This is a genomic window from Dysgonomonas gadei ATCC BAA-286 (genome assembly GCF_000213555.1).
GTDB classification, from domain to species: Bacteria; Bacteroidota; Bacteroidia; order Bacteroidales; family Dysgonomonadaceae; genus Dysgonomonas; species Dysgonomonas gadei.
The window spans coordinates 461,372-519,042 of sequence record NZ_GL891980.1; the positions used below are offsets into that span (position 1 = coordinate 461,372).

58 protein-coding genes (2 of these 58 running past the window's edge) are annotated in these 57,671 nt (G+C 36.4%); 25 read left to right on the plus strand and 33 right to left on the minus strand.

Going from position 1 to position 57,671, the window contains the following annotated elements:
* Nucleotides 1-393, minus strand: partial view of an AMP nucleosidase gene (locus HMPREF9455_RS05865; protein WP_006798701.1) — the 5' portion only. The gene continues 381 nt to the left of window position 1, outside the view; 393 of the gene's 774 nt are visible here — the first part of the coding sequence; its start codon is at nucleotides 391-393; its stop codon lies off the left edge, out of view.
* Nucleotides 394-468: 75 nt separating this feature from the next.
* Between HMPREF9455_RS05865 and HMPREF9455_RS05870 the strand changes: the two genes are divergently transcribed.
* Nucleotides 469-918: a type I restriction enzyme HsdR N-terminal domain-containing protein gene (locus tag HMPREF9455_RS05870; protein ID WP_006798702.1), complete on the plus strand. Its 450-nt coding sequence runs from the start codon at nucleotides 469-471 to the stop codon at nucleotides 916-918.
* Nucleotides 919-1,480: 562 nt separating this feature from the next.
* Here HMPREF9455_RS05870 and secG read toward each other — a convergent pair.
* The 4 genes from secG to HMPREF9455_RS05890 all read right to left on the minus strand — a co-directional run bounded on the left by secG (nucleotide 1,481) and on the right by HMPREF9455_RS05890 (nucleotide 4,517).
* Nucleotides 1,481-1,849, minus strand: coding sequence for a preprotein translocase subunit SecG (secG, locus tag HMPREF9455_RS05875; RefSeq protein ID WP_006798703.1), 369 nt, complete (start codon nucleotides 1,847-1,849; stop codon nucleotides 1,481-1,483).
* On the minus strand, nucleotides 1,846-2,625 hold the full coding sequence (locus HMPREF9455_RS05880; protein ID WP_006798704.1) for a hypothetical protein: 780 nt from the start codon (nucleotides 2,623-2,625) through the stop codon (nucleotides 1,846-1,848). The genes secG and HMPREF9455_RS05880 overlap by 4 nt, the downstream gene beginning before the upstream one ends.
* Before the next feature lie 117 nt (nucleotides 2,626-2,742).
* Nucleotides 2,743-3,246, minus strand: coding sequence for an LPS assembly lipoprotein LptE (lptE, locus tag HMPREF9455_RS05885; RefSeq protein WP_006798705.1), 504 nt, complete (start codon nucleotides 3,244-3,246; stop codon nucleotides 2,743-2,745).
* Complete coding sequence (locus tag HMPREF9455_RS05890; protein ID WP_006798706.1) at nucleotides 3,243-4,517, minus strand: sigma-54 interaction domain-containing protein; 1,275 nt, start codon at nucleotides 4,515-4,517, stop codon at nucleotides 3,243-3,245. The genes lptE and HMPREF9455_RS05890 overlap by 4 nt, the downstream gene beginning before the upstream one ends.
* A gap of 400 nt (nucleotides 4,518-4,917) precedes the next feature.
* Here HMPREF9455_RS05890 and HMPREF9455_RS05895 point away from each other — a divergent pair, with 400 nt between their 5' ends.
* Nucleotides 4,918-6,747, plus strand: coding sequence for an SLC13 family permease (locus HMPREF9455_RS05895; RefSeq protein ID WP_169312438.1), 1,830 nt, complete (start codon nucleotides 4,918-4,920; stop codon nucleotides 6,745-6,747).
* A 15-nt stretch (nucleotides 6,748-6,762) separates the two neighbouring features.
* On the opposite strand, the gene HMPREF9455_RS05900 is transcribed toward HMPREF9455_RS05895, so the two are convergent.
* The 17 genes from HMPREF9455_RS05900 to HMPREF9455_RS05980 form a co-directional block, all read right to left on the minus strand.
* Nucleotides 6,763-7,239 (minus strand): GAF domain-containing protein, encoded by a 477-nt coding sequence (locus HMPREF9455_RS05900; RefSeq protein ID WP_006798708.1) that lies wholly within the window; start codon nucleotides 7,237-7,239, stop codon nucleotides 6,763-6,765.
* A 20-nt stretch (nucleotides 7,240-7,259) separates the two neighbouring features.
* The gene (locus HMPREF9455_RS05905; protein ID WP_006798709.1) at nucleotides 7,260-8,471 is read right to left on the minus strand and encodes an alginate lyase family protein; all 1,212 of its coding nucleotides are present in this window, start codon (nucleotides 8,469-8,471) and stop codon (nucleotides 7,260-7,262) included.
* 144 nt (nucleotides 8,472-8,615) lie between these two features.
* Nucleotides 8,616-9,542, minus strand: coding sequence for an acyltransferase family protein (locus HMPREF9455_RS05910; protein ID WP_083820945.1), 927 nt, complete (start codon nucleotides 9,540-9,542; stop codon nucleotides 8,616-8,618).
* A gap of 191 nt (nucleotides 9,543-9,733) precedes the next feature.
* Nucleotides 9,734-10,219, minus strand: a complete 486-nt coding sequence (locus HMPREF9455_RS05915) for a glycosyltransferase (protein ID WP_006798712.1) — start codon at nucleotides 10,217-10,219, stop codon at nucleotides 9,734-9,736.
* Nucleotides 10,216-10,659 (minus strand): glycosyltransferase family protein, encoded by a 444-nt coding sequence (locus HMPREF9455_RS05920; protein WP_006798713.1) that lies wholly within the window; start codon nucleotides 10,657-10,659, stop codon nucleotides 10,216-10,218. Before HMPREF9455_RS05920 ends, HMPREF9455_RS05915 begins: the two co-directional genes overlap by 4 nt.
* Nucleotides 10,660-10,670: 11 nt before the next feature.
* On the minus strand, nucleotides 10,671-11,507 hold the full coding sequence (locus tag HMPREF9455_RS05925; protein WP_006798714.1) for a polysaccharide pyruvyl transferase family protein: 837 nt from the start codon (nucleotides 11,505-11,507) through the stop codon (nucleotides 10,671-10,673).
* Nucleotides 11,508-11,529: 22 nt separating this feature from the next.
* Nucleotides 11,530-12,513 carry a glycosyltransferase family protein gene (locus HMPREF9455_RS05930; RefSeq protein ID WP_006798715.1) on the minus strand — a complete coding sequence of 328 codons (984 nt, stop codon included), beginning with the start codon at nucleotides 12,511-12,513 and terminating at the stop codon, nucleotides 11,530-11,532.
* Between the two features lie 12 nt (nucleotides 12,514-12,525).
* The gene (locus HMPREF9455_RS21860; RefSeq protein ID WP_006798716.1) at nucleotides 12,526-13,119 is read right to left on the minus strand and encodes an acyltransferase; all 594 of its coding nucleotides are present in this window, start codon (nucleotides 13,117-13,119) and stop codon (nucleotides 12,526-12,528) included.
* 11 nt (nucleotides 13,120-13,130) lie between these two features.
* Nucleotides 13,131-14,045: a glycosyltransferase family 2 protein gene (locus tag HMPREF9455_RS05940; protein WP_006798717.1), complete on the minus strand. Its 915-nt coding sequence runs from the start codon at nucleotides 14,043-14,045 to the stop codon at nucleotides 13,131-13,133.
* Nucleotide 14,046: 1 nt separating this feature from the next.
* Nucleotides 14,047-15,219: a hypothetical protein gene (locus HMPREF9455_RS05945; protein WP_006798718.1), complete on the minus strand. Its 1,173-nt coding sequence runs from the start codon at nucleotides 15,217-15,219 to the stop codon at nucleotides 14,047-14,049.
* The gene (locus HMPREF9455_RS05950; protein WP_006798719.1) at nucleotides 15,216-16,343 is read right to left on the minus strand and encodes a polysaccharide pyruvyl transferase family protein; all 1,128 of its coding nucleotides are present in this window, start codon (nucleotides 16,341-16,343) and stop codon (nucleotides 15,216-15,218) included. The genes HMPREF9455_RS05945 and HMPREF9455_RS05950 overlap by 4 nt, the downstream gene beginning before the upstream one ends.
* A gap of 30 nt (nucleotides 16,344-16,373) precedes the next feature.
* On the minus strand, nucleotides 16,374-17,543 hold the full coding sequence (locus HMPREF9455_RS05955; RefSeq protein WP_006798720.1) for a polysaccharide pyruvyl transferase family protein: 1,170 nt from the start codon (nucleotides 17,541-17,543) through the stop codon (nucleotides 16,374-16,376).
* 2 nt (nucleotides 17,544-17,545) lie between these two features.
* Nucleotides 17,546-18,520: a nitroreductase family protein gene (locus HMPREF9455_RS05960; RefSeq protein WP_006798721.1), complete on the minus strand. Its 975-nt coding sequence runs from the start codon at nucleotides 18,518-18,520 to the stop codon at nucleotides 17,546-17,548.
* A 104-nt stretch (nucleotides 18,521-18,624) separates the two neighbouring features.
* A complete protein-coding gene (locus HMPREF9455_RS05965; RefSeq protein WP_006798722.1) occupies nucleotides 18,625-20,163 on the minus strand; it encodes a lipopolysaccharide biosynthesis protein in 1,539 nt (512 codons plus the stop codon).
* Between the two features lie 127 nt (nucleotides 20,164-20,290).
* Entirely contained in the window at nucleotides 20,291-21,358 is a 1,068-nt protein-coding gene (locus tag HMPREF9455_RS05970) for a Wzz/FepE/Etk N-terminal domain-containing protein (RefSeq protein ID WP_006798723.1), read from the minus strand.
* A 4-nt stretch (nucleotides 21,359-21,362) separates the two neighbouring features.
* Entirely contained in the window at nucleotides 21,363-23,735 is a 2,373-nt protein-coding gene (locus HMPREF9455_RS05975; RefSeq protein ID WP_006798724.1) for an SLBB domain-containing protein, read from the minus strand.
* Between the two features lie 302 nt (nucleotides 23,736-24,037).
* On the minus strand, nucleotides 24,038-24,634 hold the full coding sequence (locus tag HMPREF9455_RS05980) for a D-sedoheptulose 7-phosphate isomerase (protein WP_006798725.1): 597 nt from the start codon (nucleotides 24,632-24,634) through the stop codon (nucleotides 24,038-24,040).
* A gap of 204 nt (nucleotides 24,635-24,838) precedes the next feature.
* On the opposite strand from HMPREF9455_RS05980, the gene HMPREF9455_RS05985 reads away from it, so the two are divergent.
* A complete protein-coding gene (locus tag HMPREF9455_RS05985) occupies nucleotides 24,839-25,771 on the plus strand; it encodes an HU domain-containing protein (RefSeq protein ID WP_006798726.1) in 933 nt (310 codons plus the stop codon).
* Between the two features lie 70 nt (nucleotides 25,772-25,841).
* Here the strand turns inward: HMPREF9455_RS05985 and upp are convergent, their stop codons facing one another.
* From upp to HMPREF9455_RS06000, 3 genes are all read right to left on the minus strand, one after another.
* Complete coding sequence (gene upp, locus HMPREF9455_RS05990; protein ID WP_006798727.1) at nucleotides 25,842-26,498, minus strand: uracil phosphoribosyltransferase; 657 nt, start codon at nucleotides 26,496-26,498, stop codon at nucleotides 25,842-25,844.
* Nucleotides 26,499-26,560: 62 nt separating this feature from the next.
* Entirely contained in the window at nucleotides 26,561-27,304 is a 744-nt protein-coding gene (locus tag HMPREF9455_RS05995) for a shikimate dehydrogenase family protein (RefSeq protein ID WP_006798728.1), read from the minus strand.
* A 94-nt stretch (nucleotides 27,305-27,398) separates the two neighbouring features.
* Nucleotides 27,399-28,016 carry an OmpH/Skp family outer membrane protein gene (locus tag HMPREF9455_RS06000; RefSeq protein ID WP_006798729.1) on the minus strand — a complete coding sequence of 206 codons (618 nt, stop codon included), beginning with the start codon at nucleotides 28,014-28,016 and terminating at the stop codon, nucleotides 27,399-27,401.
* Between the two features lie 232 nt (nucleotides 28,017-28,248).
* On the opposite strand from HMPREF9455_RS06000, the gene HMPREF9455_RS06005 reads away from it, so the two are divergent.
* From HMPREF9455_RS06005 to HMPREF9455_RS06040, 8 genes are all read left to right on the plus strand, one after another.
* A complete protein-coding gene (locus tag HMPREF9455_RS06005) occupies nucleotides 28,249-29,706 on the plus strand; it encodes an aminoacyl-histidine dipeptidase (RefSeq protein ID WP_006798730.1) in 1,458 nt (485 codons plus the stop codon).
* Nucleotides 29,707-30,188: 482 nt separating this feature from the next.
* Entirely contained in the window at nucleotides 30,189-31,253 is a 1,065-nt protein-coding gene (locus HMPREF9455_RS06010; RefSeq protein WP_006798731.1) for an acyltransferase, read from the plus strand.
* 457 nt (nucleotides 31,254-31,710) lie between these two features.
* Complete coding sequence (locus HMPREF9455_RS06015) at nucleotides 31,711-32,436, plus strand: DsbA family oxidoreductase (protein ID WP_006798732.1); 726 nt, start codon at nucleotides 31,711-31,713, stop codon at nucleotides 32,434-32,436.
* 168 nt (nucleotides 32,437-32,604) lie between these two features.
* A complete protein-coding gene (locus HMPREF9455_RS06020; RefSeq protein WP_006798733.1) occupies nucleotides 32,605-33,018 on the plus strand; it encodes an EamA family transporter in 414 nt (137 codons plus the stop codon).
* A gap of 44 nt (nucleotides 33,019-33,062) precedes the next feature.
* On the plus strand, nucleotides 33,063-33,818 hold the full coding sequence (locus HMPREF9455_RS06025; RefSeq protein ID WP_006798734.1) for a methyltransferase family protein: 756 nt from the start codon (nucleotides 33,063-33,065) through the stop codon (nucleotides 33,816-33,818).
* Nucleotides 33,819-33,890: 72 nt separating this feature from the next.
* Nucleotides 33,891-35,348: a choice-of-anchor Q domain-containing protein gene (locus HMPREF9455_RS06030; RefSeq protein ID WP_006798735.1), complete on the plus strand. Its 1,458-nt coding sequence runs from the start codon at nucleotides 33,891-33,893 to the stop codon at nucleotides 35,346-35,348.
* Nucleotides 35,332-36,387, plus strand: coding sequence for an endonuclease/exonuclease/phosphatase family protein (locus tag HMPREF9455_RS06035; RefSeq protein WP_245532166.1), 1,056 nt, complete (start codon nucleotides 35,332-35,334; stop codon nucleotides 36,385-36,387). The genes HMPREF9455_RS06030 and HMPREF9455_RS06035 overlap by 17 nt, the downstream gene beginning before the upstream one ends.
* A 4-nt stretch (nucleotides 36,388-36,391) precedes the next feature.
* Nucleotides 36,392-37,279 (plus strand): beta-1,6-N-acetylglucosaminyltransferase, encoded by an 888-nt coding sequence (locus tag HMPREF9455_RS06040; protein WP_006798737.1) that lies wholly within the window; start codon nucleotides 36,392-36,394, stop codon nucleotides 37,277-37,279.
* On the opposite strand, the gene HMPREF9455_RS06045 is transcribed toward HMPREF9455_RS06040, so the two are convergent.
* On the minus strand, nucleotides 37,266-37,748 hold the full coding sequence (locus HMPREF9455_RS06045) for a MarR family winged helix-turn-helix transcriptional regulator (protein WP_006798738.1): 483 nt from the start codon (nucleotides 37,746-37,748) through the stop codon (nucleotides 37,266-37,268). The two genes, HMPREF9455_RS06040 and HMPREF9455_RS06045, sit on opposite strands and share 14 nt — an antisense overlap.
* A gap of 153 nt (nucleotides 37,749-37,901) precedes the next feature.
* Between HMPREF9455_RS06045 and rpsF the strand changes: the two genes are divergently transcribed.
* From rpsF to pgl, 8 genes are all read left to right on the plus strand, one after another.
* The gene (gene rpsF, locus HMPREF9455_RS06050; RefSeq protein WP_006798739.1) at nucleotides 37,902-38,258 is read left to right on the plus strand and encodes a 30S ribosomal protein S6; all 357 of its coding nucleotides are present in this window, start codon (nucleotides 37,902-37,904) and stop codon (nucleotides 38,256-38,258) included.
* Entirely contained in the window at nucleotides 38,259-38,528 is a 270-nt protein-coding gene (gene rpsR / locus HMPREF9455_RS06055) for a 30S ribosomal protein S18 (protein ID WP_183305946.1), read from the plus strand.
* Nucleotides 38,529-38,547: 19 nt separating this feature from the next.
* Nucleotides 38,548-38,991 (plus strand): 50S ribosomal protein L9, encoded by a 444-nt coding sequence (gene rplI / locus HMPREF9455_RS06060; RefSeq protein WP_006798741.1) that lies wholly within the window; start codon nucleotides 38,548-38,550, stop codon nucleotides 38,989-38,991.
* A gap of 127 nt (nucleotides 38,992-39,118) precedes the next feature.
* The gene (locus HMPREF9455_RS06065; protein ID WP_006798742.1) at nucleotides 39,119-39,523 is read left to right on the plus strand and encodes a hypothetical protein; all 405 of its coding nucleotides are present in this window, start codon (nucleotides 39,119-39,121) and stop codon (nucleotides 39,521-39,523) included.
* Between the two features lie 217 nt (nucleotides 39,524-39,740).
* A complete protein-coding gene (locus HMPREF9455_RS20980) occupies nucleotides 39,741-39,917 on the plus strand; it encodes a Blp family class II bacteriocin (RefSeq protein WP_006798743.1) in 177 nt (58 codons plus the stop codon).
* 858 nt (nucleotides 39,918-40,775) lie between these two features.
* Nucleotides 40,776-41,672, plus strand: coding sequence for a phosphogluconate dehydrogenase (NAD(+)-dependent, decarboxylating) (gene gnd / locus HMPREF9455_RS06070; RefSeq protein WP_006798744.1), 897 nt, complete (start codon nucleotides 40,776-40,778; stop codon nucleotides 41,670-41,672).
* Between the two features lie 90 nt (nucleotides 41,673-41,762).
* Nucleotides 41,763-43,298, plus strand: a complete 1,536-nt coding sequence (gene zwf / locus HMPREF9455_RS06075; RefSeq protein WP_006798745.1) for a glucose-6-phosphate dehydrogenase — start codon at nucleotides 41,763-41,765, stop codon at nucleotides 43,296-43,298.
* Nucleotides 43,295-44,020 (plus strand): 6-phosphogluconolactonase, encoded by a 726-nt coding sequence (pgl, locus tag HMPREF9455_RS06080; RefSeq protein ID WP_006798746.1) that lies wholly within the window; start codon nucleotides 43,295-43,297, stop codon nucleotides 44,018-44,020. The genes zwf and pgl overlap by 4 nt, the downstream gene beginning before the upstream one ends.
* A 49-nt stretch (nucleotides 44,021-44,069) precedes the next feature.
* Here the strand turns inward: pgl and HMPREF9455_RS06085 are convergent, their stop codons facing one another.
* Nucleotides 44,070-45,581: a GH3 auxin-responsive promoter family protein gene (locus HMPREF9455_RS06085; RefSeq protein ID WP_006798747.1), complete on the minus strand. Its 1,512-nt coding sequence runs from the start codon at nucleotides 45,579-45,581 to the stop codon at nucleotides 44,070-44,072.
* Nucleotides 45,578-46,279, minus strand: a complete 702-nt coding sequence (locus HMPREF9455_RS06090; protein ID WP_006798748.1) for a Crp/Fnr family transcriptional regulator — start codon at nucleotides 46,277-46,279, stop codon at nucleotides 45,578-45,580. The genes HMPREF9455_RS06085 and HMPREF9455_RS06090 overlap by 4 nt, the downstream gene beginning before the upstream one ends.
* Before the next feature lie 264 nt (nucleotides 46,280-46,543).
* On the opposite strand from HMPREF9455_RS06090, the gene tig reads away from it, so the two are divergent.
* The 6 genes from tig to HMPREF9455_RS06120 all read left to right on the plus strand — a co-directional run bounded on the left by tig (nucleotide 46,544) and on the right by HMPREF9455_RS06120 (nucleotide 54,548).
* The gene (tig, locus tag HMPREF9455_RS06095; RefSeq protein WP_006798749.1) at nucleotides 46,544-47,926 is read left to right on the plus strand and encodes a trigger factor; all 1,383 of its coding nucleotides are present in this window, start codon (nucleotides 46,544-46,546) and stop codon (nucleotides 47,924-47,926) included.
* A 234-nt stretch (nucleotides 47,927-48,160) separates the two neighbouring features.
* Nucleotides 48,161-48,829 (plus strand): ATP-dependent Clp endopeptidase proteolytic subunit ClpP, encoded by a 669-nt coding sequence (clpP, locus tag HMPREF9455_RS06100; RefSeq protein WP_006798750.1) that lies wholly within the window; start codon nucleotides 48,161-48,163, stop codon nucleotides 48,827-48,829.
* Nucleotides 48,830-48,883: 54 nt separating this feature from the next.
* Nucleotides 48,884-50,119 carry an ATP-dependent Clp protease ATP-binding subunit ClpX gene (gene clpX, locus HMPREF9455_RS06105; protein ID WP_006798751.1) on the plus strand — a complete coding sequence of 412 codons (1,236 nt, stop codon included), beginning with the start codon at nucleotides 48,884-48,886 and terminating at the stop codon, nucleotides 50,117-50,119.
* 97 nt (nucleotides 50,120-50,216) lie between these two features.
* The gene (gene recQ / locus HMPREF9455_RS06110; RefSeq protein WP_006798752.1) at nucleotides 50,217-52,412 is read left to right on the plus strand and encodes a DNA helicase RecQ; all 2,196 of its coding nucleotides are present in this window, start codon (nucleotides 50,217-50,219) and stop codon (nucleotides 52,410-52,412) included.
* Nucleotides 52,413-52,416: 4 nt separating this feature from the next.
* Nucleotides 52,417-52,884: a pantetheine-phosphate adenylyltransferase gene (gene coaD / locus HMPREF9455_RS06115; protein ID WP_006798753.1), complete on the plus strand. Its 468-nt coding sequence runs from the start codon at nucleotides 52,417-52,419 to the stop codon at nucleotides 52,882-52,884.
* Nucleotides 52,885-52,949: 65 nt separating this feature from the next.
* Nucleotides 52,950-54,548, plus strand: coding sequence for a S41 family peptidase (locus HMPREF9455_RS06120; protein ID WP_006798754.1), 1,599 nt, complete (start codon nucleotides 52,950-52,952; stop codon nucleotides 54,546-54,548).
* A 67-nt stretch (nucleotides 54,549-54,615) separates the two neighbouring features.
* Here HMPREF9455_RS06120 and HMPREF9455_RS06125 read toward each other — a convergent pair whose 3' ends face one another.
* The 5 genes from HMPREF9455_RS06125 to HMPREF9455_RS06145 all read right to left on the minus strand — a co-directional run.
* The gene (locus HMPREF9455_RS06125) at nucleotides 54,616-55,638 is read right to left on the minus strand and encodes a glycosyltransferase (RefSeq protein WP_006798755.1); all 1,023 of its coding nucleotides are present in this window, start codon (nucleotides 55,636-55,638) and stop codon (nucleotides 54,616-54,618) included.
* A 160-nt stretch (nucleotides 55,639-55,798) separates the two neighbouring features.
* Nucleotides 55,799-56,059, minus strand: a complete 261-nt coding sequence (locus tag HMPREF9455_RS06130) for a DUF4834 family protein (protein WP_006798756.1) — start codon at nucleotides 56,057-56,059, stop codon at nucleotides 55,799-55,801.
* Between the two features lie 220 nt (nucleotides 56,060-56,279).
* Complete coding sequence (locus HMPREF9455_RS06135) at nucleotides 56,280-56,855, minus strand: manganese efflux pump MntP (protein ID WP_006798757.1); 576 nt, start codon at nucleotides 56,853-56,855, stop codon at nucleotides 56,280-56,282.
* Entirely contained in the window at nucleotides 56,852-57,370 is a 519-nt protein-coding gene (locus HMPREF9455_RS06140; RefSeq protein ID WP_006798758.1) for a nitroreductase family protein, read from the minus strand. The genes HMPREF9455_RS06135 and HMPREF9455_RS06140 overlap by 4 nt, the downstream gene beginning before the upstream one ends.
* A 249-nt stretch (nucleotides 57,371-57,619) precedes the next feature.
* Nucleotides 57,620-57,671 carry the final stretch of a glycosyltransferase family 2 protein gene (locus HMPREF9455_RS06145; RefSeq protein ID WP_006798759.1) on the minus strand. Its footprint extends 899 nt past the window's final position, so 52 of the gene's 951 nt are visible here — the last part of the coding sequence; its start codon lies beyond the right edge, outside the window; it ends in the stop codon at nucleotides 57,620-57,622.

Below are 57,671 nucleotides of genomic sequence, written 5' to 3' on the forward strand. Positions count from 1 at the left end.
CAAAGACGGTACTTCGGGCGGAAAATAATCGTTCGATGTTCCTTCTCCCCGGATAGCCGCGATAGGCAATATATAATCTCCCAGATTGTTATGCTTCTTTATCCCTCCGCATTTACCTAAAAACAATACGGCTTCGGGTTCAACCGCGCTCAGTAAGTCCATTATAGTAGCTGCATTGGCACTTCCCATACCAAAATTAATAATGGTAATGCCATTAGCCGATGCATTCGGCATATTACCATCGAGACCCACAATAGGCACATTGAAATGACTGGCAAACACCTCTACATACTTTGCAAAATTGGTAAGTAATATATGTTTGGTAAACTGTTCTAACGGCCTTTTGGTGTACCTCGGAAGCCAATTGTCTACAATCTCTTGTTTTGTTTTCATATTAACTTTACTTTTGTTTTAAAGATAAACAAGTATCTTTTATTTTTTGTTGTACAGGATTAACAAAGGTAACAAATGTTGGATTTAAATCTGCCCCCTTTCAATATAAATGTAAAAAAAACGGACGGAAGACTTAGCGTTTTCGACAGGCTACGTCGTAAGTTTGTGACACTTACACCCGAAGAATGGGTACGCCAGCACTTCATTAATTACCTGATCACAGAGAAAGGATATCCGCAGGCTTTAATAGCTAACGAGATACAAATCAACCTGAACAACCAGAAACGCAGGTGTGATTCCATTGTTTACGATAAAACTATTTCCCCTCTGGTCATAGTCGAATATAAGTCGCCGGATGTGGAAATTACCCAAGCTGTTTTCGACCAGATAGTAAGATACAACATCGTGCTGAAAGTAAAATACCTGATTGTATCCAACGGGCTTAGCCATTACTGTTGCCGGATGGATTACAGCGCACAAACATTCGATTATCTTGCTGATATACCGACATATACAGAATTATAACTCTCCGCAAAATTACATATTTTAACCATATTTAGTTAAAAGGTAACAAAGGTAACAGATATATCAGTTAACAGTCATCAGTTAGCAGTTAACATCTTGTATCTTGTTTACTCGTATCTTGTCCACTTGTAACTTTTTAAAAAGGTAACACATGTAACATTTTTTTAGCCTTTGTGCCCTTTGTGATTTCCTTCGTGTACTTGGTGGTTAAAACTCTTTACCACAAGAGACACAAAGAGTTACACAAAGGGTACTATATAAAAGGTAACAAAGGTAACACTTGTTTCAGTAAACAGTAAACAGTCATCAGTCAACAACTTGTATCTCGTATCTTGTTTACTTGTACCTTTCTTCAAAAGGTAACAAAAGTAACACTTTTCTACATATTACTTTTTACTCTCATAGTAAGTCCCCCTTGGTGCATTTAGGAGGCCAATCCAATCTTTCAAAGAACTCCTAAAACCGTATAGATAAATATCCGGCAAATACATGCACTTATATCACAAAAAAGGCTTCCCATGTGAGAAGCCTTCAAATATCTTAATTATATTCTAGTCTGAGATTATTCAGCAGGAGGTGTCGCTGGCTGCTCTGTAGCAGGTGCAGGCGCAGTGTTGCTTGGTATGGCAGGCAGTGTTGTCGACATATCAGGAGCACCTGTATTAACAGGAGCAGGGGCGCCTACTTCCGGTTGAAGGGTAGTTGTCGCTTTCGGCCTGATCATAACACAAACTATACTCATCACCATGATGAAACCGGCTAGTCCCCAAGTTGCTTTTTCTAGGAAATCGGTAGTTTTACGAACACCCATAATGGCGTTTGATGATGAGAAACCTGATGAAAGGCCACCACCTTTAGAATTTTGAACAAGAACTATCAGTACTAAGGCAATCGCTGCAATTACAATTAATACAGTAATAAGTGTAATCATTTTGTATCTTTAAATTTCGAATTTATAATTAGTTTTTCCAAAAAACTCAATTGGTCTGCAAAGTAAATATTTTTTTTCGGATAATTCAAACTTAAGTGTTTAATAATTTTGTATGCTTTCTCATACTTCTTCTGTTTTATGTAGATTTTAGCCAATGTCTCGGTAAAAAATACATCTTCGTCCAGTTCATCATCTTTTTCATCCGTTTTTTCCATATCATCCGACAAAGGCTCGTCGTCTCCGCTTATTTGTATGCGGATACCGCCTTCCATCTCCGAACGGGTAATGAATGTATCTATGATATTCTGATGCTTGAGGCTTGACGGTTCTTTATCAGCAGGGATATCTTCACTCTCCGCTACAGAAGTCACCTGCATATAAGTAAAGTAATCTGTAGTAGCGAGACTTGAATGTGATATACTATACTCCAGATCTGCATCCGCATCATTATTTCCTTTCAATTCGAAAAAAGCATTCAGTAACAGACTGGTTTTATCTTCACTCACCTCACTTTTTCCCGTCTGACGGAAAAACGAGTCATACTCATCACTCAAAATATAGTAAAATAAAGCCTTACGGTCGTTTACAAAAATACTTAATTTACCCAGTTCTTCCTGAAAACTTTCAGACTCAAATAAATATACAGACTTCAGATAAGTAAATATACCCGTCTGCGAATATGGATATTCTTCAACAAAAGCCCTTAAGGGCTGTATATCCTCTTGCGAAGGATTTACGCCTTTTTCGGTTAATTTATAGAATTGTTGAATATCCACAGCCTTCAGTGAAAAGTGAAAAGTGAAAAATATAAAGAGTAAAAAGCTATATAATTATGATAATAAAATTTATTTTTCACTTTTCATTCTTCATTTTTCACTCATTAATTATTGTTTCTACCAATTAGACATTGTCGCATTAAAAATCTGATCTACAATATCTTTCGTCAACTCGTCAATCAATCCATCCTGTACATCGGTAAGCATCAGGCTACTGGAGAAGTCACGGTAAGCAGTAATCGTTTCCTCTTTGTCTTCTTGCGGATTCTTATTATTTCTGAACCGCATCTTCACTCCTAATGTCAAACGTGTTTCGGCGGAGAAGTTATCTTCCTTTACCGACAAAGGTGTCAATTCATATGTAACAATCTCCCCTTCAATCTCGAGCGACGGATTAATCGAGGTGAATTGCAGTTTCGTATTACGGGTAAATACATCCTTCATTCGCTCGTTGAATACCTGAGTCAGCGGAGGATATACATAAGGTGCCTGATTCTGGAAATCGCGTATATCGATTGTTGGCGTTTCCGCATAGTTGATAGATGCCCCATTAAATTTATAAGACACCGTACAGCCGGCAAACAATGCGACAAAGAAAAGTGACAATAATACCTTTTTCATAAATTTTCCAGATTATATTCTTTTATTTTTCTATACAATGTACGCTCCGATATTTTTAGATCCTGAGCTGCATTCTTGCGTTTCCCATTATGCCGCTCCAGTGCTTTTATAATCATATCTCTTTCTACATCTTGTAACGAAAGCGTTTCCTCCTCATACTCCGGAGCCTCGATCACATCGGCATCGGCAATTGTAGATGCAGGTATTATGGTATGTCCGTCATCTTTGATAGGCAAAGATGAGGTCCTGTCTGCCTGATTTACAACCATTGGCGTAAGAGGCTTTTCACTACTGTTTACCACAGGAGAAGAGAGGATATCTCCGGGCTTCATATTTCCGGCCACGATATCATGAACGATCTTTTTCAGCTCGTTCATATCCTTCTTCATATCGAACAATACCTGATATAATATTTCCCGCTCGTTATTGAAATTCTTCTGTTCACCGGCGCTTATTGTTCCTACAGGTATAAGTCCGACCTCATTGGCCGGAAGATATAATTTCAGTATATCAGGAGTTATATCCCTCGTTTGCTCAATTATCGAAATCTGTTCTGTAATATTCTTTAACTGGCGGATATTGCCGGGCCAGTAATATTCTTTTAGCATTTGTCTTGCAGAATCGGTTAGCACGATCGGAGGCATACTATACTTTTCGGCACAATCGCTTGCAAATCTCCTGAATAACAAGGGGATATCATCCTTCCGGTCCCTAAGTGCCGGAATACGGATAGGTACTGTGTTGAGGCGATAGTACAAATCTTCACGGAAACGCCCGTTACGGGTAGCAGTCACCATATCCAGATTGGTAGCGGCAACAACACGTACATCGGTTTTCTCCACTTTAGATGAACCCACTTTTATAAACTCTCCTGTTTCCAGTACGCGTAATAAGCGGGCCTGAGTAGACAGAGGCAACTCCCCTACCTCATCGAGAAATAAAGTACCTCCGTTAGCTACCTCAAAATATCCTTTCCGCTCACCTGTTGCTCCGGTAAAAGACCCTTTCTCGTGTCCGAAAAGTTCGGAATCGATCGTTCCTTCGGGAATAGAACCGCAATTGACTGCGATATATGTCCCGTGTTTACGATGGCTGAACTGATGAATAATCTGTGGAAAATTCTCTTTCCCTACTCCGCTCTCCCCGGTCACCAATACCGACATATCGGTAGGAGCCACCTGAAGGGCAATATCTATAGCCCGGTTCAGATCGGGACTATTCCCGATGATACCGAAGCGTTGCTTTACTTGTTGGATGTCCGGTTTTGCCATTATAATTACAAGTTTATAGGTTATATATCATAAGTATTCAACACATTAGGCTACAAATATGGCTAATAGTTGCCTACCGTCAACTGTTAAACAGTAGATAAAACCTGACAAAATTACATATTAATTCCCATTTTGTCAGTCTTTTTTAGTGAAGATTTGCAAAGAATAAAAATTTGAAGCCTACTCATAAGTTATATTCTAAATTGGTTTGCTGAAAAATAATACCTGATTAATGAACGTGAAAAAAGATAAACAATTCTTATCTTTTTAACGTTCTTACTTAAAAGTATTCGCTTTGAGCTAAAGGATTATTTATCTTTGCGTACATTCGAGAAACAAACTGCTTAATATATCATATAATATATATTTAAATATGGAATTATCCTCCTTACTATCCCCTATCAATATTACATTGACAATTCTTATTACGGCATCCATTTTCTTCATGCGAGGAAAGGTCCGCTCCGACCTCGTGGCTGTATGTGCCCTACTGGCATTGGTCCTTTTCGGAATACTGGATACATCAGAAGCATTGGCCGGATTTTCGAATCCTGTCGTCATAATGATGATCGGGCTCTTCATCGTAGGCGCCGGAATCTTCCGTACCGGACTAGCCAAGGTTATCAGTAGCAAGATATTGCAAACGGCGGGAAGCAACGAAAATAAACTATTCATACTCGTAATGCTTGTAACAGCCTCGATAGGTGCTTTTGTGAGCAATACAGGTACTGTAGCTGTAATGATGCCGATTATTGTCAGTATGGCTACAAGCGCCAATATCAGTCCACGCAGATACCTGATGCCATTAGCCTTCGCCAGCAGTATGGGGATGTTTACACTAATCAGTACCCCTCCCAATCTGGTCATTAATAATGCCTTGGTAGATGCAGGATATAAAGCTTTATCATTCTTCTCTTTTGCTCCTATCGGATTTGTCGCTCTGGGAGTCGGAGTTATTATTTTATTCTTTCTAAGTAAATTATTAATATCTAAAAGTGACGCGTCTGCAACAAAAAAGAAACAGGGAAAATCATTGGTCGAACTAGCTATGGAGTATGAATTGCAAAACCAATCATACAGGATAGAAGTAAAAAATGATACACCATTATCGGACAAAACTCTTGCCGAACTAAGAATAGCGACACATTACAATGTAAGTATCAGCAAGATAGTACGAAAAGTCGGCAATTCCAGATTCAGGAAGAATGTTATTGAAGAAGTTGCTGGTCCAAAGTCAACGATACAGAAAGGTGATATATTATATTGTCATGGAAGTCTTGAAGATATAGAGAGATTCGTTTCCGAAAATCATCTGCATCTGGAGAAAACAAACGGAGATTATCCTTTTACTGATTTTCAGGAATCAGGTATTGCCGAGATATTTATCATGCCTAATTCCAAACTTATAAACCGGACAATCTCAGAGATTCAGTTCAGAGAGGAATATAATGTAAATGTACTTGGTATTCAGCGGCAGAATGAATATCGCATGCATGATATTAAAGATGCAAAATTGCATTCGGGAGATGCACTCTTGATACAGGGTACATGGAAAGACCTCGCAAACCTCGATGACAGGCAGGACGACCTCGTGCTGGTGGGACAACCCTTAAAGGAAGCTGCAAAGGTAACACTAGATCAGAAAGCCCCTATAGCTGCGGCTATCATGATATTAATGGTAATAGCCATGGTGTTTGAGATTGTTCCATCTGTGATAGCAATTCTACTGGCGGCAGTGGCAATGGTTGTCACAGGCTGTTTAAGAAACATGGAAGAAGCCTACGGCAGTATCAATTGGGAAAGTGTAGTACTCATCGGGGCTATGCTGCCTATGGCTACAGCATTCCAGAACACGGGAGTAGATACGCTAATTTCCGGCGGGCTGGTTGGTAAGTTAGGAGACTTTGGTCCTTATGCCCTGTTAGCAGGAATATACTTCTGTACATCATTGCTTACCATGTTTATTAGCAATACAGCAACAGCCGTGCTATTTACTCCTATAGCCCTCAAAGCTGCGGTAAGCATGAGCGTCAGTCCATATCCGTTTCTGTTTGCTGTTGCAGTAGCTGCGAGTATGTGTTTCGCGTCTCCATTCTCAACGCCTCCAAATGCATTGGTGATGAGCGCCGGACGTTATACCTTTATGGATTATATAAAGGTGGGATTGCCTCTACAATTAATTATGGGAATAGTGATGATACTGGTATTGCCGCTTTTGTTCCCGTTCTGATAAAGTAACCGGCGTTTAAGATTCCAACAGTTTAACTATTTGTTGAAGATAGTGGGCATCTGTTTCATCGAAGTGATTCAGATGCTCGCTGTCTATATCGAGTACCGCGATGACTTCATCATTCCGGAATAAAGGTACTACTATTTCAGATTGAGAAGCGGTATCGCAGGCAATATGTCCGGGAAACTGGTTTACATCTTCTACTATAACTGTTTTCTTTTCCTTCCATGCCGTTCCGCAGACTCCTTTTCCATACTTGATACGGGTACAGGCTATTGTTCCCTGGAATGGCCCGAGGACGAGTTCATCCTTTTTTACAATATAGAAGCCAACCCAGAAGAAGCCGAATGTCATCTTCAATGCTGATGATATATTGGCAAAATTGGCAATGGTATCGGTTTCTCCTTCTATTAATGCTTTGAGCTGGGGGAGAAGGGAGTGGTAGGTTTCTTCTTTGGAAGAGGTAGGGGTGAGGTGGAGGGTGTGGGACATAGGAATATTATACTAATAAATTAATAGTTGTTTTCTCCCATCAACCATGTTATTCTGGACACGGACGAAGTTCTCTTCTGAAGTTTCATTATCATATCTTTGTAAACGGAATCATCATAGACGTTCGCTAAATCACGCGCCACTGATAAAGCTGTTGTTGTTGCAATCTTTTGCGGCTTACTTCCAAAAGCCCATTCTTTTGAACCTGAAATATAAGGAATAAGATAATCAAATGCGAGTTTGAGATTTTTACCATCTTCTGTTTTATAACTCCATAAATCATTATTTGTGTATGAAGATATGGTAGCCATGGTAATAAATCCTTGTAAACAATATATAGAATATCTTAAAGATTGATTTCTTTTTAATTCCATAGGAAAACGTCCATTTCTATCTATTTGCTTTTTTATTTGCTCTTTTGCTAAAGTGATCATTTGCTCCAACTCTTCAGTATTTCCTATATATAAAGAATATGTTGCAAGTTGAGTAATATACCATATAGCTTGATTATTTGATGCTTTTCTAATAGACTTTCCTTGATTACTATTTAAAAGCCATGTAGATAATTCAGCAAACCAACTCTTTAATGCTCGATCATCTGAATCAGCCCAATATTTAGAGATTTCTAATAATTTTACATAGTCTATCAACTTTATGAAAACAACACCAAATATTATACCAGTTGCCATTCCTTCTTTACTATCTTCTGATAAGCATGCAGCATATTTAAAATTAGGATTCATTCTACTTTCAGGATCAATAAACCAAATTTTCAAAATATTAGAGGCTTTTTTAGCATATTCTTCATTCTGAGAATAAAACCAAGCTAATGATAATGTCTCTATTTGCTCAACCATCAAATTCAACCTATCCATATCATAAGCATCAGATTCGGCTTTAGGATTCACTTGCCCATCTTTCAAAACAGACAACAACTCTCCATTAGAATTTGACTCTGTCCAAGCATATTTACTTAAGGAATAGAAATCATTTTTATCACCAGATGGCGGTATATTTCCATCTATGACCTTACATGGAATGACATCTAATAAAGCATCCGCATCTTTTAAAAGTTGCTGATATGCTTTTTGTGACTGGGAATTTCCTTTTCTAATCTTCTCCCTAATACTGGTCAACTCTTGATAATTCATACTTACAAGTTGATATTCTTGGGCATTAGATTCATTAATTACAATGAATATAATAAATAATAAAATTACAACTCTTATCATATAATTTGTTTAAAAGGTTTTATTTAATAAGATTTTCTTGTTAAAACAAATTAGTGTACTATTAAGTTTAATCTTTCCATTTTTAATAATAGAGATACAACAATTCCTACAATTAAAGTAAGATTTTACATGTCAGCATTATTTTTATCGACCTCCAGTTATTATATTAGTGAAACGAGGTATTATTTTTTTCAGCAAAAAATAAACTAATAGAGATAATGCTATTATAAATAAAGTCGGTATAAAATATATAAAAAGAAATTCTAATTCACTCGCAGGTTTTATATAAACAAATAAAAAACGCCTTAAAAAATCCAACCAAGGCTCATGAAATGCAAATAAAAAGAAACTAGCACTAGATAAAAAAACTGATATATGTAGTTTATTATTCTTTATACCAAAAGCAACTATATTAAAAAGAAGAATTAAACCAACCAAAATTCCTGCATTATGAATAAGTGTGTTCTTTGTTATCAAATCCAACATTGCTAGAATCGAATATAATATTGCAGTAGGGTAATAAAACCTATTAAATACTTTTAAAAAGTTAAGGTTATTAATACTAAAATATGCACCAAAACTAAAAAAGAATAAGCAGGCACTATTTAATCCTACAATACTATAAAATTTAAAAAACCAAATAATGCACAAAAGAAGAATACCATAAATTTTTAAATACTTAACAAGCAAGTATACCAATGGAGATAAGATTACTATAACTATTAAATCGCGAATAAACCAAAAGGTGAATAAAAAAGGAGCCTTTGTTGGACTATTATCCATAGACCAAAAAGCTTTAAAAAAATCAATTATAGTATAATCTTTTATTAGTAAATTATTTCCTGAGAAAAAACTGGACAATTGAGGTGTATTCTGGGCAATAAAATACAATAAGAGTACCAACGCATTCCAAAAAATATATGGAATAAGCAAAGTTTTACTTCTTTTTTTTAATTTATCTACATAAATGTGTAGATTCCAATTTTTATTTATTTTATAAAAAAATAAAAAACCGGATGTAAAAAAAACAAAGGGACTGCTATTCTTGCTATGACTTGAGATATTAAATATCTTATAGAATCATATACAGGGTATACCATTTCAGGGGCGGAGCCCCCTCCTTGAGCTGTTGTTGAGGCTGAATATGCGTGGATAAAAACCACTGCGACTATTAAAGGAAATCTCAGAAAACTTATTGTTTTAGACTGAAGTTCATTGTAATCCATATTGAAATCAAGGTTTATATATAATCAAGATAGAAACTATTTACTTTTTAGAAAGTCTGAAATTGATTTGATCAAGCTATCTGAAGCATACTTACCAATACGATGTAAGGGTTTAATCTCATCTCTTTGCAATAGTTCCATAAGCACATTAACTAAATTAATCTCATTGTCAACTACATATACATAACCCATCTCTTTTAGCATTGCAGCTGTTGCTAATTGATGCTCATTTCGATGCTCTCCCAAGCGTGCAATTCTAGGCATAATAATTACAGGTTTATTATGAGTTAATGCTGTAATTACCGTCCCCATACCAGCATGACTTACTATCAAGCGTGCTTTAAAAAAAAGTTTATCAAACTCACTAGGTGATAGAAAGTCACAAACCTCCACATTTTTCACTTTATAGCTGGACTCAAATGCTTGTACGACAATTTGTTCTTCTACTACTGCAGCCAGTTCATCTATGGCTTTTATCAGCCGATCAAATGGCTCTTGCGTTCCTACTGTTACAAAAATCATGATATTACATTTCCTGCATATATTACCTTCTTAGACGCTAAATGAGGCCATTGAGTATAGACTCTATCAGCAAAGACAGATGCAATTTTTCCACTTAAAGATAATTTTTCAACATTTGCAATACTATCGACCCAAATAGTTTTACAAGAACATAAGGCTCCAACAATAATTACTATTAAACCAGGTGCAGCTCCTGTTGTCAATATTACATCTGGCTTTTCAGAGGCTACTATCCGCCATACTTCTCTTAAGCTCCTTATTATATCAATTTTATTCTTTCTACTAAAATCTCGAATTGCATAAAAACGACTTTCAGGCACAAACTCGGAAAAGCTATCCCTTGTTGAAATGAAAACTAATTCAGAATAATCAAAAGCAGGCTTCAATCTTAATAATTGGAGCCAATGACCACCTGCTGAAGCTACTGCTAATACTTTCAATGTTATATTTTTTATTTAAAAGGAAATGCTGAATAGATTTCTTTTTGTTTAATATCAATCATCTCTCTTGTGATTTTATACTGATCAATGATATTATTAAGAGTCGGTATATTGCTCGCGTTTATATTTAGAGGATTGGGTTTTAATCCAAATGCAGAATAATAGTCATGAAATTTAAAACCATCTCCCTTTAAATTATCAGTTACAGTAATCCACTGATTAGGAATATTAAAACTGTCAGCAACAACCAACCCATGTAAACTGCTTGAAATAATATATTCACATTGAGCAATTTGTTTTATTACAGTCATTGGATCATCTCTAAGATTTATGAATATAGAATCTTTGAATGAATCTTTAAGCTGTTGAAAAACAAGCTCATTTTGTTCTTTAAAATGAGCAATAACACCAACCTGGTATTTTTTTTGCTCAGGTTTATCCAGTAAGTAAGGTGTGATTAATCCTCCATCTCCAGTTACAATATCTAATTCCTTTCCAAGAATTGATTCAACTCGTTTTTTTGTTAAAGTTCCTCTTACTGAATGAAAATTCATCTCTCTTATAAACTCTTTATCGTTGCGTTGATTAAAGATAAATCCCGTACACCATACATTAACAGGGTAAGATACAAACTTTGCTCTAAGCTCTGAGTATAATGAATAGTATTTCGGATATATATATGTGTCTTTAAGAAAACAATCCATACCACTACCAATTACGCTCAATTCACATGTAGAAACAGATTCCTTTTTGAAATCATTCCCAAACACTTTGCTTATAAGCAATTCATTCAATAAATCCCCCATATTCGGGAGTTTTGCATAGTATACCTTTAATTTTTTTTTCATAAATATATAGTCTTTTTTATTTTTAATATAATTTATTTTTTAAGAAATTTGAAAAATTACCCCATGTATTTTTTTTACAATATAATTCTATCTTTGTCTTATAATCTGGTAAAGTACTATTTTCTTCTAAATATTTAATAACATCTCCAAAATCATGATATGCCAATATTATACCTTGAGCAGCCATTTCCTTAAAAGCTCCCACATTAGGCCCAACAATAAGAGAGCCTTTAGGAAGAGAAGTGATTAATGCGCCTGAATTAAATACGCTCTTTCCTGTATAAGGAAAGAAAACTAATCTTGCTTCAAGATGAAGTTTGTCTAGTTCTTCACTTTCAATATATTTGTTTGATATGCTTATATTGGATCCAATATATCTTTCACAAAAGAAATTGAAATATTCTTCACTTTCAAACTTTCCTATTATTTTAATTTTCAACCGATTGAGCATTCTTTTCTCAGATAAAAATTCTAAAAACTCTTCAATTCCTTTACTTTTTCTTATATTCCCCCATATTAGAATATCATATTTTTTACCAGTTGTAATTTCAGGCTGCATCATTGAAAAAACAGGATGAGGAAAAAGAAGTACCCGATCATCGCTTATGTCCAATTTTAGAGCTTGATAACTCTCAGTTGTATGTAATATAACAAAGTCTGATTTTTTTGCCATAAAAGAAATCAAGAACTTTCCAACTTTTTCATTAGAACCATGAGGCTGAAGGTTATGATGTGTCCAAATAATCTTTTTACCAAATAATTTTATCAGATAAAATAAAAAAATGAAAATTACAGCTTTTATAAAAGAACTATTTTCTATCCAATTAAAGTAAAAAAAGTCAGTCCTAAATATATTTATAGGAATATCGTACCAAGACAATTTCTGTCCATAGTTGACAATATTAAAATTTTGTTGGAGACTTACTGTCAAATTATAAGTATATGGGTTTTTCTCTTTGAGAGTTTCTATATCTCTCATCGGGAATAGATAAATTCTTTTCTTCATTTAAAACCAACTTTATACAGTCATATACGGAAAATAATGTAAATCATATAATAACTTGGATTTCCTTGTGCCTATTACCTTTGCTGGAATACCTCCAACTATACTATAAGCCGGAACATCCTTTGTCACTACAGCACCACAAGCAACAACAGCACCTCTTCCTATTGTAACACCAGGCAAAATAATAACACGGGAGGCTACCCATACATGATCCTCAATAATAACATCCCCTCTCTTTAGTTTATGGTAATCGGAATGAGGGTCATGTTCAAGAGTAAAAATCCATGTTCCTCTGGCAATATCTACATTATCATTTATAATTATTTGTCCTTGCCTACCATCTAAAAGGCAATCGGGATTTATAATGCAATTATTTCCCACAACAATCTTATTTTTCTTAAAATCTTTATTCAATAATTTAAGATTTGGTGCAATATAAGATTTCTTTCCTAGTGTTAAATAGCACCTAATTATTGGCTTTCTCAACACAAAAAAAGGAATTTTACTAAAAAAAATATTAAATATATAAAGGCGTAAAGCTTTTATAAATCGCCCTATTTCCTTAGCAATAATTATAAAACAATTCGGATTTTCTCTTTTTGACATTTTAACCTCAATTACTTTATAATGAATGATACTAAAAACTTAATAATTGGATATGGTATATACAATATATACTTTTTTAGTCCGATATCTGATGTTCTAGTCCTTTTTATATATTTATCTATTATTTTTTTATCCAATTTATATTTATCTAAAATAGGAATCATTAAATATCTTAATGCCAACCCATTAATATACTTATTAAAAATGCTATCTTCAGAAGCAAACTCGTCATACTTCCCTTCTAGAACTTGGTACTGAATAGTTTTTTTAAATGGATGAACACGCTCCATGGCTCGATTTTCCGAATCATTCCTATAATATATAAGATATCTATTATAAAATGCCACTTTATTATAGAATGTAAATCTAATAATAAAATCCATATCTTCTCCAAAAGAAAGAGTTTCATCAAACAATCCTATCTCTATTGACTTTTCTTTGTTAACAATTGTGCTTGATAAGAAGAATAAAGGCCCCATTGAAGATGCATATTTATAATAAGGTAATAAATATCCCATAAAGTCTGCATTTAATCTGCATTTTTTTCGAACAATATCGCCTGATTTATTAATTATATATCTATTAGCCCCATACATTTGGGCATCAGAGTACTTCTCCATAAAGAGAACCATCTCATGCAAATAATTTTTCTCCCAGATATCATCTCCGTCTAAAAATGCAATCCATTCATATTTAGCCTCTCTTATTCCTACATTTCGAGCGTGAGAAACACCTCCATTTTCAGTTGAAATAATTCGAATACGATCATCCTGTATTTGAGATAATCTCTCCAAACTCTTATCTGTAGATCCATCATTTACTACAACTATTTCAAATTGAGCATATTCCTGATTGAGTACTGATTTTACTGTTTTTACAATGCTATCTTCCTTATTATACAGAGGTATTACAACAGAATAATTCATTTCATCTATTTATTTCTAAAGACTTTACTCTACTCTTATCAATTAAATATAGAACAATAGCTTGTACGCCAAATAATCCTATTCTAAATATCTCAGCACTAGTGAAAGAGACCATAACTAAATACAAAAAGTACATAACTAAATAAAATTTCTCTTTAGGTACAGATGTGAATATTGCTTTTACAGAATACCATAAAATAGCTATTACAATAACTCCTCCTGCAACAATCCATAGTCCTAACAAACCCAAATCCATCCAAAATAGATTGCTTTGCTCTTGAATAAGCATATGCTCTTGCCCATATGTACTATCTCCATTAGGCAATCCATTACCCAATATATATGCTCCGATATTAGGTGTAAATTCATAAAAGAAATAAGAAAACTGGATAAATCTGATTGAATCTTGTCCTCTATCAATATCAGACTCCGATCTAAGAATCATTTCTTCTAAAATATTATATATAAATGGAATTTGCACTAAAACTATTATTAGAAAAATTCCAATAGCGGAAATCTTCATTATAGATTTAAGTGAAAATTTATTTATTCTAAAAAAGATCAAACCAGAACAAAACAAAATAGTTAAAGGCAATAATCTAAAGCCTCCAAGTATCAAAACGCAAAAAAAGGCTAATGCCATTACTAGGTTGATTAATCTCTTCTTTATGAAGAATTGATTCACTTGCATAAGAATAGCTAATCCCAAAAAGCCATTACCTAATAAACGTATTCTTAAAGTACCTCTATCTTCATATATTTTAGTTTCAAATATTTCTAACGGATAGACAGACATTTGGATTAAATAAAATATCGAAAATACTATGGCAAAAAATATGATAAGTCGTTCAACATATTTTTCGGAAACTTCATTTTTAGATAAATAAAAATATAATAATATGAATGTATAATTTTTGAATGCTAAAAATGTCATCCAGAAAGATTGTCCATGATTAATATATGCAGATAATATATTAGTAAAAATGCCTATTAAAAATAATATTACACAATTTTTAAAATATATATCCTTTTTTGAATATGAAAATAAAAGACAATATCCCATAATCATCCACGAGAATATATAACCTAAATACATAAGAGGCTTGGGAACAAGAAAAAACCCCCAAAACTCAACAGAGCATATAATTAGAATAAATAAAAGGACTTTCTTCATTTCAAAATTTCATTCCTCAGAAATCGTCTTGATTTATATTTCAATTCGTTCAATCTCAAGTTTACATCATTATAGTCTATTAAATCTGATATACGATGTATATCATATGAGTCTTCAATATAACGTTCTTCTATTCCAACCGCTGCTAAAATACTTTTTGTTCTGGTACCAAACTTCTTTGGAGCAATAGCAACAAATTGCTTATTCAGATTAATAGAAAAGGCCGCCCCATGGAAAGAACAGGCAACTATAAACTCAGCATTATTAAATAAATGAATAAAATCAAGTGCTGTTATAGTAGAAAAGTTATATACTTTATCTGCTTTTTGTAAGAATGAAAGACCATAACTTAACAAATAGATTTTTAGATTCTTCTTTTCTGCAATTTCCTGAGCTATTTTAAAAATACGAGGCATAGAATCTAGATGCACGGAATATATCAAGAGATATGGCTCTTTCTGAGAATTATGATTTTTATTCTTACTAAAATCAATCCAATCTTCCTTATCCAAAAGAAATGTCGGATCCAACACATGCGTTCCTGTTAATCCAAGGTCTTCAATAATTTTTAATCCTGAATCTTCTCTTACTGAAATGGAGTCATATTTTGATAAATAATTAAAGATAATTTCTTTTTCTTCCAACTCCAGTTTCGATTTGCCAAAACTTGCAGCATAAGAAATTTTCTTTTTCCCTTCAGTAGCAAAAGCGAGAAAAAGACTTGGATCAATTCCTGCATTATATGAAGTATTCCAAACCTGATCACTTCCTGTCATATATATATCAGCTGCAACCTTATTAAGGTTAAAATCTTCTATATTATGATACTTATATTTAGTTAATGGAATATATTCTTTCAAGAAAGAATCAACTTTCTTATCATTGAAATAAGAGATTATAATTCTCAGGCAAATAACAATAAAAGCCTTTATTTTATTTGTTTTTTTATTATTAGTTGATACAATTATATTTTGCCTCAGTCCTTTGGGTGTCAATCGCGGTTGTATATAATCAACAACTTCAACTTCTGCATTATTTAATTGCAAAAACCGAACTGTGGCATAAGTCTGTAATAATGAACCAAAATTATGAACTCTATGTAGGGTTATTAAAGACACTTTCATTGTTTATTATTATATATTTTTTAATAAAATCTATTCATTCAATGCTTCTTTCAAAAAGGAAAATGATTTTCTTCGTTCTTGTTCGAGTTTTATATTTACATTTTGATAATCTAATTCAATATCTTTCAATTTTGGTAAAGGAGAATCATTATCAATGATCCTATTTTCTAATCCTAAAATTGAGAGAAGGCTTTCTATTCTTGAACCATTACTCTGATGTATACTCGTATTTAAAATAGAAAAAAATGGCTTTTGGAAATTTATAGAAAATGCGACACCATGAAAAGAACTAGTTGCAACAATTGCAGCTTGACTGAAGATGCTTACAAATTCTTTAGGACCTAAATTCCATATTACTTTTACATTTTCTAAAGAAAGATCTTCAACTGTCATTCCTATTTTTATAATTTGATAACCAGTTATCGATTGCAGATAATATGCAAGGTCTATAGTTCTCTTGCTATATCCTATCGTATATAATAAAATGAATGGCTCTTTCTTCTTCACATCTGGCAGATAACTTAGCCATTCATCTCCCGTTAATAATAGAGTGGGGTCTAAGACAACATGTGCATCCCTGCTGCTTATTTGTTTTATAATTTTCGCGCCATGTTCTTCTCTCACAGATAAAAAATCTATTGAATTTATCCATAAATTATACTTAGAAACCAAATCCAAAGGTAATTCTGAAATACCAAAACTAGGCGCATAGGATATTCGTTTAGAATCAGGATTGGTAAAAGTTAAAAAATAAGGCTCTGGATGAAATGGCATCTTGGGATTCCAGACTTGATCACTCCCTGTCACATATACATCATATTTAGGAGGGTTTTTATATAGTTCATCTCCATTATGATAAATTTTTTTCGAAAACTTCATTTCTTGTTCATCGAAAGTTTTAAATATTCTATTCCGAACTTTATTTAATTCTGACAATTTTTTCTGTTTAGTAAAGAAAAATAAAACTTTTTTCAATAATTGTTTGAAGTATATTATCGTTACTTTTTCATTTGCTGAAACATTACTATATAAAGGATTAAATCTACGAGTATCTACAAAATCTTTATGAACCGGCCTAAGTAAATCTATTATCTCACAATCGAATCCTTCTCTTTCAATTACAGTTTTTAGCGCAAACGCCTGAAGAGACGCTCCATAATTTATGGCTCTATGTATAGTTATAAGTCCAACTTTTTTCATTCTCACACTATTAGTTTAGTAACATTCAAACCGTCAAATCTTGGTGATTTTGCAACGTTAAATTCATCTGGTAAGTAACCACATGACATAACAAGGGTTATAACTTCCCGTTCGGGTACATTCAACAACCTCCTCATCTTTCCATCACGATCTTTACTTACACTCCAATTTAACGCACAAGAACCTATTTCATAATAATGAAGAGCATATGCAAAAGTCATAGCAAACATGCCTGAATTTAAATACGATTCGTTTCTTTCAAATGCACTCTGAAATACTGAAACATCTGAGGTAAACACAACCAAAGCGTTAGCCAAGTCTCCAAATCCCCTATTACCATTCTGTAGAGATAGGGCTTGTTTGATTATCTCTTTATTCTTTATAATGTAAATTCTGTTAGGTTGCCGATTACATGCTGATGGTGATTTTTGTGCAAGATTTACGCAATCTTGTAATATATCTATTGGAATATCTTTTGACGAATAATTCCTTACTGTATATCTCGATTCACAAAACTGTTTAAAATCGGCATGTTTATATTTTATAAAATCGGATTTTCTAAAGATTAATTGTTCTGATTTTTGGAATATGTCTACTTTAATAGAGAGAGACTGTATTTTATCTAATAAAACCTGCTCCAAATTATAATTATGCTGCCGATGAAAATCTACATATTCATTCAGTATCATAATTGAATGAGTAAATTCCATCTCACTACAGTTATAATTTCGATGTATATATAATTCGCATAAATCAATTAACGTATTTAGAGGTTTCGCACCAAACCCTAATCTTGTTTCAGGCATTGTAAGGCCCTTTTCAATGACATGATATGTCATAGTAAGCAATCCTTTTACTTTATTTTCATTTGATAATTTATTCAGAGAGTTAGAATATTTCATATATCTCCTTATGTCATACAAATATGCTGTTATAATCAAATAATAAGCGCGCAATTTTTGATATATTTTTTTCATTATTTTATATATTTACTTATTTATTATATCATTATTATTTATTCTATTTCGTACTAGATTTGGCTAAATAAGATCTGCATTCAGACAACAAGCTAGTATAAGTATTATTCTCTATTTATATTTAAAATGCTACGTAGTTTCTTTAATAAACCATTTAATGCTATTTTTTCTTCATCTTCCAATCCTGCAATATAAATGGTAATTATAAATATAAAACATGATAAAGAGAATGTCAATAAAAAACGAAAATCCCAATGAACATATTCTGTAATAAAAAAGCATACAACTAAAGATGAGAAAGCAGGAAGCATCGTTTTAAGAAAGACTTTTGCAACGAATTCTTTTATGGATAATCCTGCTAATTTTTCAAGAAAAAATATTCTAAAGAAACAGGCAATTGATTCAACACAGATAAAACTTATTAGAACAAAATAGGGTGGATAATCCAATTTAAGTAGTATATATGCGATTGGTAAATTTAACAATAATAAAGAGCCTACAACTGCCTGATAAACACGAATCTTCCCTGTAGCTTGCGCTGCTGATTGCAACCCGATTGTCCATTGTTTTACTAAAGTACCAATCAGCATTAATGAGCAAAAAGCAACAGTATGATCAGGTACTTTCTTCAACCAAATACCAAGTATAGCCGGCATTTCAAATATTGCAGGGATGGCTAATATTGCCAATAAGAAAAAACCATATTTACATGCAGACATGGATAGTTTTAACATTCGTTTCCTATCATTTTGTCCTTCACTCTTCATTATTTGAGGATTAATAGCACGAAGCATTGTCGCTGAGAAAAAATTAATTTGTCCAGCCAATTGATTAGCTATCCCATATGCAGCATTAATCACCGTTCCAAAGAAAAGATTCAATAAAACTGCCAATCCTTGATTTCTCCCCATACCACATAATACTCCAAATAGATTCCAACCTGCATATCCCGTTAATTCTTTCATTAACGGCTTATCATAACAATAGTGACGAATATCACACTCGTCATATTTTTTCAAACAATAAAAAGAATATATTAAGAAAGATATTAGACTGATAAACGCTGTTAAAACTCCAAATATGACTAGCTTATCAGAGTCTGAAATAAAAATTAGGGAAACCGCCACTCCCAATTTCAATAAGACTTCAATTATATTCACCACTGCAATCCAAAGCATATTCTCATGAGCGTTTAAGGATGCTGTAAACGGAACTGAAATTATTGTAAAGAAAACCGATATTACCATCATATGGTAAATAATCTTAGCTACATCTAATCTTTGGCTTGGAATATTTAATACTGAATCAAACAAAAAGGGACAGATAATTTCTAATAACAACACTATAATCAAACCAATTACAATATGAAGTATCCAGCTATTAGAAAATACTTTTTTCTGCATCAATAAGTTATTCGTTCCTTGATGATATGATAAATATCGTTGTGTTGAAACAGTCATCGCTGCATTTAAAAATGAAAGCATAGCTATAACGCCTGCAATTAGCGTATATATACCATAATCTATATCTCCCAATATGTCTAAAACTACACGTGTTGTATAAAAAGTTATGCCTGCTGTCACAAACATCTTCCCATATAAAATAGTTGTATTAAATACAACTTTCTGCGCAGCATTCCCCATATTAAAAGTATTTTTCTCTTTACTACAACTAATATAATATTTTTATCTTCTACTATTATCAATCTCCATTCTATATATTTTATACAGATGTAGGGAGAATTTAGTAATTCAAAGGATCAAATTCATTTCATTTTTTAGCAAAATCAAATAAATCATCTTTCAGTATCCATAAAACAGCACATGAGAATGCTAAAAACACAAAAATTGCCAGTACCATTTTCTTCGATAACCCTGAAGGTTCTATCGGCTGTACAACAGGCTGTATAATAGTAAAAACTGGAGTTTTGTCTTGTACTTTAACTTTTGCCATTTGGAGTTGTTGAGCCATCTGATTGTAGAGCGAATATGCTAGATTTGCTTCATTTTGTAACTGTTCTTGGGTTGTTTTGAATCTGGCTGAGACAACATTCATATTCCCATCAATAAAGACTGCTAAATTCTTTTGTGCTTGATAATAATTCTCTTTTGATTCTTTATAAAGCTTCTCTGCATATATTAAATCTTTCCGAGCTTTCTGAGTTCGATAATCAATAATATATCCTTGCATATAAGATGTTAAAGTGTCAGCAACAAATGCTGATATTTGAGAACTTTGCATTGTGACAGAAATAGACGTTAGACTTGTATTCTTATCTGATTTTATTTCTAATCGATCTCTTAGACTACCAATAACGACTATTTCGTCTTTAGAAATAAAAGTCTGATTATTAACACCAATAGAGTCTGACGGATTACTATCAGATGAAGAGAACATACCTGATAAAAAAGAAGGTAAACCTAAAATATAACTCCACCATGCTGTTTGCTGATGATTCTCAATATAATCATACAAGGTAGTGTTGACTCCTTCGTCTAAATCTTTTACATTAATATTATATAATCCTTGTATAAAAGGTGTAGATTGAATAATATTTGGATAAATATCTGTTGATATAACATCTGTAGTTCCATTCAAATCAATTCCCGCCAAAGCAGCCAAAGATCCCATCTTTCCACCAGAAGCTTCATTTGAAGCCGGAAGCAATAATACAGTTGTTGTAAATTCTTTAGGCTTACTGAGTGCTACAATTAATCCAAGGATTACACCTACACTTAACATCTTAAGTATAAATTTTTTATTCTTCCATAACTTACTAGCTAATTCCAATAAGTCGATCTCTTTGTCTTCAGTAATATTATTTTTTTTCTCTTCCATAGCTTTATTTAGTCAATGCATTAATCAATAAAGCCACAACCGACGCCATCGAAGTTATACTTGTACCAATACTAATAGTTTCTGCCAATGTCATTTTTTGTTTTTGCTCTTTGGTTGGGACTACTATTTCACAACCAGGTTGAATAGCATCTTTACTTGAACCTTTAACCTTTGCAACTGTTCCATTCATATAAACAATGTATGCTCTCTTCTTCTGAGCCACATCATTATAGCCTCCGGCCTGATCAATATAATATGAAACCTTTTCTCCTTTTTTGTAAAGTATAGTATTCGGGTACATTACGGCTCCATTAATTTTCACTGTATTATCATACTCCGGAATCATTAGCCTGTCTCCGGGTTTTAAAACCAAATCAAATTCCGATCTAGGATACTTAAGAGCCATATCCAATTCTATCCCTATTGAATAGTATTTCTCCACATCCATCAATTCCGAAGATATAGAATCTGTTGATCCACTTTCAGATATCATCCTAATAGATTTTTTCTGACTTGCTATTTCTGCTTGTGATTTTTCTCTTACCAATTTTGCTCCTTGAGAATATGCATGTGGTGTTAAATTTCCTGCCCGAGCAATTATATCAGAGATCCGCTCTGTTTTCTCTTTAAGGGCATAAGTTCCAGGGAACAAAACCTCTCCCTGAAGTTCAATATTACGTTGTTCAATATATCCCGGACTTCTACGCACATACACTTGATCATATGGCATCAATGCAAAATTAGAGACTCCATCCACAATTAAACCATCTTTTATACTAAAAGTAAATGTTTCTGCAATCACAGATTGACTTTCCGTACTCATGGGGTCTACTATTCTTCGGGCAACATCAACCTTAGCGGTAGATGCTGATCCTAATAATCCTCCAGCTCGGATTATAAGATCTTCAATTGTTGTATTATCTGCATATTTATATGAACCAGGATTTGCCACATTTCCATATATAGCAAAGTTACCTAAGTCCATAACAACAGCATTTGTGGCAACAAATAAGACATCATTTTTTCTCAATACTATATCGCTGACGGTACCTTTAAGAAGCGAACTTAAGTTAATTGATAAATTCTCTATTGTTAAATCAGCCTTTTCTCTTGTCAATATAGCCCTGCTTAAAAATGCATCATCTTTCAGTCCACCTGCTTTTTCTATCAAATCCTTGACTGTCTTTATATCTTTTCCGATCTCATAGTAGCCTGACCGATAAACAGCACCCTGAACCTCTACTCTGTTTTCATATAGATTTAACCCAGCATGAATTGTAATCTGGTCTCCATCGTCAAGAATAAAGTTTTTAAAGTTATCAGATGCTAATGTAAACACCTTATCGTAACCTCCAGTTTTCCTCACTAATCCAGCCTCATTCCGGTATGCATCACCTACAAAGCCGCCAGAATACTTAATTAAATCGGCTAAAGTTTCCTGAGAAGTCATCTCATAAAACATCGGGCGCTTTACTTTCCCTGTTATTTCAACCAATGATATATATGGTGGGACAATAATAATATCTCCATCATTTAATCGTATATCTCCACTTGAATCGCCGTCCAATAAATATTTATAAATATCCACCGTTTTAATTAATTTTCCTTTACGATACAATTGAATCATTCTTAGTGATCCTATTTCATTTATACCTCCTGCATTATATAATGCATGAAAGACTGAAGATAATGAAGACATGGAATAAGTGCCTGGAACCGACACCTCACCCATTATATTTATTTGAATAGTTCTTATCTGCCCTAAAGTAAGTTTTATTTGTGAAGCACCCTCATAATCACCTATTCCAGAATAAAGACCGGAAAATTTCTGTTGAACATAATCGTTCGCTTCCTTAATTGTCATTCCACTTAAATAAACAGGTCCCAGTCGATCAACCCTGATACTTCCTTCCGGAGATATAGTCTGTCGCACAGATGCTTGTGATGCCCCCCAAATATCAATCACGACCTCGTCTCCAGGTCCGAGTTTATAATCTTCGGGGGTAGGAATATTAACATTCGGGGTAAAAGATAAATTTTTCTTATTAAATATATCTTTTCCAAATATTCTCTGTTTATTTTCTACTGTTGGCTGGTTGGCCATTGTTTCATCCAACACGTCAGTCCGCAATTTTGAATCATCATTAATAACCCCAGGAGAGACCACCTGCCGTTGTTGATTTTGCTGATCTTTTATCCTCTCCACCTGTCCTTGCGTCACACCTCTTTTTAACAACTCGGCAGCTATTGATTGCTGAGATGTCCCCTTATCCATTTCAGACTTGACATAGCTGATCACCTGATCATCTGACATTTGAGCAAAAAGGGAACAAATCGAAATTAAAAAAGTAAATAAATAAAGAATAAGTCTTTTCATATATTTGAGTTAATTTTTCCGGGAATTTATGATTCTCTAATTGAGTAATATAACTTATTGCTGTTTCTTTTATTTTGTATAAGGTATTCTCTGCCGAAAAACCACAGAGGTATTTTATCTTCATTAAATAAACACATAGCTCATAAAATCAAATAGTTGCAACGGTCACATCAGCCGTACTATTCTCCTTCTTTTTTTAGCGCTACAAATGTAGACATTTTTTAGCTGAAAACAAGCGTATTATCAACAAACATTTTGTCTTTTATCTAACCATCATAAAATGCAATGTAATGATAAAACAGTTATTCTTTATTCAAATATCCGAATAATTCTTCCTCCACAATACAGCATATTGTATGCCCGATAAGGATATGAGATTCTTGTATACGTGGAGTCTCATCAGATGGAACTTTTATGGATATATCACAAATATCCGCAACACGGCCTCCTCCTTTTCCTGTAAAGACAATCGTCTTAACTCCTTTATCCTTGCATGCAATCAGAGCTCTATGTATATTCTCGGAATTACCGGAAGTAGTGATCCCTATAAAAACATCTCCAGCCTGGCCATGAGCTTGAACCTGACGTTCAAACAGCCGGTCAAAACCATAATCGTTACCTATAGCTGTCAGAATAGACGTATCTGTAGACAACGCAATAGACGGAATACCAGGCCGGTCAAAATAAAATCGACTAACAAATTCTCCAGCAATATGCTGAGCGTCGGCTGCACTCCCACCATTACCGGCCAGCAAGGTCTTAAATCCCTTCCGATAAGCCTCTGTAACCATTTCCGCTGCATCCTGAATATTCTTCAACAAAGCAACATCAGTCAATATTGCTTCTTTCACAGAAATCGACTTCTCTATCTGGTTCTTAATTATACTTTCAGTATCCATAATCCACATTTCTTTTTTGTACAAAATTAATGCTTTTATATCAAACTACACTTTTTTATGAATAGTCTTTTCTACAGTCCCTATCATACACCATAAAACACGAGCAAAACCTTTTACATCTTGAGCGTGACCACAATGCATCAATTGAAAAATAAAATCCTTTTTTTACTACAAAATTATTCAGCTTATGCTTATATTTGCATTATGGAAAAAACAATATTTAAATACTTAGAATTTTCACTTCCTATACACAATTGTGTTATTATACCCGATTTCGGAGGCTTCATATTAAACATGGAACCGGCAGCATTCTTATCCAACGGCGAAATCAAATCACCTAAACACAGTATTGTTTTCAATCCGGAACTGAATCATAATGATGGAATTATTGCATCATATATAGCCAAAGACGAGAAGATATCCTATAACGCTGCATGCAAAAAGATAAAAGAATTTGTGACAGTAATTAAAACGAATCTGAAAGATGGCAAAACTGTTTCATTTGGCAACCTTGGTTCATTTACAACTGATGCTGAAGGAAATATTCTTTTCGCACAGAACAGATCGATTATACATCCCGGTTTATTTGGATTATACCCTACCAGCATAAAACAATTGGCCGAAATAGATAAAATCATTGTAAGAGATAAAAGAAATCTGTCCATAAAATATACAATTGGTGCCGTCGCTGCCGGTGTAGCCGCGATTGCACTTTTCATCACCCCCATCAACATTAAAGACAGCAATAACAGAACCTCTCAAAAAGCTGATTTTATATCTGCAATTACAAGCTCGTTATCACAACGTAATAGCGAAATTGTTAAAGATCTGGACAACAAGACCGAAAACGGGCAAATCACCAACACAGCTGAAAATAGCCTGGTCAAGCCCAAATCCGGACGTATCTATTATATTATTGTCGGAGGAGAAGACACAATGGATAGAGCGAACAATCTGCTTTCTAAAATTAAGAAAAATGGATTTAATGATGCAGACATTATAGAAGGAAGCGACAGATACAGAATATATATATCTTCGTTTGAGGATAAGACACAGGCCGAATCATTTCTTGACTCTTTCAGGAAAGAGAACCCGAAATTTGAAACGGCATGGCTTTATTCCAAAAGAAACAACTAAACTCATCATATTACAGGAAACAGGAAAGTCCGGGAGTTCCGGACTTTCCTTATTTTAGCGTTATCTTTTTTTACTCTTTTTCTCCATATGCTAAATCTCCGGCATCTCCCAGTCCCGGAATAATATAGGCATATTCATTCAGCTCCGGATCTATTGCCGCTGCCCAGATAGTAGTCCTGTCTTTAGGGAAGTTTTGCTCGCAATAATCTATCGCTTGCCGACTTGCAATAATAGTTGCAATATGAATATGTTTCGGTTGGCCTTTTGTCAGCAATGCCTGATATGACAAATCCATACTTCCACCTGTCGCTAACATCGGATCTGTAAGGATCAGTATCTTATCCTCAATTCGGGGGGATGCTATATATTCGATATGCACATGAAAGCTCTGATGGTTTTCACGATACTTCCTATATGCTGAAACAAATGCGTTCTCTGCCTGATCGAAACAATTCAGAAAGCCATGATGATATACCAGTCCGGCACGCAGAATAGTACCTATTACAATAGGGTCGGAGGGAACGTTTGTTACCGAAGTACCTAGTGGAGTCACAGTTTCTAAAGGGAAATAATTCAACGTCTTACTTATCTCATAAGCCATAATTTCCCCTATCCTTTCTATATTACGCCTGAAGCGCATGCTGTCTTTTTGGATTTCCACATCGCGCAGTTCACTGACAAAACGATTCAATACAGTGTTTTGTTCCGATAAATTTATTGTTTTCATTATTATATTTTGATCCAAATTTAATTGTTTTCTTTCAATTTCACAGAATTGATAATAAAAATTTATCTATTCCATATATCCCAGGCTGCCAAAGCCTGCAATTCAAGCATTTCTGCACCATTTTTCACCTTAGCACCTCTTTCTTTTCCCAACCTCAGAAACCTTGTTTCGGCCGGATTATAAACCAGATCATACAACAAGCAATCCCGGGTCAGATACTGATAGGGGATATCCGGCGCTTCATCTACATTAGGGAATGTACCCAGTGGCGACGCATTCACAATTACCGTATATTCACTAAATATATCTTTATCCAAATCCTGATATTGTAATTGTCCTGCTTTGGGTGTACGGGAAACGTAAGTAAAATCCAAACCGAGATTCTTCAACCCTCCGGCTACCGCTTTGGATGCTCCTCCAGTTCCCAAAATCAAAGCTTTCTTATGAATATCTTTATTGATAAGTGGAGCAATAGAATTCCGGAAACCTACAATATCTGAATTATATCCTATCAGTTTAACCTTCGATCCGCTTCTTACTACTTTTATTACATTTACCGCTCCGAGTTCTCTGGTCTGAGGATCCAGATCGTCTAAGTATTGAATCACCTTTTCCTTATAGGGAATAGTAACATTCAATCCTCTGAGATTCGGATGCGAACTTACAATATCCGGAAATAAAGAAATCTCAGGAATTTCAAATTTCACATATTCTGCATCAATACTCTCCTTCGAAAATTTCTCTGTAAAAAACCGGGGAGAAAAGGACTGAGCTAAAGGGTTCCCCACAATTCCATATAAATCCATAATATCAATAAATTTAATTTTAAGAGCTGAGAAGGTATAAAAAAATAGGATAATACCAATTGGCAATTATCCTATTTCTATATTTTTAATTCTTCTATTTAGCGGCTTCGGGTTTGTAACGGCTATTGAGTAGCTGTATCACATCTTTCGTAATATCATATGAATCCTTCGCCAACAGAATATTATCTAATCCTGTATTACTAAAGATCACCTGATAATTAGCTTTTTTATTATAATCTTTCAGGCAAACACGAACCGAATCGGTTATCTCCGCATTTACTTTAGCCTGTTTTTTCATATAATCTTCTCTCAACCGTTCTGCTGTAGCATGAAGGTCAGCCTCCATCTTCTGTATACGGACTTGTTCTTGCTGAGCACGTTCCTGACTTAGAAATACATTGTTATCGATTTTCTTACGGAAATCAGCTACTTCATTTTCAAATTGGCGTTGTTTGTTATTCAATGTTGCATTGGAACTGTTATACTCTTTCATCAATACATCATTTGCATCTTTGGCGTAATTGTAATTGATAAGTAAGGAGTCAACATTGACATAAGCTATAGGTAAAACGCCTGTAGAATCACCTTCTGCAAATTTCAGGGATGCAGATCCACCTTCCGTGCTTTTCTTATTAGAGGTAAAAAATAAAATAAACAATACGATTATTGCAACTGCAAGTACACCGTTAATAACATAAGAGATATTCTTCATTTATTTAAATGCATTAGTTAATCCTTTTTTAAATACAGAAAATCCGTCAGTACGAGTCTCATTTCCATACCCATTTTTGAGAACGACTTGGCAAAGATATATCTTTATGTTAAAACAACGCTATATTGAAACCTTTAAAAGATGTAAAAAAATTGCTTTTTATAGGTTATCTATCTAATTTTAGATGTTATTACTAATTAGAGTGGTCATCTACTAAAAAATTTAACTGAATATGACAATAAAAGATTTAAAGCCGAGCGCAGTATGGAACTATTTTTATGAAATAAGCCAGATCCCGCGGCCATCGAAAAAAGAAGGTAAAATAATAGCTTATCTGCTCGATTTTGCAAAAAAGCATAATCTGGAGGTTAAAAAAGATGATGCCGGAAATGTGCTTATAACCAAGCCTGCGACTAAAGGCAAAGAAAATCTTCCGACCGTGATACTTCAGGGACATGTAGATATGGTATGTGAGAAAAACAGCGGTACTGTCCATGATTTTGACAATGACCCGATAGAGACAGTTGTAGAAGGCAACTGGTTAAAGGCCAAAGGAACAACTCTGGGTGCAGATAACGGCATCGGAGTAGCAGCAGCCCTTGCTATACTTTCATCGGATACAATAGAACACGGTAAACTGGAATGCCTGTTCACAGTGGATGAAGAAACAGGTCTGACAGGCGCTTATGCATTAAGTAAAGATTTCCTGAATGGAGATATTCTTATCAATCTGGACACAGAAGAAGAAGGTGAAGTATATATAGGATGCGCAGGAGGTAAGATAACTACTGCTACATTTACATACAAACCGGAAAACATTCCTGCAAACTATTTCTGGTTTAAGGCTCAGGTAAAAGGATTGAACGGAGGGCATTCCGGATCGGAAATCCACAAAGGCCTGGGTAATGCAAATAAGATACTTAACCGCTATCTATGGGAACTCAGCAAAAAATACGATCTTTCCCTTGCTGAATTTAATGGAGGAAACCTGCATAATGCTATTGCCCGCGAAGCATATGCTATAGCAGGAGTACCTTATAATAAAAAGGAAGAGGTAATAGTGGCATTGAATACACTGGCTCCGGAAATCGAAGCTGAGTTGAAAAGCATAGACCCAAATCTGAAAATGACAGTGGAATCGACTGATGCTCCATCGTTTATTATAGACAAAGATACAACTAACAATCTGCTGAACGCACTATACGCCTGCCCTCATGGTGTACTGGGCATGAGTTTCGAAATACCGGGATTGGTGGAAACATCCACAAATCTGGCTTCCGTGAAAATGAAAGAGGGAAATACGATCCTGATAACTACAAGCCAGAGAAGTTCTACAAATTCACTGAAAGATGATGCAGGAGATATAGTCAATGCTGTATTCACTCTTGCGAAAGCTGATGTGGTACACTCGGCCGGATATCCGGGGTGGAGACCTAATCCGGATTCTAAAGTATTGGGTGTAGCTAAAGATGCTTACAAGAAGTTATTTGACAAAGAGCCGGAAATAATGGCGATCCATGCCGGTCTCGAATGCGGACTTTTCCTCGAAAAATATCCGCATCTGGACATGATCTCATGTGGACCTACAATCCGTAATGCCCATTCGCCGGAAGAACAGGTTGAAATCCCTTCTGTTGAAAAATGGTGGGTTTTCTTACTGGAAATATTGAAGAACATTCCTGCTAAATAATATCAGGTACATTATTTTGATATATAATACCTGAAATAAAGGAATTTGCCGTGCCGATAGTAATATGCTTATTGGCACGGCATTTTTCATAAAAGGATGTGTTGATATATTTTAATATTCGATTAATTTCGACTACACTTCGTTTCGTCAGAATGTTCATTTTGGCATTGCCCAAAACGAACCAAAAGGCTAGCGCTTCGTTCCTCGGGTACCCGTCAGGAGAGAAAGGCTAAAAAACGAAAACGTGTTTGAGCTTATCCGAGTATACGGATTATACAAACCTTGGAGCGAGTTTTTTCGTTTAGTCGTCTCTTCTGCTAACGGGTCGGCCTTTGAAGCAGGGCGCTAAAGCGTTTTTGGTTCCTTTTGCGGCTTTGGGCAAAAGGGACACAAGCAATCTTCGATTGCGCGTAGCAGAAAACAATCGAAGATTAAAACAAAAACAGAAAATACCAATATAAAACACTAATTAAGACAAAAAAATGAAAGGAGAAAGAGTATTCAGTCTCGATTTGCTCAGAGTATTAGCCTGCTATATGGTAATACAGGTACACGCCGGTGAATTTTACTATATCGGAGACGGAGGAACCATCGTAAGTGGAGATGATGCATTTTGGGTCAACATCTACAATTCATTGTTCAGAACAGCAGTACCCTTGTTTATAATGATTACAGGCTATTTTGTCCTGCCTGTCAAGGAACAAATGAATGTGTTCTTCAAGAAACGTTTCACACGTGTATTAATTCCGTTTATCGTATGGTGTGTACTATATGCACTTTATGCTTTCACTATGGGCAAGACCGATATAGAAGGCATGTTTACCAATATAGCTAAAATCCCGGTTAACTATGGAGTGGAAGTCGGACATCTTTGGTACATCTATATGCTGATCGGATTATACCTATTCTTCCCTATTATATCTCCCTGGCTGAATAGCGCATCGCGCAGCAGCCTGCATTTTTACCTCATTATATGGGCAGCTACATTACTCCTCCCTTATATACATCAGGTATTCCCCGAGGTATTGGGAGAATGTTACTGGAATCCGACATCCCTGCTATATTACTTTACCGGATTTCTCGGATTCGCCATACTGGGTTTCTATCTCAAAAAATTCTGTATAGCAAAGAGTAAATTGGACCTGCCAATAGGATTCTCCTTAATTATAATTGGATACATCGTTACCTATTCACTTTTTGCCAACAGGCTCAATACACAAGAATTAGTATCTGATCTGGAATTGTCGTGGAACTATGGGACCATCAATGTGGCAATGATGGCTTTAGGACTATTTTTAGTTATAAAGAATATCAAATACAGAAAAGATACTATTCTAAAAAAAGTGATAACCAGTATCTCCGTCTTGAGCTACGGGATATACCTAGTACATATAATAGTATTAAATTTCTTTTTCTGGGCTTTTAACGATGTTTTTGCATCAGCCGCGATAAAAATTCCCCTACTTACCATATGCACGTTTCTGGCATCTTATATTATTATAAAAGTAATTTCATATCTGCCAAAAAACAAATATATTATAGGTTAATAGTATCTTTGTATTACCAGAACCTTGTTACTTTTTAAATATAACAAATATATTTATCTATACAATAAAGCATTGTTTTGCAGCTCTTTGAAATGATAAAAAGTAATAAATAAAAAACAAAAAACTGTTACCTTTGTTACCTTTTAACAAGTAGTAAGTTTTAAGTTATATGAGATACGAGTAGACAAGACACGGGATACAAGTTGTTAACTGATGACTGTTCACTGAAAAAAGTGTTACCTTTGTTACCTTTTAACAGTTACGAGTTACTACGCCCTGCGGGCAGTTACAAGTAAACGAGATACAAGTTGTTAACTACTAACTGACGAGATGCTTCGCTCTGCTCAGCATGACAAGGGTATTATTAATTATTAATTCTTAATTGTTTTCTTTGTTACTTTTGTTACCTTTTAAAACTTACAAAACTAGTTATCAACAATATAAAAAAACGTCAATAATGAACAAAATGAAAATAGATATATGGTCAGATATAGCCTGCCCGTATTGTTACATAGGAAAGCGAAAATTAGAAATGGCCTTAAACCTGTTTCCTCATAGAGACAACGTAGAACTTGTCTGGCATAGTTATGAATTAGACCCCGAACTCCCTAAAGAAACTCTGGAGTCGAAAATCTATGGATATTTCGCGGCCAAGTATCAGATGAGTGTAAATGAGGCTCATGAAACAATGGTAAATACGGCTAAACTGGCAAAGGAAGTCGGATTAAATTATGATTACGACAATCTTATCGTGGCTAATACGTCCGATGCCCTCCGTCTGGTGAAGCTGGCAAATGAATCGGGACTGGCAACCGAAGCCGAAGAGGTACTCTTCGATGCGTATTTTGTGAAAGGTGCAGACATAAGCGACAACAGCATTCTGGTGAAATTGGGGACACAAATAGGACTGACAGAGAAATCCATTGTAGAAATGCTGGACAGCGATAAATATATGGACAAGATAAAAGAGGATATCGAATATAGTGAAAACGAACTTAATCTTGAATATATCCCTTTCTATGTATTCAACAACAAGCAAATAGTGCAGGGTTCCATTCCTGTTGAAGATTATCTGGAGGTATTGACGAAAGCATATGCCGAATGGGAACAAAACGGTGTATCCAGCGAAAAAGGAGAAATCATAAGCGGGCAATCCTGTTCTATAGATGGCGTTTGCAGTTGAATCACAAACCACCCGGTGGCTTTGATAAAAGGAAATGTCTCGCATAAAAATGAAAATAGGTTGATAGTGGAATAATAAGGACCTCATGAAATCCGTTATAATGGTTGTAAAAATAATATCCACCGAATTTACTTTCCGGTTCGGCGAACATATATAGGGAAGAAGAATATGTGGAAATACTATGCTCTTTTATCAGCCATATTTGCTGCGCTCACAGCCGTTTTAGCCAAAGTTGGAGTGAAAGATATCAATGGAAATCTGGCTACTGCTATCCGGACATCAGTTGTACTCTTCTTAGCTTGGGGTATCGTCTTTTTCAGCGGTCATCTGAAAGATGCAAAGGAATTAAGTAAAGTCAACCTTGTTTTTTTGATTTTGTCGGGATTAGCCACAGGACTTTCATGGATATTTTATTTTAAGGCTCTGGAGACAGGCGATGTATCGAAAGTTGCGCCGATTGATAAATTGAGCATTGTTTTTGTAATGGTGCTGGCATTTATTTTCCTGAAAGAACCAATAGATATAAAAACTATTGCCGGCGGAACATTGATCCTCGCCGGGACAATAGTGCTAATTTGGTAGTAAAGTTATGATTATATGTTTAATTACATCAATAGAAAAGCGATATGGCATTGAAAGAAGAATTTGAGCGGCAAGGAAATTGGCTTTTCCGCTATAGGGGTATATTACCCATTATCATCCTGTTTATAGGCGCATATTTATATTTGCAGACGGAAATATACCCTGAGACATTTATACTCGAAGGAACTCTTTACGAAGCATATTATGAGGTGGTATGCCTGGTTATAAGCCTGTTAGGGTTAGGTATCCGTATTTATACCGTAGGATATACACCGGAAAATACGTCGGGCAGGAACACTGCCAACGGGCAAGTTGCGGATACACTCAATACCACCGGCGTGTATTCTGTTGTAAGGCATCCGCTTTATCTGGGAAATTTTTTAATGTGGTTAGGAGTATGCCTGCTGACCGGCAACCTGTGGTTTATTATTGCCTTTTGCCTTCTATACTGGGTTTACTACGAAAGAATCATGTTTGCGGAAGAACAATTCCTAAGCAGGAAATTCGGAACAGTTTACAGTGAATGGGCAAACAAGACTCCAGCTTTTTTACCGGACTTCGGGCTGTTTATAAAACCGTCATTATCGTTTAGCTGGAAAAAAGTATTGAAAAAAGAGAAGAACGGGTTGCTCGCCTTGTTTCTGATATTCTGTGCTTTCGATTTGTCCGGAGAATGGGTGGAACATCAGAATGCCTATAATTACTTTCTCATTATAACGTGCCTGATAAGTATAATCTCTTATTGCGTATTGAAATATTTGAAAAAGAAAACCGGAGTTTTAAATGAAGCCGGCCGATAAAATATATCTTTTACATTTATCTGAAATTTGGTATGGCGAGATAAAAATGACAGAGTACACGAATCATTAATTATGAGTTATAAAATAACGGGAACTAATTGCAAATTAAAGAAACTGCTTTATCTGTTGTTTCCTATGAAAAGGCTGGCAAGGGGGATTATTCTATTCTCCGTTTTCCTTTCGATATTCAGCTGCTGTAAAGATGGAGATGATTTTTCGGACGACAAGAGCCTGGACCTCTCATTCTCGAGCGATACAATCAGTTTCGATACCGTATTTACGACTATCGGTTCTGCGACTCGCCAGTTTAAAATATATAATAAGAACAGCAAATCACTCGTGATAGGCTCGGTAGAATTGATGAACCCGGCAAAAAGCGGATTCAGAATGAATATCGACGGAGAAAAAGGAACGAAGCTCTCAAATGTAGAAATACTGAAAAAAGACAGTCTTTTTGGATTCATAGAAGTTACTGTGAATCCTACGGATAATGAAAATCCGCTGTTGATACGCGATTCTATCAGATTCGAAACAAACGGAAATATCCAATATCTGCAACTGGAAGCTGTAGGACAGGATGTCTATATATGGAAAGGCGGACGGATTACCCAAGACTCTGTAATTGCAGGCAAGAAGCCGCTCCTTGTATATGACTCCATCGTGATCGATAAAGGGGTTACGGCGACAATGGCTGAAGGCACCAAAGTCTTTTTCAGGAATAATGCTTCTATCCGGATACACGGGACACTCATAGCTAACGGGATAATAGAAAAGCCTGTTATTTTCAGAGGAGACCGCTTTGATAAAATTGAAGCAGATATACCTTACGACAACGTTCCGGGACAATGGGATGGGGTATATTTTTATCCCGAAAGTTACAACAACCAACTTGAAAATATAAATATACGGAATGCCACAAAAGGTATAACATTCCATGCATCAGATATACAATATAAAAAAGCGACCTTATTGAATGCAGTTGTACAAAACACATTGGAATATGGGGTATCAGCTACAAACAGTAATATTGACGGGGGGAACTGCCTGTTTGTCAACTCGAAAGGAGCTGCATTGAATCTCAATGGAGGAAAATATTCATTCCTGCATTGTACTATCGCCAATTATTTCAGATGGTCGGCAAGGACCGTGGAAAGTCTGGTAATAAGCAATAGTAAAGAGACACCGCTAGCTCAATGTGACTTTATGAACTCTATCATTTACGGTTCATTGAACAGAGAATTCTTAATGAATAGAAACGCTGACGCAGTCTACAATCATCAGTTCATAAACTGCCTGATAAAAGGTACGGAGATTTCAGACTCGCACTTTGAAAATATAATATGGAATAAAGACCCTCTATTCAAAGACTTAAATACGGAAGGTATCTATTCATACAACTTTGAGTTACAGGAATCATCTCCGGCCATAGATAAAGCTGATAAAACATACTCAAAAGGATTACCTTTTGATTTGCGGGGTAAATCCCGTCAGGATTCCCCCGATATTGGTTGTTATGAGCGGGTTAAGTAAACGTTGGAGGATATTACAGGGCATTATATTGCTACTGATAATCAGTATGCAAGTGAATGCACAGGAAAATTTCCGTATCATGTTCTACAATGTAGAGAACATGTACGACATAAAAGACAACCCGGAGACAAACGATGACGACCTTACTCCAAGCGGTCAATTGCACTGGACAAGCTATCGGTATTGGAAGAAACTGAACGATATAAGCACGGTAATATCATCTGTTGGTGACGATAGATACCCTCCTGCATTAGTCGGTATATGCGAAGTAGAAAATGATTCTGTACTGTTCGACCTTACCAGAAGAGCCGGATTAAGGAAACATAAGTATGAATATATAATCACCAACTCCAAAGATAACAGAGGGTCGAATACTGCCCTACTCTATCAGCGGGACCAGATAAAGATAATAAGTAAAAGGTCTTATACCCCTACACTGGAATCAGACCCATCGAAAACAACGCGGGATATACTCCATGTTACAGGGAAAGTCATTAACGATGAGATATTAGATATATTTGTTTGCCACTTCCCTTCACGGCGTGAGGGGATCAAAAGGACAAGACCCGACCGTATCCGGTGTGCAGAACTCTTGAGACTGAAAGCAGACAGCCTTTTCCGTATACGGAAGAAAGCGAATATAATTATTATGGGTGATTTCAACGACTATCCGAATGATATAAGCCTATCCGAAAGTCTTGGTGCGCATAGCATCAAATCCCCGGTTACGGACAAAAACTTATACAATATGTTTTATCATCGTCTGGGCGAGAAAAATGCAGGTTCCTATAAATATAAGGGAAAGTGGAACTTTATAGATCAATTTATTATAAGTGGAAACCTGTTGAAACCCTCTTGTAAAATTTCGATAAAAGATAAAGATGCACATATTTACTCTGCATCGTTCCTCTTGCACGATGATAATACAAAGTCCGGAGGTGGCGGACAGAAACCATTGCGTACTTACTCAGGATTTAAATATCCGGGCGGGTACAGCGACCATCTACCAATCTATATGGATTTGATTATTAAAGACTAAAGAAATGAAGCACGCCATACTGGTAACAGCATATAAGAATCCACAGCAATTAAACGAACTGGTAGACTTCTTCGATGAAGACTATTCATTCTATATCCATATAGATAAGAAAAGCCGGATTACCGATTCTGATATTAAGATACTGGAATCGAAGCCTGCCGTTAAGCTCGTATCGCGGGAATACAGAGTCAACTGGGGCAGCGTCGACCACCTCAAAGCAATCCTCCTTTTATCGAAGGAATGCGCGAAAGACAAAGACATAGATTATGTCCACCTGATCACAGGACAGGATTTTCCTGTAAAGTCGCCGCAACAGATATCCGGTTATCTGAAAGAGAATCATGGAACAGAGTATCTTTCGGCCAGGCCACTACCTATTAAAACCTGGATAGAAGGAGGACTTAACAGGGTTATATATTACAATCCATATGAGATTTTCAATGCTAAAAGCTGGCAACGTTTGTTTATCAAAGCATTTGTACAGATGCAAAAGATTGTAGGATATAAGAGGGAATTACCATCCGAATTAAACAGTCTCTATGGAGGTTCAACCTATTGGACTCTTACACTTCCGGCAGTTGAATACTACCTCAGCTTTATCGATAAGCATCCGAATGTTCTCGAAACTTATAAATATACATTTTGTGCCGAAGAAATCTTTTTACATTCCATATTGATGAATTCTCCATTCAAAGAAAAGGTTGCAAAAAAGAACCTGAGATACATGTTATGGGAAAACAGGGACGGAGTATATCCTGCCAATCTGGACGAAAGGGATTTTGAGGACATTATCCGTTCAGAGGCGTTTTTCGCAAGAAAGTTCGAATACCCTGTATCCGGGACATTACGGGACAAGCTAATTAGGTATTTATCAGGATCTAATAGCGATTAGAATCCTCCAAGGCCTCGCGTATATTGCCGAAAACAGCCGCCAACAGGAAACGCACCTGCTTAAGCCCATCTTCGTCAATTCCTGCCAGAGCAGCATCCATGGTCTGATATACTGCTTTATTGGCCTTGTCTTTTATTGATTTACCAAGATCCGTGAGGAATATATAATTGGAGCGCCGGTCTATAGTGGAGGCATTACGATAGACAAGATTTTGTTTAGCAAGATTATCGATCAGGCGTGTCATACTGGGCTTATCTTTAAATGTGGAATTACATAAGGTCTGTTGGGTAACGCCATCTTCGCGCCAAAGGAAAGCTAATACCGTCCATTGTTCGGGAGTAATATCGAGACCTTCTTTACGAAGGTTGCGGTACATCATACGGTTAATAGCCATCGACACTTTTCCGTTGATGATAGGGAAGATAAGATCCTGATCTCCATCCAAGCTGAGTATTTCTTCATTTTCCATTGACGGTTCCTCTTATATTGTATACAAATGTAAGATAAGAAGTCCGCTTATCAAAGATTTTTTAAAGCTTTAGCATTTGTTATATAAATAAAAAGCTCTATCTTTGCACCTCATTTGCAAAAATGACATGTTTAATTTATAATTATTTAATTTATGAACAATTACGAAACCGTTTTCATTTTGACTCCCGTTTTGTCTGATGTACAGATGAAGGAAGCGGTAGAAAAATTCAAGACTATTTTGACCAATGAAGGGGCGAAAATAGTAAATGAAGAAAACTGGGGACTTCGCAAACTGGCTTATCCAATCCAGAAGAAATCCACCGGTTTTTATGCGATGTTAGAGTTTGAAGCTGATCCGGCTGTTATCGCTAAACTAGAAATCAACTTCCGCCGCGACGAACGTGTTATCCGCTTCCTGACTTTCCGCCAGGATAAGTTTGCACACCAGTACGCAGAAAAGAGAAGAAATCTAAAATCACCTAAAAAAGAAGAAGTAAAGGAGAACTAAATTATGGCACAGCAATCAGAAATCAGATATTTGACTCCGCCTTCAGTTGATGTCAAGAAAAAGAAGTACTGCCGTTTCAAAAAGAACGGTATTAAGTATATTGACTATAAAGACCCTGAGTTTTTGAAGAAATTCCTTAACGAACAGGGAAAAATCCTTCCTCGCCGTATTACCGGAACATCTCTGAAATTCCAACGTCGTGTTGCACAAGCTGTAAAAAGAGCCCGTCACCTAGCTTTGCTTCCTTACGTTACAGACTTAATGAAATAATAAAAAGGAGGAAAAAGAAATGCAAGTTATATTAAAAGAAGACATCCTTAACTTAGGATATAAAGATGAAGTCGTAACTGTGAAAGACGGTTATGGACGTAATTACCTTATACCTCAAGGTAAAGCTGTGATAGCATCAGAGTCTGCAAAGAAAGTTTTGGCTGAAAACATGAAGCAACGCGCTCACAAACTTGAGAAAATCAAGAAAGACGCAGAAGCTTTGGCTGCCAAACTTGACGGCGTATCACTTACTATCGGAGCAAAAACAAGTTCTACCGGTACTATATTTGGTTCGGTTACTAATATTCAAATAGCTGAGGCTCTTGAAAAATTAGGTTACAATGTAGACCGTAAAGTGATCATCATCAAAGATGCAGTAAAAGAAGTAGGTACTTACAAAGCAACAGCTAAGCTTCACAAAGAAGTTTCTGTAGAAATTCCTTTCGAAGTAGTTTCTGAATAAGATACCGTTAAATATAGAAAAGAGAGTTGTTTATCGACAACTCTCTTTTTACTTTTACCAAGCCTTAACAAAATATAAAAGATAAATATTATCTTTATAAACTAACTATTAATAATAAATACAACTTATGAAAAATTTAACAAAAACTACCCTTGGCATTATTGCTATTGTATTCATTTCTTCGTTTTTAACCCAATGTAGCGATGCAAAAAATGCTGCTGTCACAAAGTTTCTGGAAGTTACCGCTGAACAACTAAACAAACAGGCTCCAATCCAAATGGGAAATGGTTTGACTATGGAAAAAGTTTCTGTTGAGGAAAACAAAACATTAAAATACAACATCCTTGTTGCAGACGAAATGGCTGGTCTGATAAATGTTACGGACGGAAAAGACGCTGCTATAAATTTAATCAAAGGTTTGCCTGAATTTGAACAAATCAAAACATTTGAGGTAACAATTGTTTATTCCTATTACGATTCCAGCAAGAAAGTTTTAGGTGAGATAAAAATTACTCCGGAGGACTATAAATAAAAGTCTTGACCCCTCATATAATAAAGAGGCTGTCCAAAAAGTAATTTTATCTCTCCGAGAATTGAATATTTGAAAACAATCTCAGATAACACTCTTATTCTAATATCAATATGACACACCAATAGGTTAAATAAATATAATTTAACAGAAATAACGCACAATAATTAACTTAAAAAGAATACATTTATAATGTATAATTAACAAAAAAAATAACCTTATGGAAAAAGAATTAACTACACTAAATGAGACAAGTGAGTTCAAAGAACTTACAAAAGAGGAAATGGCTGCTATTAATGGAGGATACGCTATCGGGGACTACTTAAAAGATTTATATGAATCTGCTGGGGCTGCTGTTGCGGCTGGAGCTGCGGCTGGAGCTGCGGCTATTCGTTAAAATTCATTTTTAGTTTCAAAAAAAATCTGTCCGATTTCCGATTATCCGGACAGTCTCATTATAAGAAGCCGAAAGACAAAACATAGTCTTTCGGCTTTTTCATATAAATAATGTGGATGGAGAGCTATTTCGATAATAATTGTTTGTTTTGGACAAATACTTTATCTATGTATATATGACTTTTAGCCGATAGCTCTTTGACAGATTGATATGAGGATTTAAAGATTCAAGGTTTAATGATTTAAAAATTGAAAATATGTAAGAAGCTGTAACTTTTGTTACCTTTTAACAAGTAGTAAGTAAACAGTTACAAATAGACAAGATACAAGTTGTTAACTGCTAACTGAATAGTGTTACTCCTGTTACTTTTTAACCAAATATGGTTAACAAATGCAAATACAACAATGAAAAAGCAGTAAAAAAAAGTGTCAGATCTGTCAGATTTTAACTATACATAGTTAATAAATACAAATAAGGCCAATAGTTGAAATTCCCGATTTTCGTGCGCTTGCTCTAATTAATAATTGCTTCTTGCTACTTTGTTACCTTTTTGCGCCTTAGCATCTTTGTGCGAGGATACTGTTTACTGAAAACTGTTAACCATAAACAATAAAAATACAGCGCAAAACAAAATAGATAAAAACTATATCTAATTTCCCTTTATAATCCTCTGATTTTCAATATAGGCTATTCGATTACATAAGAAAAAAGCAATCCTTTTTAACTTAAAATCATAAAAAAATAGTAACTTCGTACGGTTTAAAAGATTAATTATCAAAATCTTTTCAGACACTAAATAACAAATAGGTCTGCGACCTTTACTTGTTTATATTATAAAAATCAAAAATAGAAGCTAATATGAAAATCGGATTTGTAGGATTAGGCAAAATGGGCGGTAAAATGGTAGAGCGCCTGTTGAATCATGGACACGAAGTAGTTGCTTACAACTTAACTCAAAAAGAAATAGATGAAGTAGCTTCAAAAGGAGCTATACCGGCTTCCAGCCTGAAAGACCTTGTGAGTAAATTGGATGGGCGCAAATTGGTGTGGTTAATGGTTCCTGCCGGTAAACCTGTGGACGGAAACATTGCCGAACTGCTTACATTACTTAATCCAAACGATATAATTGTAGACGGTGGCAACAGCTACTGGAGAGAAACTGTAGAACGTGGAAAGAAGGTAAAAGAACACGGAATTCATTACCTCGATTGTGGCACAAGTGGTGGCGTATGGGGACTTCAGAACGGATACTGCCTGATGTATGGTGGTGACAAGGAAGCCTGTGACTTCGCCGAACCGATCTTTAAAAGTCTTGCCCCAGAAAACGGCTACATGCGCTGCGGCGAAAGCGGTTCCGGCCATATGGTAAAAATGGTGCACAATGGAATCGAATATGGCATGATGCAGGCATATGCGGAAGGATTTGAGATAATGAAAAATTCACCATACAATGTAGACTTAGAAAAAGTTTCCCGTGTATGGATGGAAGGTTCGGTTGTCCGCTCATGGTTGCTCGAACTGATCGGTAATGCACTTGAAGGAAACGAAAATCTGGATGGCATCAAAGATTATGTAGCCGATAGCGGCGAAGGTCGTTGGACTGTACAGACAGCTATGGATTTTGATGTTCCGGCACACGTTATCACAGCTTCACTTTTCACCCGTTTCGAGTCGAGACAGGAATCGTCTTATGCAATGAAATTACTGGCAGCTATGAGGAATCAGTTTGGCGGCCATGAAATAAAGAAAGACTAACTTAGTTACGAGTTATAAGTTATGAGTTATAAATGTACAGATAATCTTATAACTCTTATCTTGTAATTCGTACCTCGTAACTAGAATACGATGAAACCAAAAATAATAAAAGATCAGGCACTGGTCATATTCGGTGCATCGGGAGATCTTACATACAGGAAACTGGTTCCTGCTATATTCGATTTGCATAAACAGAATTCACTTCCTAAAAACTTTGCAGTATTGGGAGTGGCTCGTAGTCCTTTTACGGATGACTCTTTCCGTGAAAAGATGAAAGATGGTATTAAGCAATTCGCTACCGCTAAGGACGTCTCTGATGAAGAATTAAATACATTCTGCCAGAAACTTCATTATCTGTCTATCAATACAGATGACGGTAAAGAATACTCGAAGCTGAAAGACCGTTTAGACCTGCTCGACAAAGAAGAAAATACTGCAGGAAATTATATTTTCTATTTATCTACGCCACCTGCGCTCTATCCTCTCATACCTAAATTCCTGGCAGAACAGGGCTTGAACAAAGAAGACTATAATTTCAGGCGGATTATTATAGAAAAACCTTTCGGTACAGATTTGAAATCTGCCATTTCGTTAAATACTTCTTTACGCGAAGATTACGATGAAGAGCAGATATACCGTATCGACCATTATCTGGGTAAGGAAACTGTACAGAATATGCTCGTTACCCGTTTTGCTAATGGTATCTATGAACCTCTGTGGAACAGGAATTATATTCATCACGTCGAAATCACGGCTGCCGAAAGTATTGGCGTCGAAAATCGCGGAGGATATTACGATCATTCAGGAGCATTGCGCGACATGGTACAAAATCATCTGCTGCAATTAGTGGCTCTTGTGGCAATGGAACCCCCGATGTCTATAGACTCGGTTTCGATACGGAACGAGAAACTGAAAGTATTTCAGGCTTTCCGCCCTATGTCGAACGACGATCTGTTCAAAAATGTCATTCGTGGACAGTATACAGCTGCTAACATAAAAGGTAAATATGCCAAAGGTTACCGGGAAGAAAAAGACGTGGATAAGGATTCACGCACCGAGACCTATGTAGCCATGAAGTTGTTTATTGATAACTGGCGCTGGGGAGATGTCCCTTTCTATATCCGCACCGGAAAACGTTTACCGACACGGGTATCGGAAGTAGTTATACATTTCAAGCCGGCCCCTCAACGATTGTTTCCGGAAACTACGGACTTAAACAATGACGACAACCAGTTGGTAATAAGAATACAGCCCGATGAAGGCATCCTGCTGAAAACAAAGATGAAAGTGCCGGGAAGCGGTTATCAGGTAAAGAATGTGAATATGGATTTCCATTACTCACAGTTGCAAGATACTTATCTGCCCGAAGCATATGAACGTCTGCTGCTCGACTGCATGGTAGGCGATTCTACATTATATATCCGGGGCGACGCCTTGGAAGCCACATGGAAATTCGTGCAACCACTGCTTGATTTCTGGGAGAAGAATCCGGATGCGCCATTACATGGTTATCCTGCCGGATCATGGGGCCCTAACTGCGCCGATGACCTGATTGAAGAAAAAAATCTGACATGGAGATATCCTTGTAAGAATCTGTCTGACGATGGTATATATTGCGAACTATGATAAAAGAAGAGATTAAAGTTTATGAAGATCCTAACGCTTTAAGCAAAGGATTCACCGAGTTTGTACTGAAATTGCTGGATGTATATCCGCACATCAACCTGGCCCTGTCGGGAGGGACCACGCCTAAGGTAATTTTTGACTATTGGGCCGAAAATTGTAAAGAGTCTATCGACTGGAACCGTATCTCCTTTTTTTGGGGAGACGAACGTTGCGTACCACCGGAAAATGTGATGAATAACTTCGGGATGACAAAGGATCACTTATTCGACAAAGTGCCGGGCATTCCGAACAACAACATCTATCGTATACACGGAGAAAACGAACCCGAAGAGGAAGCATTATGGTACGGCACAGTTCTGAGATCGAAACTGATGCAAAAACAGGACATGCCGAGTTTTGAAATCGTTATGCTTGGGCTAGGTGACGACGGACATACTGTATCTATTTTCCCTAATCAAATAGAACTCTGGGATAGTAAAGACATCTGTGTTATCGGAGAGCATCCTGAAACAGGTATGCAGCGGGTGACTATCAGTGGTAAAGTAGTGAATAACTCACAGTATGTTGTATTCCTTGCTACAGGAAAAAACAAGGCCGAAAAGGTCAGAGATATATTAAAGAACCGGAAAGAATACCTGAATAAATACCCTGCGGCGAAAGTAAATCCGAAAAGGGGCTATTTGTATTGGTTTCTGGATGCAGAGGCGGCAAGTTTACTGTAACTACGCATAGGAATAAAAAAGGATGGTTGTAAAACCATCCTTTATTGTCTTATCTTGTTTGTTCTATAAACAACCTTAGTCTATCTATATAGTCCCTATTATTCGATAATCGCGGCACTTTGTTTTGCCCGCCCAGTTTCCCTATCGATTTCAGCCATTCATTAAATGTTCCTTTTGGCAAACTTTTTACAATAGGTAAACCTAAAGAGAGATTATAGGAACGTTTCGCCTCATAGTCCGAGTTTACCCTTTTCAGGTTATCATCCAAAGACTTGACAAACTTATCCAAATCGTCGGGCTCGACGGAAAACTCGATAAACCACTCATGGGCACCGGTATTTTCATCTCCAAAATAAACGGGAGCGGCTGTATATTCAGTTATCTGTGCACCTGTATCTTTACAAGCTTCGGATAAAGCTCTTTCAGCATTGTCAATGATAATCTCCTCTCCGAAAGCATTGATAAAGTTCTTTGTACGACCTGTTATCCGGAACAGATAGGGACTGGTAGACGTAAACTCGATAGTATCACCTATCATATAGCGCCAAAGCCCGCCATTGGTAGAGATGAGGAGTGCGTAATTCTGCCCGGTCTCCACTTCGTCCAATGTCTGTGTCTTAGGATTTTCACTATTCCATTCACTCATCGGAACAAATTCGTAGTAGATACCGCTATCCAGCATCAGGAGCATATCTTTCGATTTATCGGAAAACTGTACTCCGAAGAATCCTTCCGAAGCATTGTACGTTTCCCAATAACGCATTTCAGGCTTTTGTATGATCTTCTTATATTGTTCTTCGAATGGGGTGAAACTGACCCCCCCATGGAAGAACACTTCCAGATTAGGCCAGATATCAGTCAGTTCGCGCCCGGTATCAGCCTTTATTTTTTTCAAAAGGACAAGCAACCATGAAGGTACACCCATGAATGCCCTTACATCGTTCTTTACAGCATAATCTGCTAATGCCTGCAACTTAACCTCCCAATCAGGTAGCAGGGAAATACTCTCAGGAGTACGGCTTCTCTTAGCCCAGAAATACAGGTTCTTGATCAATATAGCAGATATATCTCCGGTGAAGATCCCGTCTCCGATATTATTTATCTGCTTACTTCCTCCCAAAACTAATGTCTTTCCGAAAAAGAATCTGGCCTTATGATTTGCCTGACCATATATAGCAAGCATCTGCTCCCCACATTTGTAGTGACCTTTTGTCAGAGATTCTTGGGTGACAGGGATGTATTTACTCTTATCCTCGGTAGTGCCGGACGACATAGCAAACCACTTTATGGGTTTGTTCCACAAAACACTCTGCTGTTTATCTATCAGTATCTTATCAAGATAGGGACGCAAATCTTCGTAATGGAAAACAGGAACCCGCTTTCTGAAATCGTCTTTATTCTTGATTGAGGAAAAGTTGTATTGCTGACCTATTAGTGTTTGTGCTCCATTTCGAAGCAAATAGGATAGTATTTTTTCCTGAGTATAGATTGGTTTATTGATAAATCCGGCAACTTCTTTATATTTGAAGTCCAGATATTTGTGAGCAATATTGGTTATCATCCGATTTTGCTTATTCGTCGTAGCTTTTCTTCGTCTATTATCTTGATTTTCCGGCCGTCGAGTGTAATTATATGTTCATCAACAAATGTAGACAGCGTCCTGATTGCATTTGAGGTTGTCATATTCGACAAATTGGCAAGGTCTTCCCGTGACAGATAGATACTGATAGTGGCACCGTCCTCTTCCAATCCGTAGTTCTCAATAAGGAAGATAAGCGATTCAGCTAAACGTCCCCGGATATGTTTCTGCGTAAGATTAACTACCCTTTCATCAGCAATACCCAAGTCTGTAGATAGTTCCCGGATAAAGAACATACCTAATTTTGAATTTATAGAAACTATCTCTTCAATAATCTGCATAGATATAAAACAAATAGTAGAGGCCTCAAAAGCCGAAGCCGCAGTCACATACGGCTGGTTTGCAAAATAGGCTCGATACCCGAAATATTGTGTAGGACGTATCATTCTGATTATCTGGCTACGCCCTCCTACCCCATCTTTATAGATCTTGACTTTCCCTTTACATAGGCACATCAATTCCTGAGGAGTCTCTTCTTCTCTGTAGATTACCTCATTCTTTTTATAGTCAAGAATCTTCGCGTTTGCCGAAATTAAGTCACGTTCCTTATTATTCAACAAATCCCAAATCTCCGGAATACATTCCGATATACTTACAACATTGCTGCTATCTGCTACCATAGAGAAAAGCTTGATATATAAATCAGGTTCAATAATTAACTTAAAAACAAAGTTAGCATTTTTTTATATAAAACATGTTACAAAACATATTTTTAACGCATTATGCCATCTTTTTATAAAAAAGGTCTTGAGATTAATTATTATTTCTCTTTGAATATTACAATAATAAGACTATTTTTGCACCACCAAAAAAGAGAGCTGTGAAAGCTAACTTTTTCTTATACATTTGAATAAACTTGTAATAATTAAAATAAACCCGTTAAGATGAATGTATCTCTAACAAATGTTGATAGCGTAAATGCTATTCTACAAATCAGTGTGGCTAAAGCTGATTATCAGGACAAACTTGATAGTGCACTGAAAACTTTCCGCAAAAAAGCAAATGTACCGGGATTCCGTCCGGGCACTGTACCTGTAGGCATGGTAAAAAAGATGTACGGTAAATCCATAATGGCCGAAGAAATAAATAAAATAGTAGGTGAAAGCTTATATAACTATATCCAAGAGAATAAATTGAACGTGCTTGGCGAACCTCTTCCTAACGAAGAAAAGCAACAAGCGATCGATTTCGCAACAGAAGGCGACTACGATTTCTATTTCGATATAGCACTTGCTCCTGAAATTAAACTATCACTGACAAAGAAAGATAAAGTTACTTACTACAAAATTGATGTAAACGAGGAACTTGTTGATAAACAAATCGAGTCTTACAAAGCAAATTACGGTAAGTATGACAAGATAGAAGACGGCGCCCTTGCAACCGACCTTATCAGAGGTACTATCTCGGAACTGGAAGGCGGCAAAGCAAAAGAAGGCGGCATCAGTGTAGAAGCAGGCGTAGTAATGCCATCTTACATGAAAGATGCTGATGAGCAAGCTAAATTCGTTGGAGCTAAAGCCGGAGATGTGATCACATTCAATCCGGGGAAAGCATATGAAGGAAATGAAACAGAGATCGCATCACTACTTCACATCGAAAAAGATGCAGTAGAAGCCATTGCTCCTGAATTTAAATTCGAAATCACTGAAATCACCCGTTACAAAGAAGCTGAACTGGATAAAGACCTGTTCGACAAAGTATTCGGAGCAGATACAGTAAAAGATGCAGCTGAATTCAAAGCAAAGGTAAAAGAAACTATCGAAGACCAGTTTGCTCCGGATAGCGATTACAAATTCTTGTTGGATGCAAAGGAACTTCTGGAGAAAAAAGTCGGAGATATTCAATTCCCGGATGCTTTCCTTAAAAGATGGCTGTTAGCATCAGGTGAGGAAAGAACAGCAGAATCCATCGAAGCAGATTATCCGAAAATTGTGGCCGACCTGAAATTCCACCTCATCAAGGAACAAATCGCAAAAGATTATGATATCAAGATTGAAAATGAAGATATGAAAACTATTGCAATGCAGGCAGCAAGAGCTCAGTTTGCGCAATATGGCATGATGAATCTGCCGGACGAAATGGTTGAAAACTATGCAAATGATATGTTGAAAAACAAAGACAACGCACGCAACCTGCTCGAACGCGCAATGGAAAACAAAATAATCGATGCATTAAAAACAAAATTAGGTATAGAAGAAAAATCCATATCACTGGATGACTTCCGCAAATTCTTCGAAAAAGAAGATGACAAACAGGAAGAAGCATAAACCTGAATGAAATTATATAACGGGCAGAAGAATAAATACTCTTTCTGCCCGTTTTCGATGAATAATAGTAGAAATACACCGAATAATATCTTAGCTTTTCAATTTTTTATTTATAACTTTGTTTATAAGAAATGAGGCTGAATATTAGCCTCTTTTTTGTGCCGGTTACAATGGCATGATAATTGTTTATAAGACTATAGTATTAAATTATTCACTTATTGAAAGGAAAATATTATGAACAATGAATTTAAGAAATATGCTACCAAGCATTTAGGTATGAACGGACTAGCTCTAGATAAATATGTAGATATTACAAGCAGCTATATATCACCCACTATCATTGAAGAGCGTCAATTGAATGTTGCTCAGATGGATGTATTCTCCCGACTGATGATGGACAGAATCATCTTCTTAGGGACTCAGATAGACGATTATACTGCTAATGTTATCCAGGCACAGTTGCTTTATCTGGATTCTGCCGATTCCGGTAAAGACATATCAATCTATATCAATTCTCCCGGCGGTTCGGTTTATGCCGGATATGGCATCTACGATACTATGCAGTTTATAAACAGTAATGTTTCTACCATTTGTACAGGTATCGCAGCCTCTATGGCAGCTGTACTGCTTGTAGCAGGAGAAAAAGGCAAGCGTTTTGCTCTGAAACATTCACGCGTGATGATCCATCAGCCTCTGGGCGGCGCGCAGGGACAGGCTTCCGATATCGAAATCACCGCACGCGAAATTGGGAAAATAAAGAAAGAACTATACACCATTATAGCCGATCACTCAGGACAACCGTTCGACAGAGTTGAAAAAGATTCTGACCGTGACTACTGGATGACTTCAGCCGAAGCCAAAGATTATGGTATGGTTGACGAAGTTTTAATTAGAAATAAGTAATAATAAGTAATGAGTTCAAATAACGTATAGAACTCACTACTTATAATTCAATTTATGGCAAAAAAAGAAATAAACCAATGCAGTTTTTGCGGACGAAGCGATAAGGATGTAAACATGCTTATATCCGGTTTGTCCGCAGACATCTGCGATAGCTGTGCCGAACAGGCCTACCAAATCGTAAAAGAAAGCATCGAAGCCAAACAAAAATCTTCGATAGGCATTGACAAAACACAACTGCCTGACCCCAAAAAGATAAAAGAATACCTCGACGGATATATTATCGGACAAGACAACGCCAAACGTTACCTGGCTGTTGCCGTTTACAATCACTACAAACGGATATTACAGGAAAAGAACGATGATATAGAAATAGAGAAATCGAATATTATCCTTGTAGGACCTACCGGTACAGGAAAGACGCTTCTGGCCCGTACAATAGCAAAGATGCTGCACGTACCTTTTGCCATTGTAGACGCAACCGTACTTACCGAAGCCGGATATGTAGGAGAAGACATCGAAAGTATCCTTACACGGCTACTTCAGGCATCGGACTATGATGTAGCATCAGCCGAGAGAGGAATCGTATTCATAGACGAAATAGACAAGATAGCGCGTAAAAGCGACAACCCGTCGATCACCCGTGATGTAAGCGGCGAAGGAGTACAACAGGGATTACTAAAATTACTTGAAGGATCAATTGTGAATGTGCCGCCACAAGGAGGCCGTAAGCATCCTGACCAAAAAATGATCGCTGTAGACACTAAAAACATCCTCTTCATTTGCGGAGGAGCGTTTGACGGCATAGAACGTAAAATTGCCCAACGCCTGAATACTAAAGTAGTAGGATATGCCTCTTCTCTGAAAAACGCAGAAGTAGACAGAGAAAACCTGTTGCAATATGTAGCACCTCAGGATTTAAAATCTTACGGACTGATCCCGGAAATTATCGGCCGTCTGCCGATACTGACATATCTGGATGCACTGGACAGAAGTGCTTTGCGCAGAATTCTTACCGAGCCTAAAAATTCTATAATAAAACAATACATCAAGCTCTTCAATATGGATGACGTAGATCTCACATTCGATGAAGATGTATACGAATTTATTGTAGATAAGGCAGTAGAATATAAGTTAGGAGCAAGAGGATTGCGCTCCATTGTAGAGAATATAATGATGGACGCAATGTTTACCATACCATCTACAAAACAAACGCAATTACACATCACCAAAGACTATGCCGGGGAACAACTCGAGAAGTCACAAATGATAAAACTCAAAAATTCACAATAAAGTTTGTTTTTTTCATAAAAAATAGCCTATTTTAAGTTGGAGATTTAAAATTAGGACTTTATCTTCGTATAACATAATAGCCTATTTTTTTACAAATATGCCTGACCGAAACGATAAACTGACCGTTGCTTTAAAAAAGCATTTTGGCTTTGATAAATTCAAAGGAAACCAAGAGGCAATCATCCAGAATCTTCTGGACGAGAAGGATACTTTTGTCCTGATGCCTACAGGGGGAGGGAAGTCGCTTTGTTACCAGTTACCGGCCTTGTTGATGGAGGGAACGGCTGTTATCATATCACCGCTTATAGCGCTGATGAAGAATCAGGTAGATGCAATGCGCAATTTCAGCGAAGAAGACGGAGTTGCTCATTTTATCAATTCATCACTAAACAAAGCTGCCATAGAACAGGTGAAAGGCGATATCCTTTCTGGTAAAACCAAATTACTCTATGTAGCGCCGGAATCCTTGACCAAAGAAGAAAACATAGATTTTCTTCGACAAATAAAGATTTCGTTTTACGCTATAGATGAAGCACACTGTATATCGGAATGGGGACACGATTTCCGCCCGGAATACAGACGGATACGCCCTATAGTCACCGAGATAGGTAAGCATCCGATTATTGCACTTACCGCTACAGCAACGCCAAAGGTACAACTCGACATCCAGAAGAATCTGGGAATGGTCGATGCCGATGTTTTTAAAGCTTCATTCAACAGGGAAAATCTTTTCTATGAAGTGCGTTCTAAAACGAACAATGTAGACAAGGATATCATAAAATATATCAAGTCGCAGGGGCATAAATCGGGTATTATATATTGCCTGAGCCGCAAAAAGGTAGAAGAATTTGCAGAAATACTGCAAACAAACAATATCAATGCGCTACCCTATCACGCAGGATTAGATGCAAATACGCGCTCAGCAAATCAGGATGCATTTCTGATGGAACAAGTCGATGTAATTGTAGCTACCATTGCATTCGGGATGGGGATAGATAAACCGGATGTAAGGTATGTGATACATTACGACATGCCAAAGAGTCTTGAAGGATATTATCAGGAAACAGGCCGGGCCGGACGCGACGGAGGAGAAGGAAAATGTATTGCCTTCTACTCCTTCAAAGACTTACAGAAACTAGAGAAGTTCATGCAGGGAAAACCTGTTGCCGAACAAGAAATAGGAAAACAACTGCTCCTTGAAACAGCGGCATACGCAGAGACTGCATTATGCAGAAAAAAGGTGCTCCTTCACTATTTCGGTGAAGAATACAAAGTGAGAAATTGTGGAAATTGTGACAATTGTGTAAATCCAAAAAAACAGGTGGAAGCTAAAGATTTATTATTAACAGCTCTGGAAGCTGTAGTTGCGTTAAAAGAAAAATTCAAGACGGATTATGTTATCAATATCCTCAGAGGTAAAGAAACATCCGAAATTGAAACATACGAGCATCAGGATCTGGAAGTGTTCGGCTCCGGAGATGATTCTGATGAAGATACATGGAATGCAGTGATTCGTCAGGCCATTATCGCAGGATATTTTGATAAAGATATTGAAAATTACGGGTTGTTGAAAATTACGAAAAAGGGTAAAGACTTCCTGAAGAAACCTGTATCTTTTAAAATTACGACTGCCGATGAAGAAGACCTGGAAGACGATGACAACATAGATGATGTAGTCGTAAAAGGTGGTGGTGGAGGTTCTGCCGTAGATCCGGTATTATTCTCTATTATGAAAGACCTTCGCAAGAAAATGGCTAAGAATAATAACGTTCCGCCATATGTGATCTTTCAGGATCCATCATTGGAAGCCATGGCAACCATCTACCCTATCACGATGGAGGAATTACAGAATATTCCGGGTGTAGGGGCAGGTAAGGCTAAAAGATACGGAGCCGAATTCCTGCAGATTATAAAGAAACATGTCGAAGAAAACGAGATTGAACGTCCTGAAGATTTACGTGTAAGAACCGTTGCCAACAAGTCGAAGCTAAAGGTTGCCATCGTACAGGCCATCGACAGAAAAGTAGCCTTGGACGATCTGGCAGAATCGAAAGGAATAGATTTTACCGAATTGCTCAATGAAGTTGAAGCAATTGTATATTCAGGTACCAAAATTAATATTGATTATTTCTTGCGTGAGGTAATAGACGAAGATCATCTGGACGATATTTTTCAATATTTTCAGGAAGCAGAATCGGATGATCTGGAAGAAGCGATCAACGAGTTAGGTGAATATTCAGAAGATGAAATCCGTTTGGTCCGTATCAAATTTATATCTGATATGGCAAACTAAAATAATGAAGAAAAAAGCAATCTTTCCGGGAACATTTGATCCCTTTACGATAGGACATCATTCATTGGTAAAACGGTCTCTCGAATTAGTCGATGAGATCGTTATTGCCATTGGGAAGAATGATGCAAAAAAAAGCTATTTCTCTCTTGAACACCGTATAGAGATGATACAATCACTCTATAGAAACGAGCCTCGTATCTCCGTAGAAACTTATGATAGCCTGACCGTAGATTTTGCAAAGACAGTGAAAGCCCATTTTATAGTAAGAGGTATACGTTCGGTTAACGATTTCGAATACGAAAAAACAATTGCCGATATGAACCGGAAGATATCAGGAATAGAAACTTTTATCCTTTTCACTGAACCAGAACTCACACATATTAGTTCTACCATAGTACGCGAGTTATTAAGATTCGGACATGATGTCAGCGAATTTATACCCGAAGGCATGAATCTGAAAACCCGCCAATAGATCTGAATTACACAGAACAATATTCGTATTTTACGAAAACATAAATATAATCAAGATAAATATATATGAAAAGAGTTATTATCGCGGCTCTGTGCTTTCTTACTATTGTGGCTTCTGCCTCTGCCCAATTCAAAATGAGTGAAGGTTCTAAAAAGGTAGCGACAACAATGGCAATTATCGAAAATCTGTATGTAGATGATGTAAATGACCAAAAGCTTGCCGAAGATGCTATTAAGTCTCTTCTGGAGAAGCTGGACCCCCACTCTACCTACATCAGTACAGATGAAGTAAAAGATATGAATGAACCACTCGAGGGTAACTTCGACGGAATCGGAATTTCGTTCAATATGTTAACCGATACGCTTTACGTCATCGAAGCATTACCCGGAGGCCCTTCTGAAAAAGCCGGATTGATGGCCGGGGATAAAATTCTCTATGTAAATGATACGCTTATAGCAGGAGTAAAAAGATCAACCAAATATGTTATGTCGCGTCTCAAAGGTCCTAAAGGAACAAAGGTGGATGTAAAGGTCCTGCGACGTGGTGTACCGGAACTGCTCGATTTTAAAATAACCCGTGCAAAGATACCTGTGTATAGCATTGATGCTTCCTACATGGTAGATAACAATACGGGATATATCCGCATTATCCGATTCGGAGCCACAACTACAAAAGAATTTCAAGACGCCTTAGCTAAATTGAAGAAGGAAGGTATGAAAAACCTCATTCTCGACCTGGAAGGTAACGGTGGAGGATATATGGCTCCCGCGATTGATCTGTCAGATGAATTTCTGAGTAAAGGTAAACTTATTGTTTACACGGAAGGATTGCGTCAACCGAGAAGGGATGAAGTTTCAACTGAAAAAGGAAGTTTCGAAGATGGAAAAGTAGTGATCATGATTAATGAAGGTTCGGCATCGGCCAGTGAAATTTTGTCAGGTGCTGTTCAAGACTGGGACAGAGGTGTGATTGTTGGCCGCCGCAGCTTTGGCAAAGGACTTGTACAAAGACAAATCCCACTCCCTGACGAATCAATGATAAGGTTAACCGTAGCCCGTTACTATACTCCAACAGGACGTTCTATCCAAAAGCCCTATACAAGCGGAGACCTTACATCATATAATATGGACGTGATAGAAAGATACAATAAAGGAGAAATGATGCATGCCGACAGTATTCATTTTCCTGACTCACTAAAGTACACTACACTGATGAATCACAGGACTGTATATGGTGGCGGAGGTATTATGCCTGACTACTTCGTGCCGTTGGATACAACAAATTACACACCATATTTCAGAAGCATTGCCAACAGGGGACTTATCTATAAAGTTGCATATAGTGAAGTAGATAATCACCGTAAAGATATACTGGATGAATATCCTACGAAAGAAGCTTTTCTGAAGAAATACATTGTTCCGCAAAGCCTGCTGGAAAAGATTGTAGTTGCCGGAGAAGAAGAAAAAATTACATATAACGAGGATGAGTTTAACAAGGCTTCGGATTTAATCAGAATGCAACTGAAGATGCTTCTGGCCCGGGATATCTTTGATACGGAAACATCTCTCAGAATATATAACGGATACAGCGAGACATTCAAAAAAGCATATGAGATTATACATGATGATAACCTGTATAACAACTTGCTGAAAGGAAAGAATTGATATTCTATTTATAGTAAAAACGGGTTGTATAATGTATTATGCAACCCGTTTTATTTATCTATGGTATTTAAATATTGAACTTATCTATTGCTTGCTTCAGATAAAAACCGGACTGAAGTTTCTTACTCATTTCAATAACATTCCGTTTCATCTCATTATAATATCCGGGAGTCATAGACGAAAGAATACTATTTATCTCGGTTAGGGAATCAATAGTTATCCCTATTCTATTTTCTTCTATGAAAGGTGCTAACGCCGCATGTTTCCATATAATTACTGGCAAATGGCTTTTGATATAGAATGATACCTTATGCGGAGTATTGTATTTGAGATAAGCGCCGAAACTTCCGGAACATTCATCCATCGAATCACCATCCCAAACAAGGCCGAAATCATCATTATTGGTAAGAATAAAAGTATCACTATCTATATATCCTCTGCAATGGAAATCATTCGTATCGGGAATATCGAATCTATCACCATAGATGTTTAATATAAAGTTTCTTGGAGAAGGGATAAATTCATACAAAAATGCATTTTTTCTCCGGTTCAAAGCTCCGGCATAACAAATTCTATATGAATAATTATCTTCTGATCTGAATTCAGGTTTACGTTCTTCTTTGGATAGAAAATGCCATATATCGAGTGTGTTTATTTTAGCTTTGGCATTATTAGCGATCAGCCAATCTTTCATTTTCTGATTTGTAGCAATGATATAATCCGAATTGTTCAAACGCCCCATTTCCTGTCCCACAGAAATTCTTTTTCGCCGGAAGGAGCCTAAATCGTGTATCAGAGAAATAACTTTAGTATGCTTAAGATGAGCTATTTTACACAACAAAACATAATATTTCTTCGTAGGGTATTGTATAAAGAGGATTCCATTAACAGGCATTACTATGATGCCTTTAATAGTGCCGCTCAGATTACGTATAAAATCTGTTACCTTACTTTGGCTGAAGCTTTGCTTTAATCCAATATTCCGATAACCAAAATCATCTAAAAGTGTCTCAGTGTCTGTGCGGGCATCATTTCCGGCAGACACTCCTTTATAATTTCGTGAAATATAAACTGGTTTCCTTTTATTCATCCGCTAATTACTCTATATATCTTATCTCAGAGAATATGTATATTTCCTAAGATAAAGGTAAGATATATTTTTATAACCCGGAAAGAATGTATAAAAAGTCTGAACCAATAATATCCAGTACAGAGAGCCGGAGTACTTAATGAAACAAAAAAGACTTTATTTAATCTTTTATTTCCTCATATTTTACATATTCCCCTTCATCTTTAGAGAATATCTTTTTATTTGAGCCAGAGGATGCGTGCTCCGACCGTCCCGAAGAAGAGGCGTTATTATTAGAAGTATATCTATTATTGGAAGTATATCCGCTATGTGATGTGGAAGATTTTCCGAAAATAAAAGACGACACTCCTCTAACCACTGATAGCAAAACCATTACTCCAAATATAATTATGGCAAATATTAGAAAAAGTAGAAATGTCATTTTATATAAATTATTAGTTCAGGCCGCAGACCTAATTATTACTTTGATAAGTAAAAGAAATAAGAGTGAGTTATGATCCGATAATATATATCATCAAATACTTTCTTTCATTTACTACCTTGGCAAATATAATACACTGATATTAGATAAAACTAAGAAACAACATGTAAGTTCGATTGTTTCAATTTATTTAACAAGAGTTTATTATCTTAAACAATAATCACAAAAGAGCGGTATGGGTTTCGGTCAGAACTGTATGTTGGAACAATATACTACAACCAATAAGAATAAGAATGATCCCTCCGGCTATATTAATGCGTAGATTACACCTCTGACCGGCCTTACAGCCAAATATAATTCCGAACGAAGATATCATAAAAGTTACCACACCGATAATTAATGCAGGAAGCAGTATCTGTACATTAATCAAGGACAAAGATAACCCCACTGCCGTGGCATCTATACTAGTGGCTACTGCCAGACCAAACATCACTTTAAAATTAAGGGGATTGAATGGAGAACTCTCTTCATCTTTCAAACTGGCAACGATTACTCTTACTCCCAGAAAGCATAAAATACCAAAAGCCACCCAATGATCGAACTGTTCGATATAACGAGCAAATGTAGAACCTACAAACCACCCGAAAACAGTAAGGCTCATCTGTATAAAAGCCAGCATACCGGCTATTTTAAGTACATTTATTGTTTTGTGGTTTCCTATCACAGCCCCACTGGTAAGAGCGATAACTAAACTATCCATCGAAAGGCCCACCGCCAATGCTACAATCTGAATCATATCCATTCAGTTATTTCAGACAAGGACTTACGCTTCTTTTCCGGAGATATACTTTTATCCGAGTCAATATAGCCAAGCGGGAATATGGCGATAGGTTCGAGATTCGGGGATAAGTTCAGTACCTCTATCAATACATCCGGGTTAAAATTACATATCCAGCATGTACCTAAGCCGATCTCCGCTGCTGCAAGACAAACATGTTCTGCTGCAATAGCAGCATCTACATCTCCGAAATCTTTATTATCCGATGTTGTTCTTTTCCACGACATGGAAGAGTCTTTACACACTACAATATGTACCGGAGCAGATTTAAACCATTCTCTGTTGTATGACTCCTGTATGCAGGATATCACAGATTGATTACGGATGATGAAAAACTTCCATGGCTGATTATTACAGGCAGAAGGTGCCAGCCTTGCACATTCGAGAATGTAATTGATCTTATCTTCCTCTACAGCGCGGGAAAGATAAGTCCTGACCGAATAGCGACTTTCGATGAGTTCTTTTAGTTTCATTAGTGATCTTATAGTTGCAAAAAATGCCGGTATTCTTAGAAGCTGTTTGAATTATATTGCCTGCCTGCTTTGAGCTGTTTTAAGATAGATTTTTAGTCTTTTTATCACAGGTTTAGCGGGCTAAACCAAGAGAAAAAGGTTAAAAAGATGCTTAAAAGAGCCAAACAGAGGCTGGCAAAGGTAATTAAAAACTTATTTTTTATTTGTTCCGGTATAATTCAAACAGCTTCTTACATCGGCATTTCAGATTTATAGTTCTTCTGTTATCTTATAATCGTTCCTGACAGTCGAATTTCGGGAG

Bases quoted from the DNA above. Each gene is read 5' to 3' on its own strand.
- HMPREF9455_RS05955 (WP_006798720.1), bottom strand. From the start codon at position 17,543: ATGAAAAAAGTTGGACTTATAACTATACATAGAGCCATAAATTATGGA.
- HMPREF9455_RS06010 (WP_006798731.1), top strand. From the start codon at position 30,189: ATGAAAGGAGAAAGAGTATTCAGTCTCGATTTGCTCAGAGTATTAGCC.
- coaD (WP_006798753.1), top strand. From the start codon at position 52,417: ATGAAGAAAAAAGCAATCTTTCCGGGAACATTTGATCCCTTTACGATA.
- zwf (WP_006798745.1), top strand. From the start codon at position 41,763: ATGAAACCAAAAATAATAAAAGATCAGGCACTGGTCATATTCGGTGCA.
- HMPREF9455_RS06040 (WP_006798737.1), top strand. From the start codon at position 36,392: ATGAAGCACGCCATACTGGTAACAGCATATAAGAATCCACAGCAATTA.
- rplI (WP_006798741.1), top strand. From the start codon at position 38,548: ATGCAAGTTATATTAAAAGAAGACATCCTTAACTTAGGATATAAAGAT.
- HMPREF9455_RS05950 (WP_006798719.1), bottom strand. From the start codon at position 16,343: ATGAAAGTGTCTTTAATAACCCTACATAGAGTTCATAATTTTGGTTCA.
- HMPREF9455_RS05970 (WP_006798723.1), bottom strand. From the start codon at position 21,358: ATGGAAGAGAAAAAAAATAATATTACTGAAGACAAAGAGATCGACTTA.
- HMPREF9455_RS05960 (WP_006798721.1), bottom strand. From the start codon at position 18,520: ATGAAAAAAATATATCAAAAATTGCGCGCTTATTATTTGATTATAACA.
- recQ (WP_006798752.1), top strand. From the start codon at position 50,217: ATGCCTGACCGAAACGATAAACTGACCGTTGCTTTAAAAAAGCATTTT.
- HMPREF9455_RS05985 (WP_006798726.1), top strand. From the start codon at position 24,839: ATGGAAAAAACAATATTTAAATACTTAGAATTTTCACTTCCTATACAC.
- HMPREF9455_RS06035 (WP_245532166.1), top strand. From the start codon at position 35,332: ATGAGCGGGTTAAGTAAACGTTGGAGGATATTACAGGGCATTATATTG.
- clpP (WP_006798750.1), top strand. From the start codon at position 48,161: ATGAACAATGAATTTAAGAAATATGCTACCAAGCATTTAGGTATGAAC.
- HMPREF9455_RS06030 (WP_006798735.1), top strand. From the start codon at position 33,891: ATGAGTTATAAAATAACGGGAACTAATTGCAAATTAAAGAAACTGCTT.
- upp (WP_006798727.1), bottom strand. From the start codon at position 26,498: ATGAAAACAATAAATTTATCGGAACAAAACACTGTATTGAATCGTTTT.
- HMPREF9455_RS06135 (WP_006798757.1), bottom strand. From the start codon at position 56,855: ATGATTCAGATTGTAGCATTGGCGGTGGGCCTTTCGATGGATAGTTTA.
- lptE (WP_006798705.1), bottom strand. From the start codon at position 3,246: ATGAAAAAGGTATTATTGTCACTTTTCTTTGTCGCATTGTTTGCCGGC.
- HMPREF9455_RS05900 (WP_006798708.1), bottom strand. From the start codon at position 7,239: ATGTCCCACACCCTCCACCTCACCCCTACCTCTTCCAAAGAAGAAACC.
- gnd (WP_006798744.1), top strand. From the start codon at position 40,776: ATGAAAATCGGATTTGTAGGATTAGGCAAAATGGGCGGTAAAATGGTA.
- HMPREF9455_RS06005 (WP_006798730.1), top strand. From the start codon at position 28,249: ATGACAATAAAAGATTTAAAGCCGAGCGCAGTATGGAACTATTTTTAT.
- HMPREF9455_RS05945 (WP_006798718.1), bottom strand. From the start codon at position 15,219: ATGAAGAAAGTCCTTTTATTTATTCTAATTATATGCTCTGTTGAGTTT.
- HMPREF9455_RS05975 (WP_006798724.1), bottom strand. From the start codon at position 23,735: ATGAAAAGACTTATTCTTTATTTATTTACTTTTTTAATTTCGATTTGT.
- HMPREF9455_RS06090 (WP_006798748.1), bottom strand. From the start codon at position 46,279: ATGGTAGCAGATAGCAGCAATGTTGTAAGTATATCGGAATGTATTCCG.
- HMPREF9455_RS05930 (WP_006798715.1), bottom strand. From the start codon at position 12,513: ATGAAGAAAAGAATTTATCTATTCCCGATGAGAGATATAGAAACTCTC.
- HMPREF9455_RS21860 (WP_006798716.1), bottom strand. From the start codon at position 13,119: ATGTCAAAAAGAGAAAATCCGAATTGTTTTATAATTATTGCTAAGGAA.
- HMPREF9455_RS05995 (WP_006798728.1), bottom strand. From the start codon at position 27,304: ATGGATTTATATGGAATTGTGGGGAACCCTTTAGCTCAGTCCTTTTCT.
- HMPREF9455_RS05940 (WP_006798717.1), bottom strand. From the start codon at position 14,045: ATGAATTATTCTGTTGTAATACCTCTGTATAATAAGGAAGATAGCATT.
- HMPREF9455_RS06065 (WP_006798742.1), top strand. From the start codon at position 39,119: ATGAAAAATTTAACAAAAACTACCCTTGGCATTATTGCTATTGTATTC.
- HMPREF9455_RS06025 (WP_006798734.1), top strand. From the start codon at position 33,063: ATGGCATTGAAAGAAGAATTTGAGCGGCAAGGAAATTGGCTTTTCCGC.
- HMPREF9455_RS05905 (WP_006798709.1), bottom strand. From the start codon at position 8,471: ATGATAAGAGTTGTAATTTTATTATTTATTATATTCATTGTAATTAAT.
- HMPREF9455_RS05915 (WP_006798712.1), bottom strand. From the start codon at position 10,219: ATGATTTTTGTAACAGTAGGAACGCAAGAGCCATTTGATCGGCTGATA.
- HMPREF9455_RS06015 (WP_006798732.1), top strand. From the start codon at position 31,711: ATGAACAAAATGAAAATAGATATATGGTCAGATATAGCCTGCCCGTAT.
- HMPREF9455_RS05980 (WP_006798725.1), bottom strand. From the start codon at position 24,634: ATGGATACTGAAAGTATAATTAAGAACCAGATAGAGAAGTCGATTTCT.
- tig (WP_006798749.1), top strand. From the start codon at position 46,544: ATGAATGTATCTCTAACAAATGTTGATAGCGTAAATGCTATTCTACAA.
- secG (WP_006798703.1), bottom strand. From the start codon at position 1,849: ATGATTACACTTATTACTGTATTAATTGTAATTGCAGCGATTGCCTTA.
- HMPREF9455_RS06020 (WP_006798733.1), top strand. From the start codon at position 32,605: ATGTGGAAATACTATGCTCTTTTATCAGCCATATTTGCTGCGCTCACA.
- clpX (WP_006798751.1), top strand. From the start codon at position 48,884: ATGGCAAAAAAAGAAATAAACCAATGCAGTTTTTGCGGACGAAGCGAT.
- HMPREF9455_RS05965 (WP_006798722.1), bottom strand. From the start codon at position 20,163: ATGGGGAATGCTGCGCAGAAAGTTGTATTTAATACAACTATTTTATAT.
- HMPREF9455_RS06140 (WP_006798758.1), bottom strand. From the start codon at position 57,370: ATGAAACTAAAAGAACTCATCGAAAGTCGCTATTCGGTCAGGACTTAT.
- HMPREF9455_RS06000 (WP_006798729.1), bottom strand. From the start codon at position 28,016: ATGAAGAATATCTCTTATGTTATTAACGGTGTACTTGCAGTTGCAATA.
- HMPREF9455_RS20980 (WP_006798743.1), top strand. From the start codon at position 39,741: ATGGAAAAAGAATTAACTACACTAAATGAGACAAGTGAGTTCAAAGAA.
- HMPREF9455_RS06120 (WP_006798754.1), top strand. From the start codon at position 52,950: ATGAAAAGAGTTATTATCGCGGCTCTGTGCTTTCTTACTATTGTGGCT.
- HMPREF9455_RS05870 (WP_006798702.1), top strand. From the start codon at position 469: ATGTTGGATTTAAATCTGCCCCCTTTCAATATAAATGTAAAAAAAACG.
- HMPREF9455_RS05925 (WP_006798714.1), bottom strand. From the start codon at position 11,507: ATGAAAAAAAAATTAAAGGTATACTATGCAAAACTCCCGAATATGGGG.
- HMPREF9455_RS06130 (WP_006798756.1), bottom strand. From the start codon at position 56,059: ATGACATTTCTACTTTTTCTAATATTTGCCATAATTATATTTGGAGTA.
- pgl (WP_006798746.1), top strand. From the start codon at position 43,295: ATGATAAAAGAAGAGATTAAAGTTTATGAAGATCCTAACGCTTTAAGC.
- rpsF (WP_006798739.1), top strand. From the start codon at position 37,902: ATGAACAATTACGAAACCGTTTTCATTTTGACTCCCGTTTTGTCTGAT.
- HMPREF9455_RS06085 (WP_006798747.1), bottom strand. From the start codon at position 45,581: ATGATAACCAATATTGCTCACAAATATCTGGACTTCAAATATAAAGAA.
- HMPREF9455_RS06045 (WP_006798738.1), bottom strand. From the start codon at position 37,748: ATGGAAAATGAAGAAATACTCAGCTTGGATGGAGATCAGGATCTTATC.
- HMPREF9455_RS06125 (WP_006798755.1), bottom strand. From the start codon at position 55,638: ATGAATAAAAGGAAACCAGTTTATATTTCACGAAATTATAAAGGAGTG.
- HMPREF9455_RS05890 (WP_006798706.1), bottom strand. From the start codon at position 4,517: ATGGCAAAACCGGACATCCAACAAGTAAAGCAACGCTTCGGTATCATC.